This is a genomic window from Marinobacterium marinum (assembly GCF_013868415.1).
Classification (GTDB): Bacteria; Pseudomonadota; Gammaproteobacteria; order Pseudomonadales; family Balneatricaceae; genus Marinobacterium; species Marinobacterium marinum.
The window spans coordinates 1-55,291 of sequence record NZ_JACEMT010000032.1 but is presented as its reverse complement, the minus strand read 5'-3'; the positions used below and the strand labels follow the sequence as shown (position 1 = coordinate 55,291).

Below are 55,291 nucleotides of genomic sequence, written 5' to 3'. Positions count from 1 at the left end.
CCAGACAGGCGGATACGGTTGATCCCATGGTGCGTGTGACGCGATAGGGGCCCACACGGCGCACGCCCTTTTCGCGCAGAATATCGGCCGTTTCCACAATATCGGCGGAAGAGGCACCGCCGGAACCGGCAATCAGGCCGGTACGGACGTTGGAAACCTGATCTTCGGGCAGGCCTGAATCCTCGATCGCCTGTTTCATGGCCAGGTAGGCGTAGGCGGACGCATTGCCCATGAAGCGACGCAGCTTGCGGTCGATCTGGGCATCCAGGTCGATATCGATGCTGCCGGCCACCTGGCTGCGGAAGCCGAGTTCTTTGTATTCCGGTTGAAACTTGATACCGGAGCGGCCCTGCTTCAGTGAGTCCAGAACTGTTTCCAGGTCGTTACCCAGGCAGGATACGATTCCCATACCGGTCACTACGACGCGTCGCATGTGTAGCCTCTCTTTAAATCTATCAACTAAAGTACAGTCTTATTATAAGGCAGTTCGATGAACCTGAAGTTCAGGATCAAAAATTATCGGTCTGCTTGAACAGGCCAACGCGCAAATCCTTGGCGGTATAAATCACGCGACCGTCAACAGCCAGGGAGCCGTCGGCGATGCCCATCACCAGCTTGCGCTCAATGACGCGCTTGAGCTCGATGTGATAGGTCACCTTGCTGGCAGAGGGCAGTACCTGGCCGGTAAACTTCACTTCGCCGGAACCCAGGGCGCGTCCGCGACCTTCGTTGCCGCGCCAGCCCAGGAAGAAGCCGACCAGCTGCCACATGGCGTCCAGGCCCAGACAGCCGGGCATCACCGGATCACCGGGGAAGTGGCAGTCGAAGAACCAGAGATCGGGACGGATATCCAGTTCAGCAATGATTTCGCCCTTGCCAAACTGACCACCGTCGGTGTTGATGTTGATGATGCGATCCAGCATCAGCATGTTGCCGACCGGCAGTTGGGCGTTGCCCGGGCCGAACATTTCGCCGTGGCCGCATTGCAGCAGCTCGTCGCGTTCAAATGAGGAAGGTCGTGTCATAAGAAACCGTATATCCAGAGGCATTTCATCAATATTTCGGCGATTATACCGGTTTGCGGCCTTTCAGGCACGAGCTGTGTCAGGTAATTTGCTCATCAACTGAGTCAAAGCGGGAGAACAGGTATGGAGCATGCATTCTGGCATGCCCGTTGGCAGGACGGGCAGATAGGCTTCCATCAGGCCGCCATCAATCCTTGGCTGCAGCAGTACTGGTCACGTCTGGGGGTGCCCGGTGACACGTCGGTGCTGGTGCCGCTGTGTGGCAAATCGAGCGATATGCTCTGGCTGCGCGAACAGGGGCATGGGGTGGTCGGGGTTGAACTCAGCGATCTGGCCTGTCGCGATTTCTTTGTCGAGCATGGCGTACAGATCACGCCGGTTGCGGTGCCCGAGGGGCATACTCGAGAGCGGGACGGTATCAAACTGTGGAGCGCGGACTTTTTTGCCTTGGGGCGGGAGCATTGGGGTGACGTAGCGGCGGTATATGATCGCGCCGCGCTGATTGCTCTGCCGCCCGAGTTGCGGCGTGCCTATGCGGCGCACTTGCGGCAGGAGCTATTATCCGGAGTCGAGATGTTGCTGGTTGCGCTGGAGTTTCCGGGGGGAGAAGGGCCGCCGTTTTCGGTAACCGAGGCTGAAGTGCGGCAGCTGTTTGAGCCGGCCTTTACGGTGGTGCGCCTGGATCAGGCCGATACGGGCGCGGCGCGGCGCGAGGTCGTTTATCACCTCACGCGCCAGTAGCCGTTTATGGTGACGCTTTGATCAGCTGGTGCGTTCCAGCGCACGTTCCGCCAACGTGATCAGGGTGTCACGGAAGGAACTGGAAGGCAGAGCGTCCAGCGCCTGAATGGCCTTGTCCAGCTCGCCGCGAGCCTTGTCGCGGGTGTAGTCGATGGCACCGGTGCTCTGGACAATGGCCAGTACCGGTTGTAGATCGTCCAGACCGCCTTCGCGGATCGCGTGGCGAATCAGTTTGCGTTCTTCTTCGCTGCCTACGCGCATGGCATGGATCAGCGGCAGGGTGGCCTTGCCTTCGGCCAAGTCATCGCCCACATTCTTGCCCATGGTCTCACTGTCGGACAGATAGTCCATCAGGTCGTCGACAATCTGGAAGGCGATGCCCAGGTGGCGACCGTACAGGCGCAGCGCTTCCTGTTCGGCAGGAGGCGCGTCGGCCAGAATGGCTCCCACTTCGGTAGCGGCTTCGAACAGCATGGCAGTTTTGCCGAGAATCACCTGCATGTAGGCGTCTTCGGTGGTGTCCGGATTGCGCTGGTTGAGCAGCTGCATCACCTCGCCTTCGGCGATGATAGTGGTGGCGTTGGAAATGACTTGCATGATCTCCAGGCGACCGATGTCCACCATCAGCTGGAAAGAGCGGGAGTGCAGGAAGTCGCCGACCAGTACGCTGGGTGCATTGCCCCATTTGGCATTGGCGGTGGCGTTGCCACGGCGCAAATCGGAGTTGTCGACAACGTCGTCATGCAGCAGTGTGGCCGTGTGGATAAACTCGATCACGGCGGCCAGCGGAATGTGTTGCTCGCCCTGGTAGCCACAGGCATTGGCGCTTAACAGGACCAGTAGGGGGCGCAGGCGCTTGCCGCCGCCGGAGACGATGTAGTGGCCGATCTTTTCCACCAGGGGCACATTGGAGCCCAGGTGGTTGAGAATGTAATCGGTAACGGCATCAAACTGCGGCTCGATCGCCGGGTTTAGCTGGTGTGGCTGCATGATGGGGTTCTGTATATGGACTGAACACCCGCCGCATGCTAGGTGGCGGCCCGAGGAGTGTCAAGTCGGGCGCTGGGAGTTAGCCCCGGATTAGCGGCAAATGTCGGTAAAACGGGCTGTTTTGCTTGCGGAGCTGGGGTGAAATGGAGTAAAATCCCGCGCCTTAAACCTGTCCACCGACGCTCCCTACCATAGGGTGCCAGAAAGCCTCCGGTTTTCGGCCATTAGAAGTAGGTTTCGTATCCAGTAGCCGGGCAGGTTAAACCTTGGAGAAAAGCATGTTTGCAGTAATCGTAAGCGGCGGTAAGCAGTACCGTGTGCAGGAAGGACAGACACTGAAGCTGGAAAAACTGGCCGCTGACGCGGGTTCCAGCATCGAGTTCGACCGCGTTCTGCTGGTCGGCAATGGCGATGACATCAAAGTGGGTGCGCCGGTTGTAGATGGTGCCAAAGTGGCTGCCGAAGTCGTGGCTCATGGCCGTGGCGAAAAGGTCAACATCATCAAGTTCCGTCGTCGTAAGCACCACATGAAGCGTCAGGGCCACCGTCAGTGGTTCACTGAAGTCAAAATTACTGGCATCAGTGCCTGAGTAACCGAATTAGGAGATTGAAGAATGGCTCATAAGAAGGCTGGTGGTTCAACGCGTAACGGCCGCGACTCGGAATCGAAACGCCTCGGCGTTAAGCGCTTCGGCGGCCAGGCTGTTGCAGCAGGCAACATCCTGATTCGTCAGCGCGGCACCAAATTCCACGCTGGCACTAACGTTGGCCTGGGCAAGGACCACACTCTGTTCGCGACTGCTGACGGTGTTGTGAAGTTCGAGACCAAGGGTCCGAACAATCGTAAATACGTGAGCGTCGTTCCTGCATAAGCAGTGAAGGATGATTGCGTTAAAAAGCTCCGCCCAGGCGGAGCTTTTTTCGTTGTAAACCCGGATGATGGCAACTTGTCTGCCTGGGTCCGGTCGAAGGGTGTATGCTGAGGGCGCACCCGGAATGACCAAGAGTTGGAGGTAAAGATGAAATTTGTCGATGAGGCGACCATTACGGTGGAAGCTGGCAAGGGCGGTAACGGCTGTCTGAGCTTCCGGCGTGAAAAGTTCATTCCGAAGGGTGGCCCGGATGGCGGTGACGGTGGTGATGGCGGTTCCATCTTCATCGAGGCCGACGAATCCCTGAATACACTGATCGACTACCGTTTTACGCGGCGTTACAACGCCCAGAACGGGGAAGGTGGCAGCAGTCGCAATTGTACCGGCGCCAAGGGTGAAGATCTGGTGCTGAAAGTGCCCGTGGGTACGACGGTTGTGGATGTGGATACCGATGAAATCCTGGCGGATCTGACAACTATCGGTCAGCGCGAAAAGATTGCGCAGGGCGGGTGGCACGGTTTGGGTAATACGCGCTTTAAGAGCAGTGTGAACCGTACGCCGCGTCAGACCACCAAGGGTAGTCCTGGCGAGCTGCGCAATCTGCGTCTGGAGCTGAAGGTGTTGGCCGATGTGGGCCTGCTGGGGTTGCCCAATGCCGGCAAGTCGACCCTGATTCGCGCCGTCTCGGCGGCTCGACCGAAAGTGGCCGATTATCCGTTTACCACCCTGGTACCGAATTTGGGGGTGGTCAGAACCGAGGCGCATCGCAGCTTTGTGGTGGCGGATATTCCGGGCATCATTGAAGGTGCGGCCGAAGGTGCCGGGCTGGGGATTCGCTTCCTGAAGCACCTGGCGCGTAATCGCGTGCTGCTGCACTTGGTCGATATGGCGCCCTGGGATGATGTGACGCCCGCCGAGGCGGCGCTGACAGCTGTACGAGAGCTGGAAAAATTCAGCGCCACGCTGGCTGATCAGCCGCGCTGGCTGGTGTTGAACAAGCTGGATATGCTGCCGGAAGAAGAGCAGAATGCGGCATGCCAGGCAGTGATTGATGCGCTGTCCTGGGAGGGGCCTGTGTATCAGGTGTCGGCACTGAATAAGACGGGCTTGACGCCACTGGTGCATGATCTGCAGACGTTCCTGGATGCGCGTGCCGAAGCTGTGGCGGAAAATCCTGAGCTGCTGGACGAGGAGCGCCGCATTCGTGCGCTGATCGACGAAGAGGCGCGGGAGAATTTGCAGCGTCTGCGTGCCGAGATGCGGGCCCGTCGCGAGGCGGAAGATGATCTGGATGATGATGACTTCGATGACGATGATTACGACGTCGAAGTGGAGTATGTGCGCTGACGGAGTAATGGCAAGGTGACAGCGGGACGGAAGAGCTTGGCCCGGTCGGGGCGTTGGGTTGTCAAAATAGGCAGTGCGTTGCTGACCAATGATGGTCAGGGGCTGGATCAGATTGCGATAGCTGGCTGGGTTGATCAGCTGGTTGAACTGACCCGGCGTGGTGTGGAAGTGGTGCTGGTATCGTCCGGCTCGGTGGCAGAAGGTATGACGCGCCTGGGCTGGTCGGAGCGACCGCCCGAGGTGTATCGCCTGCAGGCTGCAGCTGCCGTGGGGCAGATGGGGCTGGTGCAGGCCTATGAAACCAACTTCCGCCGTCACGGCATGCATACGGCACAGGTGCTGCTGACCCATGACGACATGTCCAACCGCAAGCGTTACCTCAATGCCCGCGCCACTTTGCGTACCCTGATCGAGCTGGGCGTAGTAGCGGTCGTTAATGAAAACGACACCGTTGTTACCAGTGAGATCCGTTTTGGCGACAACGACACCCTGGGGGCTCTGGTGGCCAATGCGGTCGAAGCGGATACGCTGATTCTGCTGACTGACCAGCAGGGTCTGTATACCGCCGACCCGCGCAGTAATCCTGATGCGGAGCTGATTGGCGAAGCGATGGCCGGGGATGGTCGTCTGGAAGCCATGGCGGGCGGAGGCGGCAAGCTGGGGCGTGGCGGCATGGCAACCAAGGTGCGTGCGGCCAAGCTGGCGGCGCGCTCGGGTGCGGTGACCGTGATTGCCAGTGGGCGCGAGCCGGATATCTTGTTGAAACTGCATGCGGCCGAGCCGGTCGGAACACTGCTGTTGCCGGAGCGGGAGCCGATGGCGGCACGCAAACAGTGGATTGCCGGTCACCTGCAGGCGCGTGGCACGCTGGTGTTGGATGCGGGTGCGGTCGTAGCATTGGTTGAACGCGGCAAGAGTCTGTTGCCGGCGGGTGTGCGCTCGGTGAGTGGTGATTTCTCCCGTGGTGAAATGGTGATGATGATGGACGAGGCCGGGCGTGTAGTGGCGCGTGGACTGGCCAATTACGGCGCCGAGGATGCGGGTCTGATTATCGGTCGTTCGAGCGGCGAAATCGAGTCATTGTTGGGTTTCATGGGGGAGGAAGAGTTGGTGCACCGGGACAACCTGGTGCTGGCCTGACGCCTTCTGCGATGGATGGATACAAAAAAACCGGCCAAGGCCGGTTTTTTTATTCGCTTGCTCAGGGGTCAGGCTTAGGCAGCCATTGCCTTGATGCGAGCGTTCAGACGGCTCTTGGTGCGAGCGATCTTGTTCTTGTGGAAAATGCCCTTGTTGACGGAGCTGTCCATGATCGGCTGAGCGACCTTGAACGCTTCCTGAGCAGCTTCCTGGTTACCGCTGTTGATGGCAGCGATTACTTTTTTGATGTACGTGCGCGCCATGGAGCGCAGGCTAGCGTTGTGCTGACGACGCTTCTCCGCCTGACGAGCGCGTTTTTTGGATCCTGCGGAATTAGCCACGATCCGGCTCCTTCAATAATTAAGTTGATCAGATTACGGCGCTGTAATGCCGAAAAATTAGACGCGACATTATTCATGCCCCAGTGTCAGATGTCAACCAAATGCCCCTGTTTCGATGCCGGACTTTGTCTGTTTTGTAATCAGAGCTATGATCGGCGCACATTTTTGCAAGTGGTAAGGGTCGAGCGTGACGGAGCAAACACAGAAAAAAGGTGCGGGGCTGCTGCGCTCCAGTGGAATCGTCGGCATCATGACTCTGCTGTCCAGGGTGTTGGGCCTGGTGCGTGACGTGGTCATCGCCGGTTATTTCGGTGCCAGCGGCAGTGCCGATGCCTTCTTCGTGGCGTTCAAAATTCCCAACTTCTTGCGGCGCCTGTTTGCCGAAGGGGCCTTTTCCCAGGCCTTTGTGCCCGTGCTGTCGGAATATCGCACGCAACGAGACCTGGCTTCGGTGCAGCAACTGGTTAACCGGGTGGCTGGCTCGTTGGGTTCGGTGCTGGTGGCGGTGACCGTGCTGGCCGTTATTGGAGCCCCTCTGCTGGCGGCCCTGTTTGCGCCCGGCTTTTACATGGCCGGGGGTGAGAAATTCACGTTGGCCGCAGACATGTTGCGGATCACCTTCCCTTATCTGCTGCTGATCTCGCTGACCGCATTCTGTGGTGCGGTGCTTAACAGCTACGAGCGCTTTGCCGTACCTGCATTTACGCCGGTGTTGCTGAACCTCTGCCTGATCGGGTCGGCGGTCTGGCTGAGTCCGCTGCTGGCAACACCGGTGATGGCGCTGGCCTGGGGAGTACTCATGGCCGGTGCGGTGCAGCTGCTGTTTCAGCTGCCTTTTCTGGCCCGGTTGCGGCTGTTGCCATTGCCCCAGCCGGGATTCAGGGATGAAGGCGTGCGCCGCATCCTCAAGCTGATGCTGCCGGCGCTGTTTGGCGTCTCGGTAGCGCAGATCAATCTGTTGCTCGATACGGTACTGGCGTCCTTCCTGCAAACCGGCAGCGTGTCCTGGCTGTATTACTCCGATCGCCTCTCAGAGCTGCCGCTGGGCGTTTTTGGCATTGCCATTGCCACGGTGATTCTGCCGAGCCTGTCGCGTACGCATGCGGCGCAGAACCCGGACCGCTTTGCGCAGATGCTCGATTGGGGGGTGCGCATGATTCTGCTGATCGGCGTGCCGGCGGCGCTGGCGCTGGCGTTGCTGGCCGAACCGCTGATCGCGACTCTGTTCCACTACGGCGAGATGACCGATCGTGACGTTTTGATGTCGGCTTTCAGTCTGCGGGCCTATGCCTTCGGGCTGCTGGCATTCATGCTGATCAAGGTGTTGGCGCCGGGCTACTTTGCGCGTCAGGACACCAAAACGCCGGTGAAAATCGCGGTCAAGGCGATGATCGCCAATATGGTGCTGAATCTGATCCTGGTGTGGCCGCTGGATCATGCCGGGCTGGCGCTGGCGACTTCCCTGTCGGCGTTCATGAATGCCGGCTGGCTGCTGCATGGCCTGCTGAAAGAAGGTGTGTTCCGTTGGCAGCCGGGCTGGAGCGCCATGCTGCTTCGCCTGTTCAGTGCGTCGGCGGTGCTGGTGTTAACCGTGTTGATGATCCTGCAGCAGCAGGGCGATTGGCTGCAGGCCGACCTCTGGACGCGGATACAGTGGATGGCGCTGTTGGTCCTGGCCGGCGGTGGTGCTTATCTGCTGACGCTGCTGGCAACGGGGCTGCGTCTGCGTCATTTGCGTGGTTGAACACTTTCTGAGCGGTACTCGCAGTGGCCAGAGTGCGATATACTGCGCAGTCCATATTTCTGGCGCCGGCTCAGCAACTGCATGGAATTGATACGAGGCTTACACAATCTGAGAGACCGACACCGTGGCTGTGTTGCCACGATCGGCAATTTTGATGGCGTTCATCAGGGCCACCGCAAGGTGCTGGCCCAGGTGAAGGCCAAGGCTGCCGAACTGGGCCTGCCCGGTGTGGTGATCATTTTTGAACCGCAACCGCGCGAGTTTTTCGGTGGTGCGGAGGTACCGCCGCGCCTGACCCGGTTTGACGAGAAAGTGCGTCTGCTCGAGGCCGAAGGCATTGACCGGGTGGTGTGTCTTACGTTCAACAGCCGCCTGCGCAGTATGTCGGCGGAAGCCTTTATCGATGAATTGCTGTTGCAAGGCCTGGCGGTACAGCACTTTGTGGTGGGTGACGACTTCCGCTTCGGCTGTGATCGTCGTGGCGACTTCGACATGCTGTGTGCGGCGGGCAAGCGCCACGGTTTCAGTGTCGAAGGCACAACCACCTATCAACTGGCCGGTGATCGGGTCAGCAGTACCCGTATCCGCACGGCCCTGCAGCAGAACGATTTCGAACTGGCGGCCGCGCTGCTGGGCTGGCGTTATGCCGTGACCGGCCGGGTGATGCATGGCCAGAAGCTGGGCCGCCAGCTGGGTGTGCCCACGGCCAACGTGCGTATGCATCGCTATGCCTGCCCGCTGCGTGGCGTATTTGCCGTACGTGCCGAAATCGATGGCCAGTGCCTGCCCGGTGTTTGCAATGTGGGCATTCGCCCCACGGTAAATGGCCGCCAGCCGGTGCTGGAAGTCCATTTGCTGGATTATCAAGGTGAAGAACTGTACGGCCGCCTGATGCGGGTCGAGTTTCTTCACTTTGTTCGTAACGAGCGTGCGTTCGACGGGATTGATGCGCTCAAGGCCCAGATCGAAACCGATATTGACCATGTCCGAGCCTGGTTCGACCAGACTGCACAAGACTGACCTTACCCCTGGAAGCGACCTGTTATGACCGACTACAAAGCGACCCTGAACCTGCCGGAAACGGCATTCCCGATGCGCGGCAATCTGCCTAACCGAGAACCGGCCTGGCTGGAGCACTGGGACAAGATTGACCTCTATCGTCAGCTGCGCGAAGAAGGCAAGGGACGCAAAACGTTTATCCTGCACGATGGCCCTCCCTACGCCAACGGCAGCATCCACATCGGTCATGCGGTCAACAAGGTGATCAAGGACATGATCATCAAATCCAAGACCCTGAGCGGTTTCGACGCGCCCTACGTGCCGGGTTGGGACTGCCACGGGCTGCCGATCGAGCATAAGGTCGAAACGCTGATCGGCAAGGCCGGGGACAAGGTGCCCTACCGTGAATTCCGCCAGAAGTGCCGTGACTATGCCGCCGAGCAGGTAGCCGGGCAGAAAGCCGACTTCATCCGTCTGGGCGTGCTGGGCGACTGGGATAAGCCCTACCTGACGATGAACTTCGATACCGAAGCCAATATCGTGCGTGCGCTGGGCAAAATCATCGAAAACGGTCATTTGGTGAAAGGCTACAAGCCGGTCTACTGGAGTGTGGTCGGTCAGTCCGCACTGGCCGAGGCCGAAGTGGAGTACCAGGACAAAACATCGACATCCATCGACGTGCGCTTCACCTTTGTGGATCAGGACAAGGTGCTGGCGCTGTTTGACGCGGCGGCCAACGAAGCACCGGTCTCTGTGGTGATCTGGACCACCACACCCTGGACCATCCCGGCCAACCAGGCGGTCTCACTGAATGGTGAACTGGACTACGCGCTGGTGGAAGCGCACACCGAGCAGGGTGTGGACCGTATGGTACTGGCGGCGGAAATGGTGGATGACATCATGGCGCGCTGGGGAGTGGACAAGTTCGACGTGCTGGCGACCTGCAACGGCAGTGCGCTGGAACTGCTGCAGTTGCAGCATCCGATCTACGACAAGCAGGTGCCGGTGATCCTTGGCGACCATGTCACCACCGATGCCGGTACCGGTGCGGTGCATACGGCGCCCGACCACGGTATGGAAGACTTCATGGTGGGTCAGTCCTATGGCCTGAGTACGCTCAATCTGGTGCAGGGCAACGGTACGTACACGGATGCGGCGGGTGAATTCGCCGGCGTTCATGTTTACAAGGCGGATGGCCCCGTGTGTGAAGCGCTGGAGCGGGAAGGCAAGCTGGTGCACCTGAAGCGTTTTGAGCACAGCTACCCGCACTGCTGGCGTACCAAAACCCCGTTGATCTACCGTGCCACGCCGCAGTGGTTCGTGTCCATGGATGCCAAGGGTCTGAAAAGCCAGGCGCTGGATGCCATCAAGGGGGTACAGTGGTTCCCGGAATGGGGGCAGAACCGAATCGAGTCCATGGTTGACCAGAGCCCGGACTGGTGTGTGTCTCGTCAGCGTACCTGGGGTGTGCCGATCACCGTGTTTACCCACAAGCAGACCGGCGAATTGCATCCGAATACCGCCGCTCTGATCGAGCAGGTGGCCGAGAAAATCGAAGCGGAAGGCATCGATGCCTGGTTTGAACTGGATGCTGCCGAACTGCTGGGTGCGGAAGTAGCCGATTACGATAAGGTGACCGACACCCTGGACGTCTGGTTCGACTCCGGCGTGACCCACCATGCCGTACTGCGCGAGCGTGAAGGTCTGAGTTTCCCGGCCGACATGTACCTGGAAGGGTCCGATCAGCACCGTGGCTGGTTCCAGTCATCGCTGAAAACGTCCATCGCCATTAATGGCTGCGCACCCTACAAGCAGGTGCTGACACACGGCTTTACCGTCGATGAAAAGGGCTACAAGATGTCCAAGTCGCTCGGTAACGTGATCGCGCCGCAGGAAGTGACCGATAGCCTGGGTGCCGATATCCTGCGCCTGTGGGTGGCCTCGACCGACTACTCCGGCGAGATGGCCGTGTCCAAGCAGATCCTGCAGCGCACGGCCGACAGCTACCGCCGTATCCGCAACACCTCGCGCTTCCTGCTGGCCAACCTGAATGGCTTTGATCCGGCCGAGCACATGGTTGATGCGGCTGACATGCTGGCGCTGGACCGCTGGGCGGTTGATGCGGCGGCACAGCTGCAGAAAAAGGTGATTGCGGCCTACGACAGCTACCGCTTCCTGGATGTGTACCAGCAGGTGCACCACTTCTGTGTGCAGGAGCTGGGCGGCTTCTACCTGGATATCATCAAGGACCGCCAGTACACCACCAAGCCGGATTCTCTGGCCCGTCGCTCCTGCCAGACTGCGCTGTTCCATATCGCGCAGGCGCTGGTGCGCTGGGTGGCTCCGATCCTCAGCTTCACCGCTGAAGAGATCTACGCGGCCCTGCCGGGCGAGCATCGCGACTCCATCCTGTTGACCACCTGGTATGACGGCCTGTTCGAACTGGCCGAAGACGAGGCGCTCGGCAATGATTTCTGGCAGCGTGTGATGGCAGTGAAAGGCGCCGTCAACAAGTGCCTTGAAGACGCCCGTAACGAAAAGCTGGTCAAGGCCTCGCTGGCGGCGGAAGCGACTCTGTTTGTCGATGATGCCCTGCGGACAGATCTGGAGCGACTGGGTGACGAACTGCGCTTCGTCCTGATCACCTCCAAGGCGGCTCTGCAGCCGCTGACCGCTGCTGCCGACGCACGTACCACCGAGGTTGACGGGTTGAAAGTGGCCGTAGCGGCATCCGGACATGCCAAGTGTGGCCGCTGCTGGCACCATCGCGAGGATGTCGGCCACAACAGCGAGCATCCCGAGCTGTGTGGTCGCTGTGTGAGCAACGTGGAAGGCGAGGGCGAACAGCGCGAATTTGCCTGATGACTGCATCCATGACTGATACGCGGGGAGCCAGTGCATTGCGCTGGCTCTGGCTGAGCCTGGGAGTGGTTGTGCTGGATCTGGTCAGCAAGTACCTGGCCGATACCCAGCTGATCTACGCCAACCCCGTACCACTGCTGCCGGTGTTTGATCTGACCCTGCTTTACAATACGGGAGCGGCGTTCAGCTTCCTGGCAACGGCCGGTGGCTGGCAACGCTGGCTGTTTGTGGCCATCGCCGTGGGCATGAGTGCCTTCCTGCTGCACTGGATGTGGCGTACACCGAAGGCCCAAAAATGTCTGGGGATCGGACTGGCACTGGTGTTGGGCGGAGCGCTGGGCAACCTTTACGATCGCACCGTGCACGGGCATGTGGTGGATTTCATTTCACTGCACTGGAACGGCTATTACTTCCCGGCCTTCAATATTGCCGACTGTGCCATCACGCTGGGAACATGCCTGCTGCTGGTTGACATGTTTTTCCTGGGTGGCAATGAAACCTCTGATACAGGAACCCGAGAATGACAGACGCGGTTATTGGCCCGGGCAAGGCCATTACTATGCACTTCGCGATCAAGCTGGAGGATGGCCAGGTGATCGACAGCAACTTCGACAAGGCACCGGCACAGTTTACCTTTGGCGACGGCAACATCCCGGAAGGCTTTGAGCAGGCGCTGCTGGGGCTGAAAGAGGGCGAGCAGGCTTCGCTGACCATCGCGCCCGAACGCGGTTTTGGCATGCATAACCCGAGCAATATTCAGGTGATGCCGCGTAGCCAGTTCAAGGATATGGAACTGGAGCCAGGGCTGGTATTTTCCTTTCAGGAGCCGGGCGGCGAGTTGCCGGGCGTGATCATCGATTTCAATGACACCAAGGTGACGGTGGACTTCAACCACCCGCTGGCGGGCAAGACGTTGATCTTTGAAGTGGACGTGAAAGCGATCGCTTGACAGCTGAACGCTTTTTGATCAATCCTTGATGGCTGCGGTTTAGGGACAAACCGCCAAGGAATTGAATCAAAGAGGTTGATCATGGATGATCGCCGTATACCGCCGGCCCCTGTTCAGCGGGGACTGACGCTGGTCGAGCTGATGCTCGGCATCACTATTCTGTGTATTTTGGCTGCTCTGGCACCGCCTTCGTTTACCGCGCTCTTGGCCAATACCCGGCTCAGTGCCGTCGAATCCGATCTGATCGGCCTGCTGGTCCTGACGCGTTCTACAGCGATCGCGCAGAACCGCCGTGTGACCCTGTGCCGTTCCGACAACGGGCTGCAATGTGCTGGCACGGCGCATCAGGGAGTGGCTCAGTGGCAGGGTGGCTTGATCTTTGTTGATCAGGATCAGAACGGCAGCGTGAACAATGATGAAACAGTGTTTTACGTTGCGAACTTTCCATCAGCTGCGACCATACTCTGGAACCGGGGCGACAGGCTGGTGTACCAGCCGGACGGGACGGCCCTGGGCGGTTCCAACGGCACCTTTCGCGTGCGTGTGCCCGACAGTGTCCGTGAACATCATGTCATCCTGTCCCTGATGGGACGTGTGCGCTCGACACGGGTTACTCCGGAACCATGATACAGCAACCATATCATCCACGATTGTGTCTCAAGACGTAATGAGGGAGCGTCGATCCATGTCTGATTTTCTGATTGTAGGTGCCGGAGTCATCGGTTTGATGACGGCACGTCTGTTGGCCCAGGCCGGAGCCAGGGTCAAGGTACTGGAGCGTGGCCAGAGTGCGCGCGAAGCCTCCTGGGCCGGGGGCGGGATCGTTTCGCCCTTGTACCCCTGGCGCTACCAGGACGAGATCACTGCTCTGGCGCTGTGGTCACAAACCAGTTATGTCCATTTGTCGCAGGAACTGCTCGCCGAAACCGGCTGCGACCCTGAGTTGCGCCAGAAGGGCATGTTGATGCTGCAGGTAGAAGCGCAGGAAGAGCAAACCGCGCTGGCCTGGGCACAGCGCTTTCATCGTCCCATGACACGGGTCGAGTCGGATTTCATCTACCAGACCGAGCCGCACGTGGGGCCGGGGTTCGAGTCAGCGATCTGGATGCCGGAAGTGGCCAGCATTCGCAATCCGCGGTTGGGTCAATCACTGCGCAAGAGTGCACAGCTGCAGGCCAATATCACGCTGTGCGAAGACAGCGAGGTCACGGGCTTTACGACCTTCGGACAGCGGGTGACCGGTGTCAGGACCGCCCAGGGTGAGCACAAGGCGGATAATGTAATTCTGGCGGGCGGTGCCTGGAGCGGACAGATTTTGGCTCAGTTGGGATTGGCGCTGCCGGTAGAGCCGGTGCGTGGACAGATGATGGTGTTCAAGGCGGCGCCGGGCGTGGTCGATCGAGTGGTGATGCTGGACGGTCGCTATGTGATTCCGCGCAACGATGGCCGGGTATTGGTCGGCAGTACGCTGGAACATGCCGGCTTCGACAAGACGCCTACCGAAGAAGCACGTCAGTCACTGTTTGATACGGCCACACGCATCGTACCCGAGCTGGCCGATTACGAAGTGGAACGCCATTGGGCAGGACTGCGTCCGGGATCGCCGGAAGGGGTGCCCTTCATTGGCGCGGTACCGGGCTGGGACGGACTGCATCTGAATACGGGGCATTACCGCAACGGGCTGGTGCTGGCACCGGCATCGACCCGATTGCTGGCTGATCTGCTGCTGGAGCGTTCACCCGTGATCAATCCTGATGCATACTCTCCGGCTGGACGTTTAACTGCACGCTGACAAATAGCGGGAGATCGATGAGCACACCGATACGGGTCCTGATGGCCCAGCTGAACTTGCTGGTCGGGGACATCCCCGGCAATACCGATCGTATTATCGCCACGGCACTTGAAGCGCGGGATGAGTACCAGGCCGACCTGGTGCTGTTTCCCGAACTGGCGCTGAGCGGCTATCCACCGGAGGACCTGCTGCTACGCCCAAGCCTGGAAGGCCGCATTCAGCAGGCACTGGAACGGATCAAGAAAGAGGTCGGCGGGATTACGCTGGTGCTGGGCTATCCCGGCTATCGCGAAGGTGCCTTGTACAATATGGCGGGTGTGATTCGTGACGGTGAGCTGATCTGTGAATATGCCAAGCAGTGTTTGCCCAACTACCAGGTGTTCGACGAGCAGCGTTACTTTGTGGCGGGTGATCGAGCAGGGGTTTTCGAATGCCGTGACGTGCGTATCGGTCTGAGTATCTGTGAGGATATCTGGCACAGTGCGCCCGCCGCTCAGCTGGCTGAAGCCGATATCGATCTGGTATTGAGTCTGAATGCCTCGCCCTACCATATGGGCAAGGAACATCAGCGTCTGGACATACTGACACAGCGAGCCCGACAGGTGCAGGCGCCGGTGGTCTACCTGAACCAGGTTGGTGGTCAGGACGAGCTGGTCTTTGACGGCAGCTCGCTGTTGGTCTCGGCTCAGGGCGAGGCGCTGTTCCAGGGGGATCATTGCAGCGAGGGACTGTACACGGCGACGTTTGATGCTGCCAGCGGTCAGCTCACTCCCGAACAGGCTTCAGCTCCGGCGCTGACGCTTGAAGCCAGCGTCTATCAGGCGCTGGTGCTTGGGGTCCGCGATTACGTCAACAAGAACGGTTTTCCCGGCGTGGTGCTGGGACTGTCGGGGGGGATCGATTCGGCTTTGAGTGTCGCCGTGGCGGTTGATGCACTGGGACCTGAACGAGTCGAAGCGATCATGATGCCGTTCCGCTGGACATCCTCCATGAGCCTGGAGGATGCCGAGGCTGAGGCCCGAGCGCTGGGGATCGCGTACGACGTGATTTCCATCGAGCCGTTGTACGACAGCTTCATGCAGCAGTTGCGCACCCAGCTGGATGGGTACGCACCGGACACCACCGAGGAAAACCTGCAGGCCCGCTGTCGTGGTGTACTGTTGATGGCGGTTTCCAACAAAAAAGGCTATCTGGTTTTGACGACCGGCAACAAGAGTGAAATCGCGGTGGGTTATTCCACCTTGTATGGTGATATGGCAGGGGGCTTTGATGTGCTCAAGGATATTCCCAAAACGCTGGTATACCGGTTATCCCGGTATCGCAATACCCTGTCGCCGGTGATTCCGCAACGGGTAATCGACCGACCGCCTTCGGCCGAATTGGCACCGGATCAGACCGATCAGGACAGTCTGCCGGACTATGACGTGCTGGATCGCATTCTTGAACTGTACGTGGAGCGGGACTACTCAGCGCAGGCGATCATCGACGAGGGGTTTGCTGCGGCCGATGTGAATCGAGTGGTGCGGCTGGTGGATATCAACGAGTACAAGCGACGTCAGGCTCCGGTGGGGCCGCGGGTTACTCAGCGCGGCTTTGGTCGTGACCGCCGCTATCCGATTACCTCGGGCTGGAAGGCGGGACTCTGAACGGTTTTATCGTGTCTCTCGAAACGCAAAAGGGCCGGCAAATGCCGGCCCTTTTCGTGTCTGGTGTGGAAGGAAGAGGCGTTATTGCGCGGCTTCTTCCTCGTCGTCATCAAATACGCCGAAGGTCATGCGGCTGAACAGCGAACGGTCTTCTTCCGTTGCCGCTTTTGCATCCTGCTGCTCGTGCATTTCGCTGCGCAGGCGCTCGGCCGGTGGTACCGGGCGGGCCGGTTCGGCGGGTTCTTCCCCACCGACCAGACCAAAGGTCGCGGTTTGCATCAGTGTGGCGCGCGCCTTCTTGAAGGGACGGATCTGATAATCCGGGTAGTTCAGGCGCAGGACTTCCAGCGAGTTCTGAGCCAGGTCGTGCATGCCCAGCTCGGTATAGGCTTCGGCCATAATGGCCAGTGCATCAGGTACGGCCGGAGTTTCCTGCAGGTTTTCCACCACATAGCGTCCCCGGTTGGCAGCAGCGACCCAGCCTTCGCGTTTCATGTAGTAGGCGGCAACATGGATCTCATGAGTAGCCAGACGGTTTTTCAGGTACTGCATGCGCTTTTGTGCGTCGGGCGCGTATTCGCTGTCCGGATAGCGTCTCAGCAGCGTCGAGAAGCTTTCGAAGGAATCCAGCGCTGCGCCGGGGTCGCGCTGGCTGACATCGATAGGCAGGTATTTTTCAAAAAAGGAGCGGTCTTCCTCGAAGGCGGTCAGGCCTTTCAGGTAGTACGCATAATCCACGTTTTCGTGGTTGGGGTGCAGGCGCACGAAACGGTCGGCGGCGGCACGGGCGGCTTCCGGCTCATAGTTGTGGAAGTAGGCGTAAATCAGTTCCAGCTGGGCCTGTTCGGAGAAGCGACCGAACGGATAGCGTGCTTCCAGCAACTGCAGCTTTTCAATCGCCAGGGTGTAGTTGTCCGCTTCCAGTGCACTCAGTGCTTCGTCATACAGCTGTTGTTCGGGCACATCCGGGGCCACTTCCTTTTCCCCCCCAAACCAGGAGCAGGCGGAAAGCAGGCTGAAAAGCGCTACTGTGGCGAATACTTTCAAGGGTCGCATGTTTATCATTCCTGATACTGGAGCCGGATTCGGCGTGAATGGCCGGATTCAGTTATACTGGCCAGGTAATTTCCGGTCTATTTAAACATAACCGGAGCCCATGCCCAAACCTCCGCCGACGAAGAATCATACAGATGTCAGAACAGCTAGAACTCGAAGTACAAGTACCGGCCGAGATGTATGGCGTGCGCCTGGATCAGGCCGCCGCACAGCTCTTTCCGGACTACTCCCGCTCGCGTATTCAGGGCTGGATCAAGGACGGCAATCTCAAGGTTGATGGCGAGAGCTGGCGACCGCGTGACAAGCTCAACGGTGGCGAGCTGATTGAAGTGCGCACCGAGCTGGCACGGATCGAGCATCACGAAGCCGAACCCATCCCGCTGGATATCGTGTACGAAGACGATGACATTCTGGTGCTGAACAAACCGGCCGGTCTGGTGGTGCACCCGGCGGCAGGGCATGACAGCGGAACACTGATGAATGCGTTGCTGCATCATTGTCCCGATATTGCTCAGGTGCCGCGTGCCGGTATCGTGCACCGTCTGGACAAGGACACCACCGGCTTGATGGTGGTTGCCAAAACCATTGCGGCCCAGACGGAAATCGTAGCCCAGTTGCAGGATCGCAGCATGGGGCGAGAGTATGAAGCGGTAGTGCATGGCGTCATGACCGGCGGCGGCTGTGTGGATGAACCCATGGGGCGTCACGCCAAGCAGCGTCAGAAAATGGCGGTGGTGGGGCTGGGCAAGGAAGCGGTCACGCATTATCGGGTGCTGGAAAAATTCCGGGCCCATACGCATATCCGTTTGAAGCTGGAAACCGGCCGTACCCACCAGATCCGCGTCCATATGGCGCATATCAATTATCCGCTGGTGGGCGATCCTTTGTACGGTGGTCGTTTCCGTCTGCCCAAGGGATGCAGTCCGGCGATGCAGAGCATGTTGCGCGGCTTCAAGCGTCAGGCCCTGCATGCCAAAAAGCTGGAACTCTGGCATCCGAGTAGCGGCGAGCTGGTGTCCTGGGAGGTGGATCTGCCGGAAGACATGCAGAAGCTGCTGGCCGTTCTGAAACGTGACGCCGACGAGTACGACTACGAACTATGAAACTGATCCGTCCTGAACAGATGCTGGCGCCCGGTGTGCAGGCGTTGAGTACCACCCGCGCAGGCGGGGTCAGCGAAGCGCCCTGGGACAGTCTGAATCTGGGTGACCATGTGGGTGATCGGCCTGGGGCGGTTGCCGAAAATCGGTGCCGCCTGCAGACCTCGCTGGCATTGGCGCAGCCTCAGTGGCTGACACAGGTACACGGTGTTCAGGTGGTGGAAGCGCGTGCCGATGGCGTGGTGCGTGAGGCCGACGGCTGCTGGACCCGGACACCGGGTGTGGTATGTGCGGTGATGACGGCCGATTGTCTGCCGGTTCTGTTCGCGGATGAACGTGGTGAGCAGGTTGCGGCGGCGCATGCGGGGTGGCGTGGACTGCTGAACGGGGTGCTGGAAGCAACTCTGGACACTTTCCATGAGCCCGAGCGTGTTCGCGTCTGGCTGGGTCCTGCAATCGGGCCGCAGGCGTTTGAAGTCGGGTCTGAGGTTCGCAGTGCCTTTATGGCGAGGGATGCGGAGGCCATCGCCGCGTTCAGACCTTCTCCTGCACATGCCGACCGCTGGCTGGCGGACCTGTACAGGCTGGCAACCCTGCGCTTGCAGGCGGCGGGTGTGAGCATGATTACGGGAGGTGAGCACTGCACCTATACCGAGCAGGATCTGTTCTTTTCCTACCGGCGCGACGGTCGCACCGGGCGCATGGCGAGCCTGATCTGGATAGCCTGAGGTTCGGCGCCGGTCGTTGACCGGCACCGGCTGGCTGTACAGTGCGCAGCCTGGGGATCAGCAACGTCCCTTTTTCGCCTGTCCGGGAGGACAGAAACCGGAACCGTTGCGGCGTTCGCCCCGGTAATGATGGTGGTGTTCTTCGCGGTATTCGCGATAGCGACGGTCATCCCTTCTTCGGTAATCGTCACGATCATGATCGCGGTCACGATGCTCACGGGTGTTGATTGCCGTACCGACGGCCGCGCCGATGCCTGATCCGGCGATGGCGCCATCACGGCCCCCCAGCTCGGCCCCCAATGCGCCGCCGATGGCTCCGCCGACCGCGCCACCAACTGCTGAGTCCAGTGTCAAATCGTCGGCCATGGCAGCTGTTGGCAGCAGTGCTGCCAGGGACAGGGCCTGAATCAGTTTTCTCATGGTGTCTCCCCCCAACGGTTGGGCAAGAAGGTGTGGATCTGCCCGCTGATAGTCTGCCTGTATGAGACAACAGTCCGACTGAACCCGGTATGAAGGCGAGCGAACAGGGCGGTTGATCGACGGTAGCGGTTTCAGTGTAGCGGACAGAAACACAAAAGGGCTGCCCGCCTGGCGGTACAGCCCTTGATGTTCCGAAGATGACGAATCAGCTGCCGATAATGCCGCCGTCCTTGCGCTGTACCATCATGATGGTGGAGCGAGGCTTGCTGGTGCCGCCGGCCGGGAAGTGGGACGGTGCCAGATCTTCGCCGGGGTGCTGTACACCGATGAACACCGTGCGCTGATCGGGTGAGAACGCCAGACCGGTGATTTCACAGGCGACGGGGCCGGTGGCGAAACGACGGATCTCGCCACTCTCCGGGTCGGCGCAGAGCATCTGGTTATTGCCCATGCCCGCATATTCACCCGCATTGGAATACTTGCCGTCTGTTTGTATCCACAGGCGACCGGCATCATCGAAGCCCAGTCCGTCGGGGCTGTTGAACATGTTCTCGGCATTGATGTTGTCACTGCCGGCATAGAGTCCCTTGGCGGTGGTCGGGTTGCCGGCCACGGCAAACAGGTCCCAGCTGAAACGGTTATCCACATGGCTGCCCTCATGGGGCCACCAGCGTACGATCTGTCCGTAGTTGTTCTTGGCGCGAGGGTTGGGGCCACCCACCGGCTGGCCGTCCTGACCACGGTTCTTGTTATTGGTCAGGGTGCAGAACACGGCCTTGTTGTTCGGGTGTACAGCAACCCATTCCGGGCGGTCCATGGTGGTAGCTTCTACCCGAGTGGCGGCTTCACGGGCGAAGATCAGCACTTCCGCCTGGTCGGCAAAGCCGTTCTCGGCGGTCAGGCCGTTCTTGCCGTGGGTCAGCTCGATCCACTCGCCCAGACCCTTGGTCTCACCGTCCTTGGCCGAGAAGCGGGCCACGTAGAGGGTGCCGTCTTCCAGCAGATCACGGTTGGCCTTCTGGTCATCCGCGTTGTACAGGCCTTTGGAAACAAACTTGTATAGGTGCTCGCCACGCTCGTCATCGCCCAGATACACCACTACGTGACCGGAAGGATCGATGGTCAGAGCCGCATTTTCATGCTTGAAGCGTCCCAGCGCGGTGCGTTTCTTCGGCGTGGACGTGGGGTCCATCGGATCGATCTCGACTACCCAGCCAAAACGGTGCGGTTCATTCGGGTGCTTGCTCAGATCGAAACGCTCGTCATGGCGATACCACTGGAAGTCCCGGTTGCCTGACTTGAGGCCGTAGCGCTTGTCACGAGCGGGCAGCTCGACGTCCGGCGCGTCTTCCGGTGCTGCGAAGTACTTGTGGAAGTTTTCTTCACAGGTCAGATAGGTGCCCCAGGGCGTCTGGCCATTGGCGCAGTTGTTGAAGGTGCCCAGCGGGTACTTGCCTTCCGGGTCATGCGCTGTACGCATCAGTGAGTGTCCGGCAGCGGGGCCGGTCAGTTCCATCGGGGTATAGGCGGTAATGCGACGGTTATGGTCGGACGCGGATGCCACCTGCCATTCGCCCTGAGCGTTACGGCGAATTTCGAAGATGGAAACACCATGCGCCGCCTGAGATTTCTGTACCTCATCGGCGTTCAGAGCCTGTTTGCCCTGATGCGCAAAAAGGTATTCATAATTGGTGTATTCATTGTTGACCGCCAGCAGTGCTCTGTCCTCGGTCAGCGGGAAAAAGCTCATGCCATCGGTGTTGTCGCCAAACTGTCCGGCCTGGGCGTTGGCATTCTGGGTACCGGACTCGTCAAACGCCGGGGCACCTTTCAGGATCGGGTCGCCCCAGGCAATCAGCGGCTTGGCGACGTAACCTTCGGGCACCACGAAAGTGTCGGCGGTGCTGGCGGGAACGGCCTTGAAGCCCAGCAGCGGGCTGGACATCGGGCGTGTGACGGCTGCTACGGCCTGGGTCAGCGGATTGGCGGCCAGGAACAGGCCCATGGCACCGGCACTGCCCAGCAGAAAGCTGCGGCGGCTGACGCCCTTGGCGGTCAGGCGATCAAAATCGGTGTGTTCCAGTTCCGGATGATCTTCAGGGTCAATGTGCGGGTGCTGATTCATTGTGTCGGTCCTGTTATCTATAAGCATATGAAGCGATAAGCTTTTTTAACAGTGTGTCGTTACAGAAATAAGACGGTCTACCTCTGTATAAGTTTTGACTAATTTAATTGCCCCGCACTCTTGAAGCGCCCTGGATCGACCCTATCTATAGTAGTAACAGAAACGCCTACATGTCTGACTGCGTGTGTCGGACCTTGGCACAGAGAGATCCACAGGAGACCTCATGCGACCCGACAAATTTACTTCACGACTGCAGGAAGCCTTGTCCGACGCCCAATCACTGGCGATCGGCAAGGACCACAACATGATGGAACCGATCCACCTGCTGGCCGCTTTTTTGCAGCAGCAGAACGGATCGGTGGCGCCCTTGCTGCGCCAGGCCGGTGCCGACCGCATGACGCTGACCGCTCAAGTGGGTGAAGCGCTGGACCGCCTGCCGGTCGTCAGCAGCCCGGATGGCGAAATCCGCCTGTCACAGAATATGGCGCGCCTGTTCAACCTGACCGACAAGCTGGCGCAGCAGCGCGGCGACCAGTACATCGCCAGCGAACTCATGCTGCTGGCGATGCTGGATGACAAGAGCGATGCCGGCAAAGTGCTGAAAGCCTGTGGCGTGACGCGCCCGGCCTTGGAGAGTGCGATCAATAACGTACGTGGAGGCGAAAGCGTGAACGACCCCAACGCGGAAGAGACCCGTCAGGCATTGGACAAGTACTGTATCGATCTGACCGAGCGTGCCGAGTCCGGCAAGCTGGACCCGGTGATCGGTCGTGACGACGAAATTCGCCGCACCATCCAGGTGCTGCAGCGCCGTACCAAGAACAACCCGGTCCTGATCGGCGAACCCGGTGTGGGCAAGACCGCCATCGTTGAAGGATTGGCGCAGCGCATCGTCAACGGTGAAGTGCCCGAAGGCCTTAAGCGCAAGAAGGTGCTGTCGCTGGATATGGGCGCCCTGATTGCCGGTGCCAAGTTCCGTGGCGAATTTGAAGAACGCCTGAAAGGCGTGCTGAACGAACTGGCCAAGCAGGAAGGGCAGATCATCCTGTTTATCGACGAACTGCATACCATGGTGGGTGCCGGCAAGGGCGAAGGTGCCATGGATGCGGGCAACATGCTTAAACCGGCATTGGCCCGTGGCGAGTTGCACTGTGTCGGTGCCACCACACTGGATGAGTATCGTCAGTACGTGGAGAAGGATGCCGCGCTGGAACGTCGTTTCCAGAAGGTGATTGTCGACGAACCCTCGGAAGAGGACACCATCGCCATCCTGCGTGGCCTCAAGGAGCGCTACGAGATTCACCACGGCGTGGATATCACCGACTCGGCGATTATCGCAGCGGCCAAACTGAGTCAGCGCTACATCACCGACCGTCAGCTGCCGGACAAGGCGATCGACCTGGTGGATGAAGCCGGTTCCCGTATCCGCATGGAGATGGACTCCAAGCCGGAAGAGATGGACCGTCTCGACCGTCGTCTGATCCAGCTGAAGATGGAACGCGAAGCGCTAAAGAAAGAGAAGGACGATGCGGCTCGTAAACGTCTGGAAGAGCTGGAACAGAACATCAGCAAGCTGGAGAAGGAATACTCCGACTTCGACGAGGTGTGGAAGGCCGAGAAAGCCAGCCTGCAGGGTTCGCAGCAGATCAAGGAGCAGCTTGACCAGGCCCGTGTCGAGATGGAGCAGGCACGCCGCGCCGGTGATCTGGGCAAAATGTCCGAGTTGCAGTACGGCAAAATTCCCGAACTGGAAAAACAGCTGCAGGCCGCCGACAGCACCGAACAGCAGGCCGAAGAGCACAAACTGCTGCGCAACAAGGTGACCGAAGAAGAAGTGGCCGAAGTGGTGGCGCGCTGGACCGGCATCCCGGTCAGCAAAATGCTGGAAGGCGAGCGTGAAAAACTGCTGCGCATGGAAGACGAGCTGCACCGCCGTGTGGTTGGCCAGGCCGAAGCCGTAGTGGCCGTGTCCAACGCGGTGCGTCGTTCTCGTGCCGGTCTGTCGGACCCTAATCGTCCCAACGGCTCCTTCCTGTTCCTCGGCCCGACCGGGGTGGGCAAAACCGAGTTGTGCAAGGCACTGGCCAGCTTCCTGTTTGATACCGAGGACGCCATGGTGCGGATCGATATGTCCGAATTCATGGAGAAACATTCCGTGGCCCGTCTGATTGGTGCGCCTCCGGGCTATGTGGGTTACGAGGAAGGCGGTTATCTGACCGAAGCGGTACGTCGCAAACCCTATTCGGTGCTGTTGCTGGACGAGGTGGAGAAGGCACATCCGGATGTGTTCAACATCCTGCTGCAGGTGTTGGAAGACGGCCGCCTGACCGATGGCCAGGGCCGCACCGTGGACTTCCGCAACACCATTGTGGTGATGACGTCCAACCTGGGCTCTGACCTGATCCAGAACTACAGCGATGACGATGACTACAACCTGATGAAACAGGCAGTCATGGAAGCGGTGGGAACCCACTTCCGCCCCGAAGTGATCAACCGTATTGACGAAGTCGTGGTATTCCACAGCCTGCGCAAGGAACAAGTGGCCGGGATTGCCGAGATCCAGCTGGATCGTCTGCGCCGTCGCCTGGCCGAGCGCGAGTTGAGCATCAAGCTGACCGGCACCGCCATGGACAAGCTGGTGGAAGTGGGCTTCGAGCCGATCTACGGCGCACGTCCGCTGAAGCGAGCCATCCAGCAGTGGATCGAAAACCCGCTGGCGCAGCGGTTGCTGGCCGGCGAGTACGAACCGGGTCGGGAGATCGTGGTGGATGTGGAAGCCGGAGAGTTTACGTTTAGGTAACCATCCCGCCTGAACAGTGATTCGCTTAGAGAAAAAGCCTGCCGAGAGATCGGTGGGCTTTTTTGTTTGGAACTCGGCCGTATCGGGCTGGATGTGAATATTGGGGTTTGTACTTAGGTTGACTGGTCAGTCGAGCATGATCTGATTATAGTGTTGGTTATTGATGACACAGGTGGTTGGCGTACGTTGTACCCGCTGAGCACACTTTCGATACGTAGATTTACCTTTTTACAGGTGTCATGGAAATAAAACTGTTAATTATCAATTGGTTAAATTTATATTGGGTCATTATAAGGTATACCCGCTAATAATTATTATAAGGTAGTAGACCTTATAAATAGGCTGTTATACCTATTTGGAGAGTTATGTTTAAGGAATTAAGCACATCAATTAAAGCAAATTTATACGAACGCATATCAAGTCCCTTGATTGGAAGTATTGCAATTTCGTGGTTTTATTTTAATTGGCAATCAATTCTTTATATGGTTTTATCTGATGGAAAAATAGAAACTAAACTTCAAGTATTCACAGAGCAATATAGTAACCTAAACACCAACATCATTTACCCTGTTATTGCAGGTTCATTAATTGCGCTATTGTATCCTCTTGTTGCATATATACCGTTTTGGGTATGGGAAAAAGTACAACATGCTCAAAGAGCTTTGAAACAATCTTTATCTATGAAACAGCAACTTTCGGTCGAACAGTCTTTGCTTTTAAGACAAGAGATTTTAGACAAAGACAAACAAATCAGAAAAATAGTATCTGAGAATCAAGATGCAACAAATCAACTCAAAGATATAATTACGACACTCACTGAAGAAAACGCTGAGTTGTATCATAAACTTTCTGAGTTAACTCCCCCCGACCCGAAAGCAGATCCTAGTAAAATTCAATTAACCGACACTGAATATCAAATATTAAATGCACATACTGGATTAAAAGATGGGCATGTTCAAATAGCAGCAGATATTGCCTCTACACTCAACTTGGACTTGGATAAAGTATCAATTGCTTTAAAACAATTAGAATCACAAAATTTCATTAAGTATAACGCAATGGTTGAAGATGATGACGGTAAAGATGTTCCAGGATATATCCTTGATGAACTAGGGCGAAAATACTTAGGCTATAAAAAGGGACAATTAGCAAATAAATAGGTATAACAAACGCCTCAACAAAGGACGTAAAAAGCTTGGCTTGCGTCACTTCGTTCCTAATTTTAGCCAAGCATTTTACGCCTGTTAGGCGGGCGTTACACACCTAAGGAGGAAGCGTGTCTGATTCGGGACCGTCAATTTCAAAAATAGTAGCTTCAAGTACCAGTTTTGTTGAAAAAGCAGTGGAGTTTCGGCACTTCATGCTTTTTACTTCCTTCATATTGCTGCTTGATTCTTGTTTAGTAATATTCTTTGGAAAGAACATATTGTCTTCGTTTCAGAATCTAAATGAGCCGGAGGTGAATGCAGCGAATGCAATTATTTTTCTTGGTGTTTTCTTCTTTGGAATGGCGCTATTTTTTCCAGCATTACGCCAGATTAGTAGATTAGGTGTTGCATGGGTGTATTTTAAATGGTTTTGGAGTTCGGCAAAGGAAAATAATCTTAGCGATGGCTGGCATTATCCGTCACTAATAAAAGATAGAGCGTTGAAGAAAAAAGACAAGGTTGTTCTAGATATAGTTGAGAAGCATGAAGAGGAAATCAAGATCAAGCATGTAAATCTGAATGTGGGCTTTGCGCTAGTCTCTCTTTTCGCCTTAAATTATCTTGTTCTGGGTGCCGAAAACCTAATCACGATTACACAACAAGCGGAGCTTCTTCTAGATAAAGACTTTGGCTTTTGGGTTAACCGGTTCATCAACGCCGGCATGGCTGTATTTGTTATTTTTAATTTATTCATGCTTTGCTTGTCGCTTAATCCTATTGAAGAAGATAAAGTTTATATACCAGGTGGTAACGATGATGAAAATGTGTAACAAAGTGCTGCTAGGGACAAACCTACGCTTCGCTCCGGTTTGCCCCAGAGCACGGCGTTAGCAGGCTAGGAGAAAATAGTGAAACGTGAAAATGAAAGAAGTTTGATCCCTTTACTTATCGTTTCCGGCGTTGTTGCTGCGCCTATAATATTTATTCTTGGCCTAGTTACAGGAAGTCAAATACAGCTCTCAAACTTACTTACAGCTGATTCACTTTCTTCTTGGACTAGTGCATTAGCAACTGTAGCAATTGCCATATTGACTTTTATATTGGCAAAAGAAACTTGGTATCTGCGTGAAGCACAGATTGAACAGGTAAACGAGCTCAAACGAGAGAATATACGCCCTAACGTTTCACTTCGATTAAAAAATAGCCCAGTTTCCTTTAATTTAATCGAGGTGGAAATTAATAATCTTGGTAAAGGAATAGCGCGAAATTTGAAATTTAAGTTTTCAGATAGTAGCGGGTCCGAAATTTTTGATACAGATAATCCTATAGTTGATGAATTCTTGAAACTTCATATTTTTTCAGAAGGAATACATTCCCTTGGTATAGGCCAAAAAGTTGAGAGCTTCCTATTTAGCTTTTTTGATTTAAAAGGAAAGCTAGATGGTGACGATGTTTTTTCCCCTTTTTTTAAAATCGAAATAACATTTTCAGATGTGAACGGTGAGCAGTATTCAAATGAATTAGTTGTGGATTTCAAAGAGTATAAGGGAGTTTCTGAAGTCGGTGGAGGCGACCCTTTACATAAAATAGCTGATGACTTGAATAAGCTAACAGAGCAGTTTGGTAAGGTAGTTAACTCATCACCTAATAGGCTCCAGGTGAATACGTACTCTTCAGCTGACCGTGAAGAAGAAAGCCGTCTTCGTCAGCAACGATATGAAGACTGGAAGAAACAGCAAGAGAAAAAGGCTGAACAGTAGTGTTTAAAGAAAACTGCTAACAAACGTAAGCACTTGACCCAAAAAAGCTACGCTTTTTCGGTCAAGTGTTACGGGCATTACATGAAAAGGAAGCTTAAGAATGTTTGACAAGGCGTTTGAGTTCATTTCTCAGGGAGAATACGCCGCGTTTTCCATCGCGATTGTTTTGGGTATTTTGTTTAACCTGAAAAATATCTTGTCCTTCACAGATACCTATAAAAAGAGAAGGATTGAGCTATTGAAGGAGGCTGTGTCCATAGGTTCGATAAATGGAAATCTGAAAGTTCATTTCGAAGATGAAATAGAAAATGAATATTTTAGACTGGTCCATAAAGTGAAGATGGAGAAGGTTATTAGGGATGCATGCATTGATTGGTACGCAAGACTGAACAGAGAGCTTTCGATTTCTCATTTTATAAGAGCTAGAAGCCATTTAGAGATAAATGATGGTAAATTAGAGGTAAAAATATCGAATTTCGATAGGATTGGCTATTGGTACAATATGATAGCTGGTGTTTTATTGTTGTTAATAGGTTTCCCGTTTTTGGCAATGACAAATGCCGTTCAGTCACAATCGATAGCTGGAATTTTTGTTGTGATTGGAGTTTCTCTGTTTTTAATAGTTTTTGGGTTATTTCTATTATCCCAGACGTTTTCGGTTGTTTCCGCAAAGAGGGTGCAGGAAGCAATTGAGGGATATCTCATGTAACAAGTCACGGAAGGCGGACGGCTTTCAGCCGCCGCTTCGTTTAGCGTTATAGCTCTATCAACTTAGGATCTTGAGTTTGAAAAAAATTATTCTCGTAGCACTTATCGGCTTTGGTGCGTGGAACTATTACACAAAAAATGTAGATTCTACGCCTAACCCTATGCCGCGCTCTTCTGGAATAGCCGAAACTCGTAGGGAGGCACCTGTTCATACTTCCCAAACTAGCTTCAGGTGTGACGGACGCCAGCATTGCAGTCAAATGACATCCAGGGCCGAGGCTGAGTTTTTTATAAGAAATTGCCCAAATACAAAGATGGATGGTGATCGTGACGGCATCCCTTGTGAAAACGACTCCCGGTTCTAACCGCGACAGCTATAACAAGAGACTATAACAAACCAAGGCGGCGGGAAAATTTTGCATCGCTGCGTTAAAAAATATTCCCTGCTTTGGGTGTTGATTTATTTGGAGAGATGATGAGCGAAATCGGAAAAAAGATAGATAAGGTAATCAAGGAAGGGCTCTCTAAAATCATGAAAGAAAATGGTTTTAAGAAAAGTGGCCGTACTTTCTTAAAAAAAGTGGAAGATGGCTGGCATATAGTAAATGTACAATCGAGTTCAGGTAATCTAGGTGTAGATGGAAAATTTTCTGTAAATCTAGGCATAATAAGTAACGTCATTTCTGAAAAATCTGGCTTAAAGATACCCTTAAAACCGAAAGAATATGATTCCACTGTAAGAGAGCGTCTAGGAATATTAGTGCATGGAAATGATTATTGGTGGGATATATCAGATGATACAGATATATTAAACCTGGCTAACGAAATTTCAGAAAACATGTCCAGGTATGGTTTTCCTTGGCTTCAGAATTATTCGAGTATTAAAAATATATCCGATAAATTGAAACAACAACCATCCTTACAGTCGATTTCTGCGGCACTACTTGCGGGTAATGAGTCAGAGGCCAAAGCAAGGTATGATAAAATTTTATTAGATAGGCCTGCCGCTAAATCCATGTTTAAATCATGGGCAAGAAATTCGGGGCTATCGTGGTAAAAGCACTTAGATAAGAAGTAACCGACCACTAAAAGTGTCACTCAAATTACTTTTTAATCAAAGTGTCTGCTTTTTTTATAAGACCACTCTTTTGGATTAAAAAAATTGAAACGCATAACTAGGGACTTCATAACATTATTCAATGTTCTTTGGTATCGAGACTTTCCCCTAACAAAGGAGCACAAAGAAATAGCCTCAAGAGCTGAATGGACAACCCATATAGGGTTCTGTGCTAGAACTGCTTCGGATTTACTTGGTTATTTCATGTATTTTGAGCATGGAAATAGAACTGATGCTGTTATGAAAGATAATGCTGAAAACGTAGTTGCAAATTTAGAATGGGAGTGGTATGAACCTAGAAAGATTGAAAAGGTGAATGAAGTTAGGCAGTTATATGAAGCAAAAGAAAAATGCCAATTTTCAGTTTTTGTAACCTATTCTGATAACAATTTTTATGACGATAATTTAAATGCCGTTAAAAGCCAATGGGGTGATTCCGCCGAGCCCATTGTGCTTTTTTTGGTGAGGTTCAACCGTAAAGGAAAGAGAGTCTTTGACACAATAGAAACACATCATATTCAAAATGGTAGAAGCAAAAAAATCAGAAGCCAGCCTGCTTTGCCTTGGCATGCGGAAGGCAAGCGTTGGGAAGATTGGAGTTAACAAATAACTGTGTTCGTAAATCCAACCTTCAAATTTTTAATACCTCAATCCCCGACAACCATGATCCGCAGGTCATACCGGTTCATGGCGTTGGATGTCAGGATTCTTCCGCCATGCGTCGGGCGTCTGCCCACAGGGTTCGCACCAGTTTTTTCAGGCTGGCGTCACCCTGAGTGAGGACGCCGACTTCCAGGCGTTTTTCTTCCAGGTAGCCACCCAGGGCAAATTCGGGATCGAAGCGGCCGATGGAGGCCAGGTTGGAGGCGATATCGGCCAGTTTGACGGTATGCACTTCGGCATCTCCGGCGGCCAGGCGTTGGCGGTCGCGCCGTTTGCGTTCTTCTCTGCCAATGGTCGGGTTGGCAGAGCCGGTCAGGCAGCGTACGCCGTCGGCGATGGGAGCGCCGAAGAGGCGTTCGATATCACGCAGGGTGACTGAGGTGTCTTCAACGATGTCGTGCAGCCAGGCCAGGGCGAGCGCGCGGGGGCTGCCGTAGCTTGAAGTGGCGACCAGCCCGGCCACTTCGGACAGGTGTTTCCAGTAGGGTTCGGTGGTGTAGCGTCGTTGCTGCCCTGCGTGGGCGTCCAGTGCATATTCACGGATTTGCCTCAGGCAGGGGCCTTCGTGTTCCGTGTCCAGCAGGACCAGCGAGCCCGAAGGCTGAGTCGCGCGGCTGTCAAAACCGAGGCCCGCTTTTTTGGTGGGGACGTAGCTGGAGGTGGGTGCAACGGTCTCGAACAGGTCGGGCCGTGCCGAGGTCAGGTTTTCGTCCGGCCCCAGCAGGTCGCTTAGGTTTTCAAATGAATGTTCGTCATCCTGGGCTGACATGGTGTGTCCTCGTCCGTTGAGTTGACGGTTGCTCGAATCCCGCCGGTTAGAAAAGTTTGCCGAGCAGGCCCTTGGCCAGGCCGCCAACAGCGTTGCCCAGCAGGTCGCCGCCTTCGCTGTTGTTATCGATCAGTTCCGGCAGCATCTGAGCCAGACCGCCGGTGGCGGTGTCCTGGCCCAATCCCAGGCTATTGGCAAAGGTTGCAATACGGTCGCTGCCGAGTATCTCCAGCAGGGCCGAGGGTGAGAGCGCGGCGTTGTCGCCTCCGCCCAGCCAGGAGGAAGCCAGATTGGCGAGGCCTTCGTTGCCGTTGGTGAATTGCGCAATCAGGGCGCCCAGGTCCAGTTCGCCATTCTGAGTTGGCAGCAGGTTCTGCAGGGCTGTGGCAACACTGCCCAGATCCAGCTGGTTACCGTTGCTGCCCAGTTTGCTGATAAACAGTTGTGCCGCCATGTTGATCAGGCTCATTGTGTGTCCTCGTGTCCCGTGAGTGGATTGCACTCCGGTGGTATCGGTGTAGTGAGCCGGCCAGAAGCACAGTGCCTCTGACCGGGCGCGTGTGGGTTAGAGTTTGTCCAGCTCGGCATCAAAGTAGGTGGCGGCAGCATCGGTAAAGTCGAACGTGGCCCGGATGTATTTCAGGGTATCCAGTTCGGTGCCGGTCACGCCTTGGCCATCGTTGGCCGATTTCAGCAGGTCGGCGGCTTCATCCTTTGAAATTTTGCCTTCGCCGCGCCCGGTGGTGTGGGCTTTGGCCAGTTCGAGCAGTTCTTTTTCGTACTTGTTACCGTCAATTGTCACGTAAGCCATGGTGTGTTCCCTTGTTACGGTAGAAAGTTAGGTGGTGCACGGACAAAACGCTGTACCAGCGCCGGTATCACTGTAAGCACTGTGGATGAAGGGGAGATGAAGCGGGTATGGGTCCGTGTGCCCCTGCGCACCATGCCGTTCGCCCTGATGTGATACCGAAGCCTTGGCTTTGGAGTGTAGCCGAAACCCGTGAAGTTGAATATCCGGCTGATCATTCGGGGTGGTAAGGTGACATAAGGGAAATGGGTCTATCGAGTCAGGGTCGGACGTTTATGTTGAAAGCACTTTCCATTGAAAATTATCGCTCCATTTTGAAGTTGACGATTCCGTTGGGGCAGGTGACGGTGATTACCGGGCCCAACGGCAGCGGCAAGTCCAATCTGTACAAGGCGCTGCGCTTGTTGGCGCAGGCCGGTGCTGCATCATGATGGTCGAGTCGTTAAATGACGACGGAGCAGGTTCGGGGCTTTAGTCCGAAGGCGCTTTGTGGGACAGTGTGGTTTCCAGGCAGCTGTGATGAATGAACAGGGTTCGATGAGCAAACTGAATATATTGGTAGTGGATGATGCCCGTTTTATCCGCGAACGTGTAACCGCCATGGTGCAGGAGGCCTTCCCTGACTTCAATGTGCAGTCTGTGGAAAATGGTCTGCAGGCGCGTCAGGCGATGCAGAAGCAGACGTTTGACCTGATTCTCTGTGACTGGGAAATGCCGGAAATGAGCGGGCTGGAGGTGCTGCAGTGGACCCGTTCGCAGGAGCGCTATCGAACGACGCCATTTCTGATGGTGACCAGCCGGGGCGAGCGTGAATATGTGCTCAAGGCGATTCAGGCGGGGGTGAACGATTACCTGGGCAAGCCGTTTACCCGTGAGCAGCTGGTACAGAAAATGGTTAAGGCCCTGAGCAAGCGTCAGCAGCTCAGCCCCGAGCAGCAGGAGCGAGCGGCGGCGATGCTGGCGGCGGATCAGCAGAAGCAGCCGGTGTCCGATCCGGTACGCAGTCCGGCCCGGCCCAAGGGGTTGGCACAGTTGCGCAATAGTCAGCACATGTTCCGGTGTGCGATCAAGGATCTCAATCTGCGGGAGATCAAGGTGGTGATCAAGAATGAGGGCGCGTTTCCGCAGGTACTGGAACAGGTGGTGGTCGATATCGAACAGCTGTCCGGTGACAGTGTCGCGCGCATCAACGGGTTTGTGACGGCGGTGCAGGCAACGGAACAGAAGCTGGATGCGGCCTATGTGGATGTCCGCGTGAGCTTTATGGATGACGACCCTGAAAAGCTGGCACATTTGTCGAAATACATCGCCAGTGTCCGTTGAGTCCTGAATCTCGATCTCTGCAGGTATTATTTCGTTTTACTCATGATGCCCTGTGCGGGTATCTGTCTTGGAAGTATTTATGCTCAGTTATCAGCACGGCTTTCATGCCGGCAACTTCGCCGATGTTCACAAACACTTGATTCTGACGCTGCTGCTGCAGTCCTTGAACCGCAAGTCCAAGCCCTGGAGCTACCTGGAAACGCACGGCGGACGGGCGCGGTATGAGCTGAGCAGCGTGCAGGCGCTGAAGACCGGCGAGTTCCGTGACGGTATTGCCCGGCTTTGGCAGCAGCCGGTGCCCGCGGCGGTGCAGGGTTATCTGGAGCAGGTTGCGGCGGTCAATGGTGATGCCCTGTCGGTGTACCCCGGTTCACCGTTGTTGGCAGCGCGACTGGGGCGCGAGGCCGACAATATTCATGTCATGGAGCTTCACCCCGCCGAGGCCGAGGCGCTGAAGGCGGTGTTTCGTCAGGACGCCCGCGTGGCGGTGCATCATCGTGACGGCTATGAAGGGGTGCTGGCGCTGTTGCCGCCCAAACCCAATCGTGGGGTGGTGTTGATCGATCCCTCGTTCGAGGTCAAGGATGAATACCGCCAGTTGGTGCGGTTCATCGAAAAGGCGTACCAGCGCTGGTCCAATGGCTGTTTTGCGATCTGGTATCCGTTGTTGCCGGCAGGGCACTGGCTGCAGATGAAGCAGGCACTGGCAGCGAGCGGCATTCGCAATATATTGTGCAGCGAGCTGGAAGTGAGCCCTGCGGGAGAAGAGCGGGGTATGTATGGCAGCGGGATGCTGCTTATCAACCCGCCCTGGCAGCTGGACCAGACGCTGGCGGAGGTATCGCCCTGGCTGGTGGAGCAGCTGCAGGTGAGTGCGGGTTCCGGTACCGGTCGCGTGGAGTGGCTGGTACCCGAATAAACTCAGTAAAGCGCTTTTTCGTCGCGTACGACGTCGATCAGCAGTTCCAGGAACAGGCGGTCGGCGTCACTCTGTTCCAGAGGAATCTTGACGTTGGTGGTGGAAGACAGTTCCTCGGCGATCATCAGTTCGGCATTTTTTTCGTCGAAGTGTTTGCGGGCGATTTCCAGTGCCCGGTCGCTGATTTCGGGTTCCACCAGCACCTTGCGGATAAAGCGCAGAAGCTCGTTGATCACGCGCTCCTTGTTTTTAATCTCGGCAATACTCATCTTGTGCTCTCCGGCAAAGAAACTGAAGTTGTGTCTACTATACCGCCAATGGCAGGTCAGGCCCAGCCTATGTCTTTAGTGGCAAATCGGCCCTCGTTCGGGGGTGGGCGGTTGATCGAATATTGTCAAGGTGCGAAAATGGTTGGCTATTTTATTTATAGGCTTGCGGTGGTAGGAAATCCCGAGACCGCGGGTGGTTTTAAGCGCTACCCGGCTTAAGTCTCAGAACAGGTCTGTTGGGCAAGAAGATCCTCGCCTGACCAGCACCCGAACACGAGCCATCCAACAACTGCCGCGTTGGGCAGACGCAGTGACGACAACATCATGCTGCGTGCGGCCGTGTTCATCGTTGCAGAAACGCTGAAACTGTTAGTTCACCGGCAGGGTGCCGGTGCTGAGTAGAGGGTACAACAGTGGAATTACTTTCAGGCGCAGAAATGGTGGTGCGCGCGCTCAGAGATGAGGGCGTCAAATACATCTATGGCTATCCGGGCGGTTCGTTGCTACACGTATACGATGCCCTGTTCCAGCAGGAAGATGTGCAACACGTTCTGGTGCGCCATGAGCAGGCGGCAACTCACATGGCGGATGCTTATGCGCGTGCAACCGGCAAGGCCGGCGTCGCGCTGGTGACATCCGGTCCGGGTGCAACCAATGCGGTCACCGGTATTGCCACCGCATTCACGGACTCCATTCCGATGGTCGTGATTACCGGTCAGGTCATGAGTCACCTGATTGGTGAAGATGCCTTCCAGGAAACCGACATGCTGGGCATTTCCCGCCCGGTGGTGAAGCACAACTTCAGCGTACAGCGCCCGGAAGACATCCCGGCCATCGTGCGCAAGGCGTTCCATATTGCCGAAAGCGGACGTCCGGGTCCGGTTGTGATTGACGTGCCCAAGGATATGACGACGCCGACCGAGCGTTATCCGTACGAATATCCCAAGCAGGTCAAAATGCGTTCGTATACGCCGATCACGCGTGGCCACAGCGGTCAGATCAAGAAGGCGACCGATCTGCTGCTGACCGCCAAGCGTCCGGTGATCTATACCGGCGGTGGCGTGATTCTGGGTGGTGCCAGCGATGAGCTGACCGAACTGTCGCGCATGCTGAATTTCCCGGTGACCAACACCCTGATGGGGCTGGGCGGCTTCCCGGGTACGGATCGTCAGTTCATCGGCATGCTGGGCATGCATGGTAGCTACGAAGCCAACATGGCGATGCATCATGCCGACCTGATTCTGGCGGTTGGTGCGCGTTTTGATGACCGCGTGACCAACGCCACCGACAAGTTCTGTCCGACGGCCAAGATCATTCATATCGATATTGATCCGGCCTCCATCTCCAAGACCGTCCAGGCGGATATTCCGATCGTGGGCCCGGCCAAGGTCGTATTGGAAGAGATGATTCAGCTGGTGAAAGGCAGCAAGAAACAGCCGGATACCGCAGCCATACAGTCCTGGTGGCAGCAGATCGACGAATGGCGTCAGCGCCACGGTGGCCGTTTCCGCACCGACGATTCCGATCTGATGAAACCTCAGCAGGTAATCGAGATGCTGAGCAAGGTCACCAACGGCGATGCCTTTGTGACCTCGGACGTGGGCCAGCACCAGATGTTCGCGGCGCAGTACTACAAGTTCAACAAGCCGAACCGCTGGATCAACTCCGGTGGTCTGGGCACCATGGGCTTCGGTTTTCCGGCAGCCATGGGCGTGAAGATGAACTTCCCGGATGCCGACGTGGCCTGTGTCACCGGCGAGGGCAGCATCCAGATGAACATTCAGGAACTCTCCACCTGCAAACAGTACGACCTGCCGGTGAAGATTCTCTGTCTGAACAACCAGTCGCTGGGCATGGTTCGTCAGTGGCAGGACATGAACTACGAGTCGCGTCACTCCCAGTCCTACATGAAGTCGCTGCCTGACTTCGTCAAGCTGGTCGAGGCCTATGGCCATGTGGGGATGAAGGTCGAGAAATACTCTGATCTGGAAGGAGCCATGCGCGAAGCCTTCGCCTTGAAGGATCGCCTGGTCTTCATGGATATCGCGGTCGATCCGTTCGAGCACGTTTATCCGATGCAGGTGCCGCGTGGTGCCATGCGTGACATGTGGTTGAGCAAGACAGAGAGGACCTGAACATGCGCCATATTATCTCAGTTCTGATGGAGAACGAACCGGGCGCACTGTCGCGTGTAGTGGGTCTGTTTTCCCAGCGTAACTTCAACATCGAGTCGCTGACGGTTGCGCCGACCGAAGATGCCACCCTGTCTCGTCTGACGGTGACCACCATCGGTAACGATCGAGTGGTGGAGCAGATCACCAAGCAGCTGAATAAGCTGATCGATGTGGTGAAGGTGGTTGATCTGTCCGAAGGCGAGCATGTCGAACGTGAAGTGATGATGATCAAGCTGAAGGCCAGTGGCCAGATGCGTGCGGAGATCAAGCGTACCTGCGATATCTTCCGTGGTCAGATCATCGATGTGACAGCGACCACTTATACGGTGCAGCTGGTGGGTGCGTCCGATAAGCTGGATGCCTTCATCAGTGCGCTGGGCAGTGCGTCCATTATGGAAGTAGTACGCTCGGGTGTGTGTGGCATTGCGCGCGGCGAGAAAGTACTGAGTCTCTAAGACCGTCATTCTCAGCCGTAAAAAAACCGCTGGTCGTGTAACAACGGCCAGCGGTTTTTTTTGCATCGCGTTCAGAGGTTGTCCGAGCGGCCATGCTTTTCCTGTCGCCAGAGGATATAGCCGGCAATCAGCACGGCCATCGCGACCAGCCCCACAATGATGGTGGCCAGGGCGTTGATTTCCGGGCTGACACCCAGGCGTACGCTGGAATAGACCACCATTGGCAGCGTGGTGGCACCCGGGCCAGAGACGAAACTGGCTACGACCAGGTCGTCCAGCGAGAGCGTAAAGGCCAGTAGCCAGCCGGCGGCCAGTGAGGGGGCGATCAGTGGCAGGGTAATGGTGAAAAAAACCTTGATGGGACGAGCACCCAGATCCAGTGCAGCTTCTTCCAGCGACAGGTCCATGTGCGCCAGTCGACTCTGGACCACCACCGCGACATAGGCCATGGCAAAGGTCGTGTGGGCGATGACGATAGTGGTCATGCCTCGGCCGGCGGGCCAGCCGATGACGTTTTCCATGGCGACAAACAGTAGCAGCAATGACAGGCCGATGATCACTTCGGGCATGACCAGCGGAGCCGTGACCATGACTTCCAGTGAACCACGGCCTCGAAAACGGCGGAAGCGTACCAGGGCCAGAGCCGCCAGGGTGCCGAGCACCACCGACAGGGTCGCGGTCAGAGCGGCAATACGAATACTGAGCCAGGCGGCACTGAGCAAGGGGCCGTTTTGCAGCAGCTCGGCATACCATTTGGTACTGAATCCGCTCCAAACCGTGACCAGACGGCTTTCGTTGAACGAATAGACGATCAGGCTGACGATCGGGATATACAGGAAGGCATATCCGAACAGCAGGATCGTAATCAGCAGTGGCAGGCGGCGGTTCATGTGGCGGCCTCCTCTGCACGGCGCTCAAAATGGCGCAGCAGGACAAAGGGGATGATCAGCGCCAGCAGTAACAGGGCTGCCAGCGATGAGGCCAGCGGCCAGTCCTTGTTGCTGAAAAATTCGGTCCACATCAGTTTGCCGAGCATCAGGGTATTGGGGCCACCCAGCAGATCCGGGATCACGAATTCGCCCATGACGGGAATGAACACCAGCATGGCGCCGGCCAGCACGCCGGGCATCGACAGGGGCAGGGTGATCAGCAAAAACTGCTTCCAGGGGCGGCACCCCAGGTCAGCTGCCGCTTCGAGCAGCGTCAAATCAAGCCGGATCAGGGTGGCGTACAGCGGCAGCACTACAAACGGCAGATAGTTGTAGACCACGCCGATGTACACGGCGATGGGGGTATGCATGATCTCCAGCGGGCTGTCGATCAGTCCCAGGCCCATCAGCAGGTTGTTGAGCAGACCGTTGCCCTTGAGAATACCGATCCAGGCGTAGATACGGATCAGGAAAGAGGTCCAGAACGGCAGAATGATCAACATCAGTAATGGCAGTCGCCAGTGTGCGGGCGAGCGGGCGATGGCGTAGGCCATGGGGTAGCCGATCAACAGGCAAAAAAGAGTCGACAACGTGGCGATCTTGAGCGAGCCCAGCAGGGCGCTCAGATAGAGCGAGTCTTCCAGCAACATCTGGTAGTTGCTGAAGTTGACCACGATGGTGACAAAACCGTCTTCGATTTCGCGGATCAGGTCCATGTAGGGCGGTTGAGCCAGTACGGGTTCGGACAGGCTGATCTTGAGCACGAACAGAAACGGCAACAGGAAAAACAGCGCCAGCCAGAACCAGGGTACGGCGATGATCAGGTTGCGGGCCGGTGGCAGGTGTGACGACAGCTTCATTCGGTCAGCACTCCGCAGCTGTTGGCGGACCAGCCCAGCAGAATTTCCTCATCCCAGGTCAGCGGCTGCTCGGCCAATGCCTGAATATTGGATTGGGTGAACTGTACGCGTTTGCCGCCGGGCAGTTCGACATGGTAAATGGATACGTCGCCCAGGTAGGCGATCTCCTTGATCTGTCCGCGCAACTGGTTGGGGGCCTCCTCTTCCAGCCGGTTCAGAACACGGATTTTTTCCGGGCGCAGAGCGACCGTGACTTCCATGCCCGGGATCAATGGCTGACTGTGGCGCACCAGCAGTTGGCTATCGGCCTCATCGCACTGAATCAGGACCTGGTCATCATCCTGCTGGATCACGTAGCCGTCGAACAGGTTGACCGACCCGATGAAGCCTGCCGCATAGCGGGTGGAGGGAAATTCATACAGCCGGCGCGGTGGGTCGACCTGCTCGATGCGGCCTTCGTGCATCAGGGCGATGCGGGACGACATGGTCATCGCTTCTTCCTGATCGTGGGTGACGACGATAAAGGTGATGCCCAGACGTTCCTGAATATTGACCAGTTCGAATTGGGTCTGCTCGCGCAGCTTTTTGTCCAGTGCGCCCAGAGGTTCGTCCAGCAGCAGAATCTTGGGGTGTTTGGCCAGAGCGCGGGCCAGGGCGACACGCTGGCGCTGGCCACCGGACAACTGATGCGGCTTGCGTTTGGCCAGGGGCTCGATCTGTACCAGCGCCAGCATTTCCGCAACGCGTGCTTCGCGTTCGGCGCGCGGCATGCCTTCCTGCTTGAGGCCGAAGGCGATGTTGTCGGCCACGTTCATGTGCGGGAACAGGGCATAGGACTGAAACATCATATTGACCGGGCGTTCGTAGGCCGGAATGTTGGTCACGTCCTGGCCATCGATATAGATGTGGCCGCTGGTGGGGGTTTCAAATCCGGCCAGCATCCTCAGCAGTGTTGTCTTGCCACAGCCGGATGAGCCCAGCAGTGAGAAAAACTCGCCCTGATGAATGTTCAGGCTGATGTCGTCCACGGCATAAAAGGCTCCGAAGCGTTTGGTGACGTTGTCGATACGAACGATCGGCTCACCTTCGGGAGCCTGCCAGGGCTCTTCGGGTTTGAACTGGCGCACATTGGTCATTGTCGTTGGATGTCTCCCTTTAAAAAGAGACCCCTGTCAAGGCAGGGGCGGTGCGGGTTAAAAAATCAGACAGGTATTCAGTGGCCCGTCTTGACGCGGGTCCAGCTGCGGTTCAGGTCGCGAATCTGACGCTCTGACGGTGTCGGCGTGATTTTCAGCTTGGCCCGGGTCGCGGCCGGCGGGTAGATGCCCGCATTTTCGCGGATATCGGCTGCTACTTGTTCGGTTGCCGCCAGGTTGGCATTGGCGTAGGCAACATAATCGGTGATGGGTGCAATGACTTCCGGCTGCAGCAGGTAGTTGATGAAGGCATGCGCGGCGGTCGGGTTGGGAGCGTCGGCCGGGATCGCCATGACATCGGTCCACATCAGGGCTCCCTGAGCCGGGACGACATAGGCAATTTCAACACCGTTGCCGGCTTCAGCCGCGCGATCGCGTGCCTGCAGCACATCTCCGGAGTAGCCATGGGCGACGCAGATATCGCCGTTGGCCAGATCATTGATGTATTGAGAGCTGTGGAAGTAGCGGATGTGCGAGCGCACACCGGTAACCACTTCGCTGGCGGCCTTGATGGAGGCCTTGCTGAAGTCATCGGTTTCAGCACCGCGATAGATGTTGGCGGCGACCAGCACTTCGGTGGGGTCATCCATCAGGGTGACGCCACAGCTGGCCAGGCGCGCAACAATTTCGGGGTCGAACAGCAGACGCCAGCTGTCCAGCGGCATGTCGTCGCCGAGAATTTCACGGACTTTCTTGACGTTGTAACCGATGCCGCTGGAACCCCACATGTAGGGGATCAGGTGTGCGTTGTCCGCGTCGATTTCGGCCAGTGACGACATGATGGCGGGGTCCAGGTTGTCCAGCCCCTGCAGCTGCTGCTTGTCCAGCGGCAGGTAAAGTCCGGCCTTGATGTGGCGCTCCGCAAAGGGACGGGCGGTTGGAAAAATCAGGTCATAGCCGCTGCGTCCGGCCAGCAGCTTGGCTTCCATCACCTCATTGGCATCGTAGACATCATAGACCACGTCAATGCCGGTCTTCTGCTCGAACTGCTTGATGGTGTCTGCGGCAATATAGTCGGACCAGTTGTAGATATGCAGTTGTTCGGCAGCCTGAGCGGTGCTGCTGGTCAGGACCAGAGTGGATAGCAGGTATTTGAATCCATTGAATATTTTTTTCATCGCCTCGTATCTCCGGCAACGCTGTGAAAGACAGGGAAAAGGATAGGTTCGGGAGTGATGTGGCTGCGAACGCAGCGGGCACAATTCAAGGCGAGAATATGGAGCAAAAAGCGGGCAAAAAAAAGCCTTTTTTGCCCTTGTTGGACATTTTTAATAATTCGGCAACATGGCAGAGCGGTTGTGCGTGCCAGGCTGCGGAGGCCGGCATCCGGCTGGAACGCGTATGATGTTCAGGCCGTGTCCGGCGGTGAGTCCAGCAGAGACCAGAATGCCTGGACAATCGGAGAGCGCAGCTTGCGCTCCTGAGCAAATAGACCGATATCATAGGGCTCCAGCGCGGGCTCGACCGGCAGCACCCTGATGCGGTCCGACAGGGTACTGTTCTCAAGGACAATTTGTGGAACGACACCGATGCCGAATCCCAGGCTTACCATGCTTACGATCGCTTCGTTACCGGTGACCTGTGCGTAGATATCGGGCTGGATCTTCTGACTGGCGAACCACTGGTTGATACGCTCGCGCGAGGTGCCGCTCTCCGGCAGGATCATCGGTTGCCGACGCCAGTCACCCTGACCGGCTGGCGGCTCGGCCGAGGCGATGAACAGCAGTGGCGTACGTGCCAGTGGACGGAAGGCGATACCGGCAGGGAGTTGGGCAGGGCGGGCGGCGATGGATATCTCCTCGCGTCCGCTTTGGACGCGGGCGACGGCATGTTCGGGGTCACCGGTGTGCAGCTTGATTTCGACCTGGGGGTAGCGCTGTCTGAATCGGTTCAACAGCGAGTAGAGAAAGCTGTAACTGGCAGTAACCGAACAATACACACTGATTTCACCGCGCAGCTCGCGGGCACCTTCGAGCAGAGAATTGCGGATCTGCTCCCATTGCTGCAGGGTTTCGCGGGCATATTGAGCGAAGCGTGTGCCTTCAGGCGTGAGCTGTACACTGCGGTTGTCACGCAGAAAAAGGGTGACCCCCAGTGAATCCTCCAGTTGCTTGATGGCACGACTCAGTGTCGAGGGGCTGACGTGGCAGGCTTCGCTGCTGCGGCCAAAGTGCAGGGTTTCGGCCAGGTTCAGAAACAGACGCAGGGATCGGGTATCCATTGTGTTTCGTTTTATGAAATATGATGTTTCAAATATATCATTTTACGCAACGGATGGGATCCCTTAATGTAACGGACATTGTTATAGTCGTTGCGGTTAAACGCACACGAACCCTTTTTTACGTTAAAGGATCAGAACCATGCAGGTTTACTACGATAAAGACTGTGATCTTTCCATCATCCAGGGCAAGAAAGTTTCCATCATCGGTTACGGTTCTCAGGGCCACGCACATGCGTGCAACCTGAAAGACTCCGGTGTAGACGTAACGGTTGGTCTGCGTGCCGGTTCTTCTTCCCGTGCCAAAGCTGAAGCGCACGGTCTGAAAGTGGCTGACGTAGCGGACGCGGTTGCAGCAGCAGACCTGGTCATGATCCTGACGCCGGACGAGTTCCAGGGCCAGCTGTACAAGGCCGAGATTGAGCCGAACATCAAGCAGGGTGCTACTCTGGCGTTCGCTCACGGTTTCTCCATTCATTACAACCAGGTTGAGCCGCGTGCCGATCTGGACGTGATCATGGTTGCTCCGAAAGCGCCGGGCCACACTGTACGTTCCGAGTTCGTAAAAGGCGGCGGTATCCCCGACCTGATCGCGATCTTCCGTGACGTTTCCGGCAATGCCAAGAATGTTGCTCTGTCCTACGCCATGGGTGTTGGCGGTGGCCGTTCAGGTATCATCGAAACCACGTTCAAGGACGAGACTGAAACCGACCTGTTCGGTGAGCAGGCTGTTCTGTGCGGCGGCGCCGTTGAACTGGTTAAAATGGGCTTCGAAACCCTGACCGAAGCGGGCTATGCGCCGGAAATGGCATACTTCGAATGTCTGCACGAGCTGAAACTGATCGTCGACCTGATGTACGAAGGCGGCATTGCCAACATGAACTACTCCATCTCCAACAACGCTGAGTACGGTGAGTACGTAACCGGCCCTGAGGTGATCAACGAGCAGTCTCGTGAAGCGATGCGCAACGCGCTGAAACGCATTCAGGATGGTGAATACGCCAAGATGTTCATCGCTGAAGGTCAGACCAACTACCCGTCCATGACTGCGCGTCGTCGTAACAACGCCGCTCACCCGATCGAGCAGACCGGTGAGAAACTGCGTGCGATGATGCCGTGGATTGCTGCCAACAAGCTGGTTGACAAGGAAAAGAACTGATCGCTCCAGTGATTCGGTTCATGACCGCCGGGCCCTGTGCCCGGCGGTTTTCGTTTGACGTCAGCCACCGCCGCCTTTCTGCCTGCCACAGCACGCCCGTGCTACCGCCCATGCCATCACCCTGATCTGTATCAAGGGTCTCTGCCGTACTGTCGCTGTTTCTTGTCGGGTCATCATTTTGTCATCAGTCATAACCATGATCCCTGCATGGTTATAGGCCTTGTGCCGGAGCCTGTTGATTACAGGGGTTCACCCGCCGAGGGTGTCACCCGAAAGTATGATGCCGAGATCATCTTTATTTGATCCAGGTCGTGAACTGGATTCGGGCTGCTTGCGCTCCAGCGCCTCCGTGCTATCAATGAACGGACTAATAAAAATAATACGATGATAGTGAGAGCATGGACTTTTGCAGTGACCGGATGCAGCACCCGCTATCATCAGTCAAGGATGCGTTCATGATGACGACAACAGATTTTTCAGCCTTGTGTGAACAGGCAAAAGCCTACTCCGGATTCGAGCCTGAAGATGCCGCCATTCTGGCACAGGAAGCGGTCCGGCTCGGTGCCTGCCTGGATACTATTACGGATGCGTTCTATACCGAGCTACAGGCCATTCCCGAAGCGGCCCCGTTTTTGGAAGGGCGTGTGGAAACCTTGAAAAAGACCCATACCGCTTGGTTGCAAAAGCTGCTGGAGGGCCCCTATGACGCCGAATTCGCTGCATACATGCACCGTGTTGGCGTGGTGCATGTGCAGGTGAAACTGCCGGAGAAGTTTATGACCAGCGGCATCGGGTTGATCAACAAGCACCTGATTCCTCTGTTGCCCCGGCTCTATCATGATCAGCCGGAGAAAATAGGCCCGTTGCTGAAGGCCTTGAATGCGGCAACCAGCTTCTGTCTGCTGATTATGCTGGAGTCCTATCGTGGCCATGAACTGGAGCGTTTCATGGAAGTGACCGGTATCAGTCGGGCACTGTACAACAACTTGGCTGCAGCCTACCGAAGTGCGCAAAGGCGTGTCGCCTGATCCGCGTGTGTTACCCGAACATCTCCCGCCTGCACATCCTCACCTGCCCCTCTTGCGTCATCGCAAGGGGGCGTACGGCTAATTAAAGTGTATTATAATGCCGTCAAATGCAGCGATCAGGTGGCGGCTGGTGCGTGAAGGAATCATGCCCCCTGTATCCAGGAAAATAGTGTTTAAGGACGATAATATTAATGCGACAAATCGATTTTTCTCAGTTGAATCGGCAGGCGAAGCAGTTTTCCGGCTTTGATGCCGAGGATGAGCGGGTGCTGGCGCAGGCGCACGCCCTGCTGGTGAGTGAGTTGGACCCGGTCACGGATGCGTTCTATGCGGAACTGGTGGGTATCGAAGAGGCGCGGCCCTTTCTGGAAGGACGTTTGGAGGCTTTGAAAGCCACGCATCGGCGTTGGCTGGAGCGCATTTTCACCGGTCCCTATGATGAGGAATTTGCCGCATACATGCATCAGGTAGGGGTGGTGCATGTACAGGTACGTCTGCCTGAACGTTTCATGGCCAGTGGTATTGGCTTGATCGGCAAGCATTTGATACCTGTGCTGTCCTGCGCCTGTGCGGGTGATCTGGAGCAGTTGGGCCGGTTAATGAAGGCGGTGAATGCGGTAACCACCTACTGTCTGATCATCATGCAGGTGTCCTATCGCGAGCACGAACTGGACCGCTTCATGGATGTAACCGGCATCAGTGAGGCGTTGTATGCCAACCTGGCTGCCGCCTATCGGGAAAAGACCGGCGTTTCGGCCGATTGACCGGTGCAGTCGGGCGCTGCCTGTGGGTTCTGATTGGTCGCTGATGTCAGCAGACTATGGTCTAGTTTCCTTGAAATTTGGAATAACCATGAGAGAATGGCGGGCTTTGTAACCGCTGCGCGTTACGGTTTCATTTCATTTTTCATTTCAAGGAACGTACTCGTATGAGTCAGATCAACTTCGCGGCTCTCTGTGAGCATGGCAAGTCATGCTCAGGGTTTGATGCAGAAGACGAACAACTGTTGATTGCAGAAGGCGATCAGTTGAAGCCGCATCTGGTAAATGTGACTGAGCATTTCTACCAGGAGCTGCAGCAGATCCCTGCAGCGGCGCCCTTTCTGGAAGGTCGCCTGGAAGCATTGAAGGCAACCCACCTGGCCTGGCTGGAAACCGTGTTTACCGGTCCCTACGATGAAGTATTTGCTGCCCGCATGCACAAGGTGGGTGAGGTACACGTGCAAGTCAAACTGCCGGTCGAATTCATGTCCAGCGGCATTCTGTTGATCAAAAAGCATCTGATTCCCATCCTGGCCCAGGTGTATGCCGGTGATGTCGAGTTGATGGGTAAAATGATGAAGGCCGTCAACGCCGTAACCGGTTTCTGTCTGATTATCATGCAGGAGTCTTACCAGAGCTCCCTGCTGGCACAGGAACTGGACAAGTTCATGGCGATTACCGGAATCAGCCGGGCTTTATTCAACAACCTGGCATCCGCCTACAAGGATAATGACACCGCGGCCTGATGACATTGGGTTTGAGGGCCTCTGTCGAGTAGAATGCAGGTTCAGCGTTTTCACAGAGGTTACATCATGAATGATCAGCCGCAGAAGCCGGTGACAGAGTCCAATAACGGAACGGAGCCGTCAGCCTCAAGTACCAGTCCAAAGCGGCGCCGTGGGGTTTATCTTTTACCTAACCTGTTCACGACCGGGGCACTCTTTTCAGGTTTTTATGCCATCGTGGCGGGGATGAACAGCCAGTTCGAAGCAGCGGCGATTGCGATCTTTGTTGCCATGCTGCTGGATGGACTGGATGGCCGTGTTGCACGCATGACCAATACCCAGAGTGCGTTTGGCGCCGAGTATGATTCTCTGTCGGACATGGTGTCTTTCGGGGTTGCACCGGCTCTGGTGGCATACAATTGGGCACTTGGCGATATCGGCAAGCTGGGTTTTTTTGCCGCGTTCATTTATGCAGCCGGTGGTGCGCTGCGCCTGGCCCGTTTCAATACGCAGATCGGTTCGGTCGACAAACGCTATTTTATTGGTCTGCCGAGCCCGGCAGCGGCGGCAACGGTGGCCGGCCTGGTGTGGCTGTGTACCGAATTTGAACTGGATGTCAGTGGCTGGGAATATCCGGTGGCCCTGTTTGTGGCGCTGGCGGGTGTTTTGATGGTCAGCAATACGCTCTACTACAGTTTCAAGGATGTGGACTTCAAGGGGAAGGTTCCGTTCTGGATTCTGGCCGTGATTGTGCTTTGTTTGGGCATCATTTCGATCAGTACGTCGGTGTCCCTGTGGATCCTGTTCCTCTGCTACAGTCTGTCAGGCCCTTTGCTGTGGGTATGGCGACGCTCTCGCCAGCGCGGATAACCGGAAGTTGATAGTGAAAAGCAGGCCTGGCCTGCTTTTTTTATGTCTGTCGTGAGGGCATGGCAGTATCTCTACCAGGCGAAGACTGGCGCTTTCGTTCTTATATCGCCTATACCTCAAATAGAGGTGATCGCCATGTCTGATAAACCGACGTTGTGGCAAACGCTGCTCAGCGTGCTGTCCAGTTTTTTCGGGGTGCAGTCCGAGCGCAATCGCGAACGTGATTTTCACGGCGGACATCCCGTGCATTACATTCTGACCGGGTTGCTGATGGCGGCCCTGTTTGTTATCGCCGTCATTCTACTGGTGCGCTGGGCGCTGAGTCTGGCAGGGGCCTGAGCCAGGCACCTGAGCTTGCACTTTCAGGGAGCCTGCTATACTCGGAGTTAACCGGAACACCTGCAGGCAGATGTGAACGCCCCGCAGGTCAAGACGGGGAGGCCGGATGATGGTAAGGATAACAACAATAACCATCGGCTCGGGACTTGGATTGGCGCTGTTCGCCGCTTCGGCACAGGCGGAGTGGACCGTCAATCTGACACCTGGTGTCACGGATGTCAGCCGTTCGGTATTTGATCTGCACATGACGATCTTCTGGATCTGTGTGGCCATCGCTCTGGTGGTGTTTGGTGTCATGTTCTGGTCGATCTTCCACCACCGCAAATCACGCGGTGCCGAAGCCCACAACTTCCACGAGAATACGGTGGTTGAAGTGATCTGGACGATCATTCCGCTGCTTATTCTGGTTGGCATGGCGGTGCCTGCCACCGCTACCCTGGTGAAAATGTACGACTCTTCCGAAGCCGAGCTGGACGTTCAGATTACCGGTTTTCAATGGAAGTGGCGCTACGACTACCTCGATCATAATCTGGATTTCTTCAGCAACCTGTCGACCCCCCGTGAGCAGATCAGCAACGAAGCCGACAAGCAGGAGCATTACCTGCTTGAGGTGGACCGCCATCTGGTGCTGCCGGTGGATACCAAGATCCGTTTCCTGCTGACGTCCAATGACGTTATCCACAGCTGGTGGGTGCCGGCGCTGGCGGTGAAGAAGGATGCCATCCCCGGGTTCATCAATGAGGCCTGGACGGTCATTGATGAGCCTGGCATCTACCGTGGCCAGTGTGCCGAGCTCTGTGGTCAGGATCATGGCTTCATGCCGATCGTGATTGAGGCGGTCAGTCGGGACGATTTTCAGCAGTGGCTGGCGGACGCTCGGGCCGATAAGCAGCGTGTAACTGCGGCTGCTGAGCGCACCTGGACGCTGGATGAGTTGATGCAGCAGGGCGAACAGGTCTATCTGCGTGCCTGCGCGGCCTGTCATCTGCCCACGGGTGAAGGGGTTCCCGGTGCCTTTCCGGCACTTAAGGGCAGCGCGATTGCCACCGGCGAGGTGGCCGCTCATATCGACATCGTTCTGAACGGCAAGAGCGGTACCGCGATGCAGGCGTTCCGCGACCAACTCAGTGCCAGCGAATTGGCCGCCGTGATCACCTATGAGCGCAATGCCTGGGGCAACAGTCTGGGCGAGGCGGTATCGCCGGCTCAGATCAGTCGCTTGCTGGAGCCGACAACAGGGGAGGCAGAGCAATGAACACGCTGGATACGACCCTGCATGCTGGAGAGCATGGACATCATGGCCCGGCAAAAGGGATAGGACGCTGGCTGTTTACGACCAACCACAAGGATATAGGTACGCTGTACCTCTGGTTCAGTCTGTTGATGTTCTTCACCGGCGGCTGCATGGCGTTGATGATTCGTGCCGAGCTGTTCCAGCCTGGGCTGCAGCTGGTTGAGCCGGGTTTCTTCAACCAGATGACCACCATGCATGGCCTGATCATGGTGTTCGGTGCGGTGATGCCTGCCTTCGTCGGGCTGGCCAATTGGATGGTACCGATGATGATCGGAGCGCCTGATATGGCGTTGCCGAGGATGAACAACTGGAGCTTCTGGATCCTGCCGTTTGCCTTCGCCATGATGATCTCCACCCTGTTCATGGATGGCGGAGCGCCCAATTTCGGCTGGACCTTTTATGCGCCGCTTTCCACCACCTATGCGCCGCCCAGCGTGACCTATTTCATCTTTGCCATCCACATGATGGGCATCAGCTCGATCATGGGGGCGATCAATATCATTGCCACCATTCTGAACCTGCGTGTACCGGGCATGACGATGATGAAGCTGCCGCTGTTCTGCTGGACCTGGCTGATTACCGCCTTTCTGCTGATCGCGGTGATGCCGGTACTGGCGGGGGTGGTTACCATGATGCTGATGGATATTCACTTCGGTACCAGCTTCTTCAATGCTGCCGGGGGTGGTGACCCGGTGCTGTTCCAGCATGTGTTCTGGTTTTTCGGCCATCCTGAGGTCTACATCATGATTCTGCCGGCGTTCGGCATCATCAGTCAGATCATTCCCACGTTCGCGCGCAAGCGTCTGTTCGGCTATGCATCGATGGTGTATGCCACCGCGTCGATCGCGATCCTGTCGTTTCTGGTCTGGGCGCACCACATGTTCACCGTCGGCATTCCGCTGGCCGGCGAGCTGTTCTTCATGTTCGCTACCATGTTGATTGCGGTACCGACCGGGGTGAAGGTGTTCAACTGGGTAGCGACCATGTTTCGCGGTTCGATGACTTTCGAGACGCCGATGCTGTTCGCGCTGGCCTTCGTGGTGCTGTTTACCATCGGCGGCTTTTCGGGGTTGATGCTGGCGATCGCGCCGGTGGACTTTCAGTACCACGATACCTATTTCGTGGTGGCGCACTTCCATTATGTGCTGGTGCCGGGGGCGGTGTTCGCCATTATGGCCGGGGCTTACTACTGGCTGCCCAAGTGGACCGGGCACATGCTTGATGAACGCATGGGCAAGCTGCATTTCTGGCTCAGCTTCATCGGTGTGAACATTACCTTCTTCCCGATGCATTTCATCGGTCTTGCCGGTATGCCGCGCCGGATACCGGACTATGCCTTGCAGTTCGCCGATTTCAACATGGTGGCCTCGATCGGCGCCTTCATCTTCGGGCTGTCGCAGCTGGTCTTCCTGTGGAATGTGATCGCCTGTGTACGCGGTGGAGAAAAGGCGGCGGCCCGTTCCTGGGAGGGGGCCGAAGGGCTGGAGTGGGAGGTGCCTTCACCGGCGCCCTATCACACCTTTGCCACGCCACCCAAATTGCCGGAGTCACAGCGATGAACGTCCAGGCCGACAATCGTCGTCTGGTCCGGCGGCTGGTGTTCAGTTGTGTGCTGATGTTCGGTTTCGGCTTCGCGCTGGTGCCGCTCTACGATGTCTTTTGTGAGGTGACCGGTCTCAACGGCAAGATTACCAATACCGGGCCGGTGGCGGTGGAGGGGCCGGACCTGTCACGGCAGGTCAGGGTGCGACTGCTGGCGGTCCACAATGAAGGCATGCCCTGGGAGTTCGGTCCGGTCGACGGTTTGATCGAAACCCATCCGGGTGAAATGAAGCAGACCGCTTTCCACGCGACCAATCCTACCGGGCGGCGCATGGTCGCTCAGGCCATCCCGTCCGTTGCACCGGCCGAGGCGGCGGAATATCTGCACAAGGTCAACTGCTTCTGCTTTGAGCAGCAGACATTGCTCGCCGGCGAATCGGTGCAGATGCCGCTGCTGTTCGTTATCGACAAGAAACTTCCCGAGCATATCCGCTCGCTGACGCTGTCCTACACCCTGTTTGATATCTCGCCCGAGGTGTCAGTGGCGGAGTCGTCCGAGAAGGAGCAATCGCTATGAGCAGCTCAACCTACTATGTACCCGAGCAGAGTCGCTGGCCGATCCTGGCTTCGACCGCGCTTTTTCTGCTGGCCTTCGGTGCCGGGACTCTTTTGAACGCACTGAAAGTCGATCGGGGTGGTGGTCTGGGGCTGGTGTTACTGCTGGCAGGGGCACTGATGATGGGCCTGATCCTGGTGGGCTGGTTCGGTAATGTGATCCACGAAAGCCGGGGCGGTCTGTACTCGGCGCAGATGGATCGCTCCTTTCGCTGGGGCATGAGCTGGTTCATCTTCTCGGAGGTGATGTTCTTCGCCGCCTTTTTCGGCGCGCTCTTCTATGTGCGGGTGTTGGCCGTGCCCTGGCTGGGCGGGGAGGGGGAGAAAGGCGTCAGTCAGATGCTCTGGCCCGACTTCACGGCCCAGTGGCCACTGCTTAATCCTCCTGATGCCGAGCGTTTTCCCGGTCCTGAGGCGGTGATCAGTCCCTGGCAGATTCCGCTGCTCAACACCTGCCTGCTGGTGACCTCAAGTTTCACCCTGACGCTGGCGCACAAGGCGCTGCTGAAGGATGAGCGCATGCAGGTGCGGCGCTGGATGTTCCTGACCATTGTTCTGGGGGTGGTGTTTCTCGGTTTCCAGGTCTACGAGTATGTCGAGGCTTATCACGAGCTTGGCTTGACGCTGCATGCCGGCGTTTACGGCGCGACCTTCTTTATTCTGACGGGCTTTCACGGATTGCACGTCACTCTGGGCACTCTGATGCTGATGATTATCCTCGGCCGGGTTGTTGTGGGGCATTTCGATTCGCGACAGCACTTCGGTTTCGAGGCCGTGGCTTGGTACTGGCACTTTGTGGATGTGGTCTGGATCGGGTTGTTTCTGTTTGTGTATGTCCTCTGATTCCTACCAGGGCGCATGGGAGTGCAGCAAACCGGTATTGAAACCGTAGATCAGTGCCAGAATCAGCAGGGCGCTGAGAACAACCCGCCATACCAGTCGGTTGGCGGTCGTGCCATCTCCCGATGGGTGCTTGAGCAGTGACCAGAGGCTGCTGAACAGAGCGACCAGAACAGCAATAAACAGGATCAGGATCAGCAGACGAAACATGGGAGAACCTCCTTGGTGAATACTTCCAGTAAAGCGGATCTCAGGCGTCGGTTCAAACGTGTCCGGTTGGGGCTATGGTTGTTGGGCGTTCCCTTGTTGTTGTTTTTGGGCGGGTGGCAATGGCAGCGAGCCGAACAGAAGCGAGTCTGGTTGCAGCAATTGAATAGCGCACCGGCGACAACAGTGGCTGGCGCGTTGCAGCGGCTTGAGCGCCATGACTGGGTGCCGGTGCAGCTGGAGATTGAGCTGATGCCGCTGAAGATATTCCTGCTCGATAATCGGACGTGGCAAGGGCGTGCCGGATATGAGGTGGTGGTGCCCATCCGAGTGGACGAGGGCCGCTGGTGGCTGGGCAGCCTTGGCTGGGTTGCCGCACCCCCACGCCGGGATCAGCTTCCGGTGGTCGAGTTGTCACGCCGCCGGGTGCGAGTTGAAGGGGTGTTATCGCGGCCGCTGGAATCGGTGACGCTGGCAGCCAGTCAGGTAGAACCGGGCTGGCCCCGACGTATTCAGTCGCTGGATATGAAGCAGATCCATGCCGCCTTGGCGGTGCCGGTAGAGCACCTGGTGCTGCACCTGAAGACGGCCGTCAGCGAGGTCATTCTGCCAAGAGAAAGAATCTATACCGGCATTGAACCTGAGCGTCACCTCGGTTATGCCGTGCAATGGTTCGGGCTGGCGTTGGCATTGGCGCTCTGGCTGATGTGGGTTGAACGGAAGGAACGACAGGAGGCAAGCCGATGAGTGGCAACCAGAGGATGTTCTGGCTGATCTGGGGTATGGGGCTGGTGCCTGTGTTGCTGGCCGTGCTGGCCTGGTCCAGTGGTATTGGCGTGCCTGCACAAGGCGTCAATCAGGGCGAATTGGTGACGCCGGTGCGCACCTTGCAGGCGTGGGGAGGAGAGCCGGAGAAATATACCGGGCACTGGTCCCTGTTGTTGGTGCATGAGGACCGTTGCTTAGGCCAATGCCTTACCCGGTTGGAGCAGCTGAAGCGGGTACATGATGCGCTTGGACGCGAATCGAATCGGGTGCGTGTGGATGCGGTGTTGACGGATGCTTTGGCCCCCGGCGTTTGGGTGGTTGATCCGTTGGGCAACCTGGTTATGAAGTATCCACCGGGTTGGGAAAGCAGGGCGTTGCTGGGGGATATGCGGCGCTTGTTGAAAGCATCGAGGCTGGGGTGATGGTTCTGCCGCTGCGTTTGGTCACGCTGGCTGTCGGGCTGGCACTGGTAGTTGTGGTGCTCGGTGGCTGGACCCGGCTCAATGATGCCGGGCTGGGCTGTCCTGACTGGCCAGGGTGCTATGGCACCTGGGTCCTGCCGGGTGATCATGCCGAACTGGCCATGGAGCACCCTGAGGCGACGATTGATCTGCGTAAAGGATGGATAGAGATGATTCACCGTTATGCGGCGGGTACCTTGGGTTTGCTGATTTTGGGGCTTGCGGCAATCGGTTATCGGCATCGCAAGCGCCCCGGGTATCCGCGGGTCCTGTCATTTGGGTTGCTGTTGTTGGTAATGGTGCAGGGCATATTCGGTATGTGGACAGTGACGTTGCAGCTGTTGCCGTTGGTGGTGACTGTACATTTGCTGGGCGGGCTGGCAACGCTGATGCTGCTGGTGCTCTTGCGTCAACGGCTGGTGCGCCTGACGACGGAATCGGTTGAAACACGGCCTCACCCCTGGGTGAAAGGTATGTTGGCAGCCTTGTTCCTGCAGCTGGCGCTGGGTGGCTGGACCAGCACCCATTATGCCGGTTGGGCCTGTAGTGACTGGCTTTACTGCCAGCGGGATCAGGCGGTGGCATATGATTTTGCTGCCGGGTTTACCCCGGTGCTGCGTATCGGCCCCAACTATGAAGGAGGGCTGTTGCCGGCAGAGGCGCGGGCGGCGATTCAGGTCACACACCGCTTGGGTGCGATTATGCTGTTTTGGGTCTCTATGGGCGCGACATTTGTGTTGTGGCCGGTTCGCCGTCTGCGCAGGGCATTGGTCGGATGCTGGTGCCTGCTGTTGATTCAGGCAGGCTTGGGTATCGCCAATGTCATCTGGCTGCTGCCACTGGGGTTGGCGGTCGCACATCACATCGGTGCCGTGGCATTACTGCTGATGTTTCTGCATTTGAATGCCGGGGCCCGTATTGCCATTCGGGAGGTCCATCATGGCTATCTTGTTACTCGCTGAGCAGCGTGAAGTTCAGCCTTCCTGGCGTGACTATGTGGCCTTGTGCAAACTTCGTGTGATCGCCGTAATGCTACTGACACTGGTGGTCGGTTTTTGTTTGGCATCCAGTCGGGCGCCGGATCTGCTTCTGCTGCTGCTGACTTCTCTTGGTGTTGGCTTGGCGGCTGCGTCAGCGGCAGCCATCAATCATGTGCTGGACTTCAATATTGACTGCCGTATGGCGCGGACAGTCCGGCGCCCCTTGCCGCAGGGGCGTATCAGTCCGCGCAATGCCTTGCTGTTTGCCATGCTACTGGGGGTGGCGGGAATTGGCCTGCTGGCGATTACTGTCAACAGCCTGACAGCCTGGCTGACGCTGGCATCATTGATCGGCTATGCCGTGGTATATACAGCTGTTCTTAAACGGGCCACGCCACAGAATATAGTGATCGGCGGCGTGGCGGGGGCCGCCCCTCCCTTACTGGGCTGGACGGCGGTGACCGGTAATATCGACGCTCAGGGTCTGCTGCTGATGTTGATCATCTTTGCCTGGACACCACCGCATTTTTGGGCGCTTTGTATTGCGCGCCGCGAGGATTACGCACGTGCCGGTGTTCCCATGCTGCCGAACACGCATGGCGTGCCATACACGCGGATACAGATTCTTCTCTACACGCTGTTGACGCTGGTGGCGACGTTACTGCCCTTTGTCATCGGCATGAGTGGCTGGCCGTATCTGTTTGGGGTGATCGTGATTAATGCGCGTTTGCTGTACTGGGCGGTGAAGTTAAATGATTCACGTGCAGTGGCTGTGCCGATGAAAATGTTTCGTTACAGCATCGTGTACATCATGTGGCTGTTTGCCATACTTTTGATAGACCATTACTGGTCTCTCTTCATGTAAACCTCGGGAAATCAAACGATACACGAAAGGAATCGGGCACTATCAACAATAAAAAAGGCTGTCCGGCTATCCGTACGGGCGGCGAGGAGGATAGACCTATGTTCCTGCAGCATATGATGGGGGTGTTCTACCATCCCAAACAGGAGTGGCGCTCAATCCGCAACGAGCACTACTCGGCCGTTCATGTGTTTCTGGCTCAAATCAGTATCCTGGCGGCCATTCCGGCGGTTGCCCTGTTTATTGGTACGACACAGGTCGGCTGGAGTATTGGCGGGGCTGATTTTGTCAAACTCAGTGTAAGCAGTGCCTTGCCGGCGGCGGTCGCCTTTTATGTCGCCATGTGGTTGGCCGTGGGGTTCATTGCCTGGTCGATTCATTGGATGGAGAAAACCTACGGGGGCAAGGTGTCCTATGAGGAGTGCCTGGTGTTGACGACCTTTACGGCAACGCCCCTGTTTCTTTCCGGCCTGGCCGGTCTGTATCCGATGCTGTGGTTCAATGTGATAGTAGGTCTGGTTGCGCTGACGTATACCATTTACCTGCTCTATACGGGGGTACCTGAGATCATGCAAATCCCTGAAGACAGGGCCTTCTTCTTTTCCAGTTCAATATTAACGGTAGGGCTCTGTGTACTGGTCGGGTTGCTGGCGGCGACAGCTATTCTGTGGGGAAGCTTTGTACCATTGAGTTATACGCATTAGATAGATAGAGAGGCGCCCCTTGGGCGCCTGTGTTCGTTTTCACGCTGTTTTCATCATTTTGAAACTTTTTTACCTCAGGGCGTTGACACCGGTTCAGGGATCAGTAGAATACGCCTCCTCGATTGAGACAACAGCGTTCGCGA

At 56.4% G+C, this 55,291-nt stretch carries 59 protein-coding genes and 1 pseudogene (1 of these 60 cut by a window edge); 43 read left to right on the top strand and 17 right to left on the bottom strand.

Annotated elements, in window-relative coordinates:
• Together fabB and fabA are read right to left on the bottom strand one after the other, a co-directional pair.
• A protein-coding gene (gene fabB, locus H1S06_RS01945) for a beta-ketoacyl-ACP synthase I (RefSeq protein WP_181736665.1) crosses the window boundary here: on the bottom strand, positions 1-433 show its start. 785 nt of this gene lie to the left of the window's left edge; the window shows 433 of its 1,218 coding nt (coding positions 1-433); it begins with the start codon at positions 431-433; its stop codon lies off the left edge, out of view.
• 76 nt (positions 434-509) lie between these two features.
• A complete protein-coding gene (fabA, locus tag H1S06_RS01940; protein ID WP_181736662.1) occupies positions 510-1,025 on the bottom strand; it encodes a 3-hydroxyacyl-[acyl-carrier-protein] dehydratase FabA in 516 nt (171 codons plus the stop codon).
• A gap of 123 nt (positions 1,026-1,148) precedes the next feature.
• Here fabA and H1S06_RS01935 point away from each other — a divergent pair, with 123 nt between their 5' ends.
• Complete coding sequence (locus H1S06_RS01935) at positions 1,149-1,766, top strand: thiopurine S-methyltransferase (protein ID WP_181736660.1); 618 nt, start codon at positions 1,149-1,151, stop codon at positions 1,764-1,766.
• Between the two features lie 21 nt (positions 1,767-1,787).
• On the opposite strand, the gene ispB is transcribed toward H1S06_RS01935, so the two are convergent.
• Positions 1,788-2,756, bottom strand: a complete 969-nt coding sequence (gene ispB, locus H1S06_RS01930) for an octaprenyl diphosphate synthase (protein ID WP_181736658.1) — start codon at positions 2,754-2,756, stop codon at positions 1,788-1,790.
• A gap of 278 nt (positions 2,757-3,034) precedes the next feature.
• Here ispB and rplU point away from each other — a divergent pair, with 278 nt between their 5' ends.
• From rplU to proB, 4 genes are all read left to right on the top strand, one after another.
• Positions 3,035-3,346, top strand: coding sequence for a 50S ribosomal protein L21 (gene rplU / locus H1S06_RS01925; RefSeq protein WP_181736657.1), 312 nt, complete (start codon positions 3,035-3,037; stop codon positions 3,344-3,346).
• Positions 3,347-3,370: 24 nt separating this feature from the next.
• Entirely contained in the window at positions 3,371-3,628 is a 258-nt protein-coding gene (rpmA, locus tag H1S06_RS01920; protein WP_181736655.1) for a 50S ribosomal protein L27, read from the top strand.
• A 147-nt stretch (positions 3,629-3,775) separates the two neighbouring features.
• On the top strand, positions 3,776-4,975 hold the full coding sequence (gene cgtA / locus H1S06_RS01915; protein ID WP_181736653.1) for an Obg family GTPase CgtA: 1,200 nt from the start codon (positions 3,776-3,778) through the stop codon (positions 4,973-4,975).
• A gap of 15 nt (positions 4,976-4,990) precedes the next feature.
• On the top strand, positions 4,991-6,115 hold the full coding sequence (gene proB, locus H1S06_RS01910; protein ID WP_181736651.1) for a glutamate 5-kinase: 1,125 nt from the start codon (positions 4,991-4,993) through the stop codon (positions 6,113-6,115).
• A gap of 74 nt (positions 6,116-6,189) precedes the next feature.
• On the opposite strand, the gene rpsT is transcribed toward proB, so the two are convergent.
• Complete coding sequence (gene rpsT, locus H1S06_RS01905) at positions 6,190-6,456, bottom strand: 30S ribosomal protein S20 (protein ID WP_181736649.1); 267 nt, start codon at positions 6,454-6,456, stop codon at positions 6,190-6,192.
• Between the two features lie 250 nt (positions 6,457-6,706).
• Between rpsT and murJ the strand changes: the two genes are divergently transcribed.
• From murJ to H1S06_RS01865, 8 genes are all read left to right on the top strand, one after another.
• Positions 6,707-8,200 (top strand): murein biosynthesis integral membrane protein MurJ, encoded by a 1,494-nt coding sequence (murJ, locus tag H1S06_RS01900; RefSeq protein ID WP_407658767.1) that lies wholly within the window; start codon positions 6,707-6,709, stop codon positions 8,198-8,200.
• Positions 8,201-8,281: 81 nt separating this feature from the next.
• A complete protein-coding gene (ribF, locus tag H1S06_RS01895; RefSeq protein WP_181736647.1) occupies positions 8,282-9,220 on the top strand; it encodes a bifunctional riboflavin kinase/FAD synthetase in 939 nt (312 codons plus the stop codon).
• A gap of 24 nt (positions 9,221-9,244) precedes the next feature.
• Positions 9,245-12,061 carry an isoleucine--tRNA ligase gene (gene ileS, locus H1S06_RS01890; RefSeq protein WP_181736645.1) on the top strand — a complete coding sequence of 939 codons (2,817 nt, stop codon included), beginning with the start codon at positions 9,245-9,247 and terminating at the stop codon, positions 12,059-12,061.
• An 11-nt stretch (positions 12,062-12,072) separates the two neighbouring features.
• The gene (gene lspA / locus H1S06_RS01885; RefSeq protein ID WP_255482868.1) at positions 12,073-12,585 is read left to right on the top strand and encodes a signal peptidase II; all 513 of its coding nucleotides are present in this window, start codon (positions 12,073-12,075) and stop codon (positions 12,583-12,585) included.
• Positions 12,582-13,010 carry an FKBP-type peptidyl-prolyl cis-trans isomerase gene (locus H1S06_RS01880; protein WP_181736641.1) on the top strand — a complete coding sequence of 143 codons (429 nt, stop codon included), beginning with the start codon at positions 12,582-12,584 and terminating at the stop codon, positions 13,008-13,010. The genes lspA and H1S06_RS01880 overlap by 4 nt, the downstream gene beginning before the upstream one ends.
• An 81-nt stretch (positions 13,011-13,091) precedes the next feature.
• Positions 13,092-13,637 (top strand): GspH/FimT family pseudopilin, encoded by a 546-nt coding sequence (locus H1S06_RS01875; RefSeq protein WP_181736738.1) that lies wholly within the window; start codon positions 13,092-13,094, stop codon positions 13,635-13,637.
• Between the two features lie 58 nt (positions 13,638-13,695).
• Positions 13,696-14,802 carry a glycine oxidase ThiO gene (gene thiO / locus H1S06_RS01870; protein WP_181736639.1) on the top strand — a complete coding sequence of 369 codons (1,107 nt, stop codon included), beginning with the start codon at positions 13,696-13,698 and terminating at the stop codon, positions 14,800-14,802.
• A 17-nt stretch (positions 14,803-14,819) separates the two neighbouring features.
• Positions 14,820-16,448: an NAD+ synthase gene (locus H1S06_RS01865; RefSeq protein ID WP_181736637.1), complete on the top strand. Its 1,629-nt coding sequence runs from the start codon at positions 14,820-14,822 to the stop codon at positions 16,446-16,448.
• An 81-nt stretch (positions 16,449-16,529) separates the two neighbouring features.
• On the opposite strand, the gene H1S06_RS01860 is transcribed toward H1S06_RS01865, so the two are convergent.
• On the bottom strand, positions 16,530-17,504 hold the full coding sequence (locus H1S06_RS01860; RefSeq protein ID WP_181736636.1) for an outer membrane protein assembly factor BamD: 975 nt from the start codon (positions 17,502-17,504) through the stop codon (positions 16,530-16,532).
• A 134-nt stretch (positions 17,505-17,638) separates the two neighbouring features.
• On the opposite strand from H1S06_RS01860, the gene rluD reads away from it, so the two are divergent.
• A complete protein-coding gene (rluD, locus tag H1S06_RS01855) occupies positions 17,639-18,607 on the top strand; it encodes a 23S rRNA pseudouridine(1911/1915/1917) synthase RluD (protein ID WP_181736634.1) in 969 nt (322 codons plus the stop codon).
• Positions 18,604-19,332, top strand: coding sequence for a peptidoglycan editing factor PgeF (gene pgeF / locus H1S06_RS01850; RefSeq protein WP_181736632.1), 729 nt, complete (start codon positions 18,604-18,606; stop codon positions 19,330-19,332). The genes rluD and pgeF overlap by 4 nt, the downstream gene beginning before the upstream one ends.
• Before the next feature lie 57 nt (positions 19,333-19,389).
• Here the strand turns inward: pgeF and H1S06_RS01845 are convergent, their stop codons facing one another.
• Both H1S06_RS01845 and H1S06_RS01840 read right to left on the bottom strand, forming a co-directional pair.
• Positions 19,390-19,752 carry a glycine zipper domain-containing protein gene (locus H1S06_RS01845; protein WP_181736630.1) on the bottom strand — a complete coding sequence of 121 codons (363 nt, stop codon included), beginning with the start codon at positions 19,750-19,752 and terminating at the stop codon, positions 19,390-19,392.
• 205 nt (positions 19,753-19,957) lie between these two features.
• Positions 19,958-21,877, bottom strand: a complete 1,920-nt coding sequence (locus H1S06_RS01840) for a PhoX family protein (RefSeq protein ID WP_181736628.1) — start codon at positions 21,875-21,877, stop codon at positions 19,958-19,960.
• A gap of 223 nt (positions 21,878-22,100) precedes the next feature.
• Between H1S06_RS01840 and clpB the strand changes: the two genes are divergently transcribed.
• The 8 genes from clpB (at position 22,101) to H1S06_RS01800 (ending at position 30,013) form a co-directional block, all read left to right on the top strand.
• Positions 22,101-24,677 carry an ATP-dependent chaperone ClpB gene (gene clpB, locus H1S06_RS01835; RefSeq protein ID WP_181736626.1) on the top strand — a complete coding sequence of 859 codons (2,577 nt, stop codon included), beginning with the start codon at positions 22,101-22,103 and terminating at the stop codon, positions 24,675-24,677.
• Positions 24,678-25,042: 365 nt separating this feature from the next.
• Entirely contained in the window at positions 25,043-25,837 is a 795-nt protein-coding gene (locus H1S06_RS01830; RefSeq protein WP_181736624.1) for a hypothetical protein, read from the top strand.
• 116 nt (positions 25,838-25,953) lie between these two features.
• Positions 25,954-26,655, top strand: coding sequence for a hypothetical protein (locus tag H1S06_RS01825; protein ID WP_181736623.1), 702 nt, complete (start codon positions 25,954-25,956; stop codon positions 26,653-26,655).
• A 78-nt stretch (positions 26,656-26,733) separates the two neighbouring features.
• The gene (locus H1S06_RS01820; protein ID WP_181736621.1) at positions 26,734-27,585 is read left to right on the top strand and encodes a hypothetical protein; all 852 of its coding nucleotides are present in this window, start codon (positions 26,734-26,736) and stop codon (positions 27,583-27,585) included.
• Between the two features lie 100 nt (positions 27,586-27,685).
• Entirely contained in the window at positions 27,686-28,294 is a 609-nt protein-coding gene (locus tag H1S06_RS01815; RefSeq protein WP_181736618.1) for a hypothetical protein, read from the top strand.
• A gap of 160 nt (positions 28,295-28,454) precedes the next feature.
• The gene (locus H1S06_RS01810; RefSeq protein ID WP_220183725.1) at positions 28,455-28,658 is read left to right on the top strand and encodes an excalibur calcium-binding domain-containing protein; all 204 of its coding nucleotides are present in this window, start codon (positions 28,455-28,457) and stop codon (positions 28,656-28,658) included.
• A 110-nt stretch (positions 28,659-28,768) separates the two neighbouring features.
• Entirely contained in the window at positions 28,769-29,350 is a 582-nt protein-coding gene (locus tag H1S06_RS01805; protein ID WP_181736614.1) for a DUF4304 domain-containing protein, read from the top strand.
• A 105-nt stretch (positions 29,351-29,455) separates the two neighbouring features.
• A complete protein-coding gene (locus tag H1S06_RS01800; RefSeq protein ID WP_220183723.1) occupies positions 29,456-30,013 on the top strand; it encodes a hypothetical protein in 558 nt (185 codons plus the stop codon).
• A 97-nt stretch (positions 30,014-30,110) separates the two neighbouring features.
• Here H1S06_RS01800 and H1S06_RS01795 read toward each other — a convergent pair whose 3' ends face one another.
• The 3 genes from H1S06_RS01795 to H1S06_RS01785 form a co-directional block, all read right to left on the bottom strand.
• Positions 30,111-30,842: an HD domain-containing protein gene (locus tag H1S06_RS01795; protein ID WP_181736611.1), complete on the bottom strand. Its 732-nt coding sequence runs from the start codon at positions 30,840-30,842 to the stop codon at positions 30,111-30,113.
• A 46-nt stretch (positions 30,843-30,888) separates the two neighbouring features.
• The gene (locus H1S06_RS01790; protein WP_328515296.1) at positions 30,889-31,344 is read right to left on the bottom strand and encodes a YidB family protein; all 456 of its coding nucleotides are present in this window, start codon (positions 31,342-31,344) and stop codon (positions 30,889-30,891) included.
• A 63-nt stretch (positions 31,345-31,407) separates the two neighbouring features.
• On the bottom strand, positions 31,408-31,653 hold the full coding sequence (locus H1S06_RS01785) for a hypothetical protein (RefSeq protein ID WP_181736607.1): 246 nt from the start codon (positions 31,651-31,653) through the stop codon (positions 31,408-31,410).
• Between the two features lie 272 nt (positions 31,654-31,925).
• Here H1S06_RS01785 and H1S06_RS01780 point away from each other — a divergent pair.
• The 3 genes and pseudogenes from H1S06_RS01780 to H1S06_RS01770 form a co-directional block, all read left to right on the top strand.
• A pseudogene (locus H1S06_RS01780) lies at positions 31,926-32,063 on the top strand (AAA family ATPase); the annotation flags it as partial.
• A gap of 124 nt (positions 32,064-32,187) precedes the next feature.
• A complete protein-coding gene (locus H1S06_RS01775) occupies positions 32,188-32,973 on the top strand; it encodes a response regulator (RefSeq protein ID WP_181736605.1) in 786 nt (261 codons plus the stop codon).
• A gap of 79 nt (positions 32,974-33,052) precedes the next feature.
• Complete coding sequence (locus H1S06_RS01770; RefSeq protein ID WP_181736603.1) at positions 33,053-33,892, top strand: 23S rRNA (adenine(2030)-N(6))-methyltransferase RlmJ; 840 nt, start codon at positions 33,053-33,055, stop codon at positions 33,890-33,892.
• Positions 33,893-33,894: 2 nt separating this feature from the next.
• On the opposite strand, the gene H1S06_RS01765 is transcribed toward H1S06_RS01770, so the two are convergent.
• On the bottom strand, positions 33,895-34,161 hold the full coding sequence (locus H1S06_RS01765) for a hypothetical protein (RefSeq protein ID WP_181736601.1): 267 nt from the start codon (positions 34,159-34,161) through the stop codon (positions 33,895-33,897).
• Positions 34,162-34,574: 413 nt separating this feature from the next.
• Here H1S06_RS01765 and H1S06_RS01760 point away from each other — a divergent pair, with 413 nt between their 5' ends.
• Both H1S06_RS01760 and ilvN read left to right on the top strand, forming a co-directional pair.
• Positions 34,575-36,296 (top strand): acetolactate synthase 3 large subunit, encoded by a 1,722-nt coding sequence (locus H1S06_RS01760; RefSeq protein WP_181736599.1) that lies wholly within the window; start codon positions 34,575-34,577, stop codon positions 36,294-36,296.
• A 2-nt stretch (positions 36,297-36,298) separates the two neighbouring features.
• Positions 36,299-36,790 (top strand): acetolactate synthase small subunit, encoded by a 492-nt coding sequence (gene ilvN, locus H1S06_RS01755; RefSeq protein WP_181736597.1) that lies wholly within the window; start codon positions 36,299-36,301, stop codon positions 36,788-36,790.
• Between the two features lie 71 nt (positions 36,791-36,861).
• On the opposite strand, the gene H1S06_RS01750 is transcribed toward ilvN, so the two are convergent.
• The 5 genes from H1S06_RS01750 to ilvY all read right to left on the bottom strand — a co-directional run bounded on the left by H1S06_RS01750 (position 36,862) and on the right by ilvY (position 41,996).
• Positions 36,862-37,680 (bottom strand): ABC transporter permease subunit, encoded by an 819-nt coding sequence (locus tag H1S06_RS01750; protein WP_181736595.1) that lies wholly within the window; start codon positions 37,678-37,680, stop codon positions 36,862-36,864.
• Positions 37,677-38,579 carry an ABC transporter permease subunit gene (locus H1S06_RS01745; protein WP_181736593.1) on the bottom strand — a complete coding sequence of 301 codons (903 nt, stop codon included), beginning with the start codon at positions 38,577-38,579 and terminating at the stop codon, positions 37,677-37,679. Before H1S06_RS01745 ends, H1S06_RS01750 begins: the two co-directional genes overlap by 4 nt.
• Entirely contained in the window at positions 38,576-39,715 is a 1,140-nt protein-coding gene (locus H1S06_RS01740) for an ABC transporter ATP-binding protein (protein WP_181736591.1), read from the bottom strand. The genes H1S06_RS01745 and H1S06_RS01740 overlap by 4 nt, the downstream gene beginning before the upstream one ends.
• Before the next feature lie 77 nt (positions 39,716-39,792).
• Positions 39,793-40,893 (bottom strand): polyamine ABC transporter substrate-binding protein, encoded by a 1,101-nt coding sequence (locus H1S06_RS01735; protein ID WP_181736589.1) that lies wholly within the window; start codon positions 40,891-40,893, stop codon positions 39,793-39,795.
• A 230-nt stretch (positions 40,894-41,123) separates the two neighbouring features.
• Positions 41,124-41,996 (bottom strand): HTH-type transcriptional activator IlvY, encoded by an 873-nt coding sequence (gene ilvY / locus H1S06_RS01730; RefSeq protein WP_181736587.1) that lies wholly within the window; start codon positions 41,994-41,996, stop codon positions 41,124-41,126.
• Positions 41,997-42,135: 139 nt separating this feature from the next.
• Between ilvY and ilvC the strand changes: the two genes are divergently transcribed.
• The 10 genes from ilvC to H1S06_RS01680 all read left to right on the top strand — a co-directional run bounded on the left by ilvC (position 42,136) and on the right by H1S06_RS01680 (position 51,169).
• A complete protein-coding gene (gene ilvC, locus H1S06_RS01725; protein WP_181736585.1) occupies positions 42,136-43,152 on the top strand; it encodes a ketol-acid reductoisomerase in 1,017 nt (338 codons plus the stop codon).
• A 455-nt stretch (positions 43,153-43,607) separates the two neighbouring features.
• The gene (locus H1S06_RS01720; RefSeq protein WP_255482867.1) at positions 43,608-44,180 is read left to right on the top strand and encodes a protoglobin domain-containing protein; all 573 of its coding nucleotides are present in this window, start codon (positions 43,608-43,610) and stop codon (positions 44,178-44,180) included.
• 191 nt (positions 44,181-44,371) lie between these two features.
• Positions 44,372-44,944 carry a protoglobin domain-containing protein gene (locus H1S06_RS01715; RefSeq protein WP_181736583.1) on the top strand — a complete coding sequence of 191 codons (573 nt, stop codon included), beginning with the start codon at positions 44,372-44,374 and terminating at the stop codon, positions 44,942-44,944.
• A gap of 164 nt (positions 44,945-45,108) precedes the next feature.
• On the top strand, positions 45,109-45,687 hold the full coding sequence (locus H1S06_RS01710) for a protoglobin domain-containing protein (protein ID WP_181736580.1): 579 nt from the start codon (positions 45,109-45,111) through the stop codon (positions 45,685-45,687).
• 66 nt (positions 45,688-45,753) lie between these two features.
• Positions 45,754-46,536 carry a CDP-diacylglycerol--serine O-phosphatidyltransferase gene (gene pssA, locus H1S06_RS01705; RefSeq protein ID WP_181736578.1) on the top strand — a complete coding sequence of 261 codons (783 nt, stop codon included), beginning with the start codon at positions 45,754-45,756 and terminating at the stop codon, positions 46,534-46,536.
• Between the two features lie 135 nt (positions 46,537-46,671).
• On the top strand, positions 46,672-46,875 hold the full coding sequence (locus tag H1S06_RS01700) for a DUF2970 domain-containing protein (RefSeq protein WP_181736577.1): 204 nt from the start codon (positions 46,672-46,674) through the stop codon (positions 46,873-46,875).
• A gap of 106 nt (positions 46,876-46,981) precedes the next feature.
• Positions 46,982-48,130, top strand: coding sequence for a cytochrome c oxidase subunit II (gene coxB / locus H1S06_RS01695; RefSeq protein ID WP_220183722.1), 1,149 nt, complete (start codon positions 46,982-46,984; stop codon positions 48,128-48,130).
• Positions 48,127-49,728, top strand: a complete 1,602-nt coding sequence (gene ctaD, locus H1S06_RS01690) for a cytochrome c oxidase subunit I (RefSeq protein ID WP_181736574.1) — start codon at positions 48,127-48,129, stop codon at positions 49,726-49,728. Before coxB ends, ctaD begins: the two co-directional genes overlap by 4 nt.
• Positions 49,725-50,288, top strand: a complete 564-nt coding sequence (locus H1S06_RS01685; protein ID WP_181736573.1) for a cytochrome c oxidase assembly protein — start codon at positions 49,725-49,727, stop codon at positions 50,286-50,288. The genes ctaD and H1S06_RS01685 overlap by 4 nt, the downstream gene beginning before the upstream one ends.
• Positions 50,285-51,169, top strand: coding sequence for a cytochrome c oxidase subunit 3 (locus H1S06_RS01680; protein ID WP_181736571.1), 885 nt, complete (start codon positions 50,285-50,287; stop codon positions 51,167-51,169). The genes H1S06_RS01685 and H1S06_RS01680 overlap by 4 nt, the downstream gene beginning before the upstream one ends.
• Before the next feature lie 3 nt (positions 51,170-51,172).
• Here H1S06_RS01680 and H1S06_RS01675 read toward each other — a convergent pair whose 3' ends face one another.
• Positions 51,173-51,376, bottom strand: coding sequence for a DUF2909 family protein (locus H1S06_RS01675; protein WP_181736569.1), 204 nt, complete (start codon positions 51,374-51,376; stop codon positions 51,173-51,175).
• Between the two features lie 15 nt (positions 51,377-51,391).
• On the opposite strand from H1S06_RS01675, the gene H1S06_RS01670 reads away from it, so the two are divergent.
• The 5 genes from H1S06_RS01670 to H1S06_RS01650 all read left to right on the top strand — a co-directional run bounded on the left by H1S06_RS01670 (position 51,392) and on the right by H1S06_RS01650 (position 55,148).
• The gene (locus H1S06_RS01670) at positions 51,392-52,120 is read left to right on the top strand and encodes an SURF1 family protein (protein ID WP_181736566.1); all 729 of its coding nucleotides are present in this window, start codon (positions 51,392-51,394) and stop codon (positions 52,118-52,120) included.
• Positions 52,117-52,563, top strand: a complete 447-nt coding sequence (locus tag H1S06_RS01665; protein WP_181736564.1) for a hypothetical protein — start codon at positions 52,117-52,119, stop codon at positions 52,561-52,563. The genes H1S06_RS01670 and H1S06_RS01665 overlap by 4 nt, the downstream gene beginning before the upstream one ends.
• A complete protein-coding gene (locus H1S06_RS01660) occupies positions 52,563-53,564 on the top strand; it encodes a COX15/CtaA family protein (RefSeq protein ID WP_181736731.1) in 1,002 nt (333 codons plus the stop codon). The genes H1S06_RS01665 and H1S06_RS01660 overlap by 1 nt, the downstream gene beginning before the upstream one ends.
• Positions 53,542-54,447: a heme o synthase gene (gene cyoE, locus H1S06_RS01655; protein WP_181736562.1), complete on the top strand. Its 906-nt coding sequence runs from the start codon at positions 53,542-53,544 to the stop codon at positions 54,445-54,447. Before H1S06_RS01660 ends, cyoE begins: the two co-directional genes overlap by 23 nt.
• Positions 54,448-54,545: 98 nt before the next feature.
• The gene (locus H1S06_RS01650; protein WP_181736560.1) at positions 54,546-55,148 is read left to right on the top strand and encodes a Yip1 family protein; all 603 of its coding nucleotides are present in this window, start codon (positions 54,546-54,548) and stop codon (positions 55,146-55,148) included.
• The last annotated feature ends 143 nt before the right edge of the window (positions 55,149-55,291 follow it).

What these genes read in the sequence shown, in the direction of transcription:
- fabA (WP_181736662.1), bottom strand. Translation starts at nt 1,025, where the DNA reads ATGACACGACCTTCCTCATTTGAACGCGACGAGCTGCTGCAATGCGGC.
- H1S06_RS01935 (WP_181736660.1), top strand. Translation starts at nt 1,149, where the DNA reads ATGGAGCATGCATTCTGGCATGCCCGTTGGCAGGACGGGCAGATAGGC.
- ispB (WP_181736658.1), bottom strand. Translation starts at nt 2,756, where the DNA reads ATGCAGCCACACCAGCTAAACCCGGCGATCGAGCCGCAGTTTGATGCC.
- rplU (WP_181736657.1), top strand. Translation starts at nt 3,035, where the DNA reads ATGTTTGCAGTAATCGTAAGCGGCGGTAAGCAGTACCGTGTGCAGGAA.
- rpmA (WP_181736655.1), top strand. Translation starts at nt 3,371, where the DNA reads ATGGCTCATAAGAAGGCTGGTGGTTCAACGCGTAACGGCCGCGACTCG.
- cgtA (WP_181736653.1), top strand. Translation starts at nt 3,776, where the DNA reads ATGAAATTTGTCGATGAGGCGACCATTACGGTGGAAGCTGGCAAGGGC.
- murJ (WP_407658767.1), top strand. Translation starts at nt 6,707, where the DNA reads ATGACTCTGCTGTCCAGGGTGTTGGGCCTGGTGCGTGACGTGGTCATC.
- ribF (WP_181736647.1), top strand. Translation starts at nt 8,282, where the DNA reads ATGGAATTGATACGAGGCTTACACAATCTGAGAGACCGACACCGTGGC.
- ileS (WP_181736645.1), top strand. Translation starts at nt 9,245, where the DNA reads ATGACCGACTACAAAGCGACCCTGAACCTGCCGGAAACGGCATTCCCG.
- lspA (WP_255482868.1), top strand. Translation starts at nt 12,073, where the DNA reads ATGACTGATACGCGGGGAGCCAGTGCATTGCGCTGGCTCTGGCTGAGC.
- H1S06_RS01880 (WP_181736641.1), top strand. Translation starts at nt 12,582, where the DNA reads ATGACAGACGCGGTTATTGGCCCGGGCAAGGCCATTACTATGCACTTC.
- H1S06_RS01875 (WP_181736738.1), top strand. Translation starts at nt 13,092, where the DNA reads ATGGATGATCGCCGTATACCGCCGGCCCCTGTTCAGCGGGGACTGACG.
- thiO (WP_181736639.1), top strand. Translation starts at nt 13,696, where the DNA reads ATGTCTGATTTTCTGATTGTAGGTGCCGGAGTCATCGGTTTGATGACG.
- H1S06_RS01865 (WP_181736637.1), top strand. Translation starts at nt 14,820, where the DNA reads ATGAGCACACCGATACGGGTCCTGATGGCCCAGCTGAACTTGCTGGTC.
- H1S06_RS01860 (WP_181736636.1), bottom strand. Translation starts at nt 17,504, where the DNA reads ATGCGACCCTTGAAAGTATTCGCCACAGTAGCGCTTTTCAGCCTGCTT.
- rluD (WP_181736634.1), top strand. Translation starts at nt 17,639, where the DNA reads ATGTCAGAACAGCTAGAACTCGAAGTACAAGTACCGGCCGAGATGTAT.
- pgeF (WP_181736632.1), top strand. Translation starts at nt 18,604, where the DNA reads ATGAAACTGATCCGTCCTGAACAGATGCTGGCGCCCGGTGTGCAGGCG.
- H1S06_RS01845 (WP_181736630.1), bottom strand. Translation starts at nt 19,752, where the DNA reads ATGAGAAAACTGATTCAGGCCCTGTCCCTGGCAGCACTGCTGCCAACA.
- H1S06_RS01840 (WP_181736628.1), bottom strand. Translation starts at nt 21,877, where the DNA reads ATGAATCAGCACCCGCACATTGACCCTGAAGATCATCCGGAACTGGAA.
- clpB (WP_181736626.1), top strand. Translation starts at nt 22,101, where the DNA reads ATGCGACCCGACAAATTTACTTCACGACTGCAGGAAGCCTTGTCCGAC.
- H1S06_RS01830 (WP_181736624.1), top strand. Translation starts at nt 25,043, where the DNA reads ATGTTTAAGGAATTAAGCACATCAATTAAAGCAAATTTATACGAACGC.
- H1S06_RS01815 (WP_181736618.1), top strand. Translation starts at nt 27,686, where the DNA reads ATGTTTGACAAGGCGTTTGAGTTCATTTCTCAGGGAGAATACGCCGCG.
- H1S06_RS01810 (WP_220183725.1), top strand. Translation starts at nt 28,455, where the DNA reads ATGCCGCGCTCTTCTGGAATAGCCGAAACTCGTAGGGAGGCACCTGTT.
- H1S06_RS01805 (WP_181736614.1), top strand. Translation starts at nt 28,769, where the DNA reads ATGAGCGAAATCGGAAAAAAGATAGATAAGGTAATCAAGGAAGGGCTC.
- H1S06_RS01795 (WP_181736611.1), bottom strand. Translation starts at nt 30,842, where the DNA reads ATGTCAGCCCAGGATGACGAACATTCATTTGAAAACCTAAGCGACCTG.
- H1S06_RS01785 (WP_181736607.1), bottom strand. Translation starts at nt 31,653, where the DNA reads ATGGCTTACGTGACAATTGACGGTAACAAGTACGAAAAAGAACTGCTC.
- H1S06_RS01775 (WP_181736605.1), top strand. Translation starts at nt 32,188, where the DNA reads ATGAGCAAACTGAATATATTGGTAGTGGATGATGCCCGTTTTATCCGC.
- H1S06_RS01770 (WP_181736603.1), top strand. Translation starts at nt 33,053, where the DNA reads ATGCTCAGTTATCAGCACGGCTTTCATGCCGGCAACTTCGCCGATGTT.
- H1S06_RS01765 (WP_181736601.1), bottom strand. Translation starts at nt 34,161, where the DNA reads ATGAGTATTGCCGAGATTAAAAACAAGGAGCGCGTGATCAACGAGCTT.
- ilvN (WP_181736597.1), top strand. Translation starts at nt 36,299, where the DNA reads ATGCGCCATATTATCTCAGTTCTGATGGAGAACGAACCGGGCGCACTG.
- H1S06_RS01750 (WP_181736595.1), bottom strand. Translation starts at nt 37,680, where the DNA reads ATGAACCGCCGCCTGCCACTGCTGATTACGATCCTGCTGTTCGGATAT.
- H1S06_RS01745 (WP_181736593.1), bottom strand. Translation starts at nt 38,579, where the DNA reads ATGAAGCTGTCGTCACACCTGCCACCGGCCCGCAACCTGATCATCGCC.
- H1S06_RS01740 (WP_181736591.1), bottom strand. Translation starts at nt 39,715, where the DNA reads ATGACCAATGTGCGCCAGTTCAAACCCGAAGAGCCCTGGCAGGCTCCC.
- H1S06_RS01735 (WP_181736589.1), bottom strand. Translation starts at nt 40,893, where the DNA reads ATGAAAAAAATATTCAATGGATTCAAATACCTGCTATCCACTCTGGTC.
- ilvY (WP_181736587.1), bottom strand. Translation starts at nt 41,996, where the DNA reads ATGGATACCCGATCCCTGCGTCTGTTTCTGAACCTGGCCGAAACCCTG.
- ilvC (WP_181736585.1), top strand. Translation starts at nt 42,136, where the DNA reads ATGCAGGTTTACTACGATAAAGACTGTGATCTTTCCATCATCCAGGGC.
- H1S06_RS01720 (WP_255482867.1), top strand. Translation starts at nt 43,608, where the DNA reads ATGATGACGACAACAGATTTTTCAGCCTTGTGTGAACAGGCAAAAGCC.
- H1S06_RS01715 (WP_181736583.1), top strand. Translation starts at nt 44,372, where the DNA reads ATGCGACAAATCGATTTTTCTCAGTTGAATCGGCAGGCGAAGCAGTTT.
- H1S06_RS01710 (WP_181736580.1), top strand. Translation starts at nt 45,109, where the DNA reads ATGAGTCAGATCAACTTCGCGGCTCTCTGTGAGCATGGCAAGTCATGC.
- pssA (WP_181736578.1), top strand. Translation starts at nt 45,754, where the DNA reads ATGAATGATCAGCCGCAGAAGCCGGTGACAGAGTCCAATAACGGAACG.
- H1S06_RS01700 (WP_181736577.1), top strand. Translation starts at nt 46,672, where the DNA reads ATGTCTGATAAACCGACGTTGTGGCAAACGCTGCTCAGCGTGCTGTCC.
- coxB (WP_220183722.1), top strand. Translation starts at nt 46,982, where the DNA reads ATGATGGTAAGGATAACAACAATAACCATCGGCTCGGGACTTGGATTG.
- ctaD (WP_181736574.1), top strand. Translation starts at nt 48,127, where the DNA reads ATGAACACGCTGGATACGACCCTGCATGCTGGAGAGCATGGACATCAT.
- H1S06_RS01685 (WP_181736573.1), top strand. Translation starts at nt 49,725, where the DNA reads ATGAACGTCCAGGCCGACAATCGTCGTCTGGTCCGGCGGCTGGTGTTC.
- H1S06_RS01680 (WP_181736571.1), top strand. Translation starts at nt 50,285, where the DNA reads ATGAGCAGCTCAACCTACTATGTACCCGAGCAGAGTCGCTGGCCGATC.
- H1S06_RS01675 (WP_181736569.1), bottom strand. Translation starts at nt 51,376, where the DNA reads ATGTTTCGTCTGCTGATCCTGATCCTGTTTATTGCTGTTCTGGTCGCT.
- H1S06_RS01665 (WP_181736564.1), top strand. Translation starts at nt 52,117, where the DNA reads ATGAGTGGCAACCAGAGGATGTTCTGGCTGATCTGGGGTATGGGGCTG.
- H1S06_RS01660 (WP_181736731.1), top strand. Translation starts at nt 52,563, where the DNA reads ATGGTTCTGCCGCTGCGTTTGGTCACGCTGGCTGTCGGGCTGGCACTG.
- cyoE (WP_181736562.1), top strand. Translation starts at nt 53,542, where the DNA reads ATGGCTATCTTGTTACTCGCTGAGCAGCGTGAAGTTCAGCCTTCCTGG.
- H1S06_RS01650 (WP_181736560.1), top strand. Translation starts at nt 54,546, where the DNA reads ATGTTCCTGCAGCATATGATGGGGGTGTTCTACCATCCCAAACAGGAG.